The organism is Planctomycetaceae bacterium (assembly GCA_041398825.1).
Taxonomy (GTDB): Bacteria; Planctomycetota; Planctomycetia; order Planctomycetales; family Planctomycetaceae; genus F1-80-MAGs062.
Genome location: JAWKTX010000019.1, coordinates 1 through 57671 on the forward strand (window position 1 = coordinate 1; position 57671 = coordinate 57671).

Below are 57671 nucleotides of genomic sequence, written 5' to 3' on the forward strand. Positions count from 1 at the left end.
TGCGGATGCTCAGGATGTTCGCATCGAACATGGACCCAAGGCCGGATGGCTTGCGCCGATTGCTCTTGATCCGCCGAGAAAGAGAGTTCGCGAAAAGCCGAACGCTCGCCGAGCCAGCAACAAGGGCTGTCTGTCGATGACTTTGGACGAGTACCTCGAATTGCTCGATTGGACCGGCCGTCAGCTGAAATCCGGCAAGTCCGGTTCCATTCCGGCTTCTGCCCTGCCAATTCTCGAACGACTCGAAGTCAGCCCCGAAACCTGGCTCGACCTCATCAAAAACTTCCGCAAACGATTTCGTTCAGAAGCCGGTCTGCCAAAGACTCGCCAAGCATTCCGAAGCAACCGACGCCAGCCCAGAGTCACCACAGAATCCGCGTGACTCAACCCCCACCGTAACGCATCCTCAATCACGCCCGTGGTTTAGGCTCGAAAGGTGGCTGTTCGCTATACAGTGCAGCAGGCTGGGCATCAGCTGAAACGTGGACAGGCAGCGAAGGAGCGAAGGGCTGGATTGGATGGGGAGTTGATATGTTCAACCCGGCAGCATACGTATCCGACGCATTCCAATTGGAATACATTCATCATGTGTCGGCCGGTGGGGGCATCCGAAGTGAAACACCGAGCGCAGAAGCGGCCCGTATTCACCGCGAGGTCACCGAGAAGAGTCAGTTATCAGGATCAAAACAATAAAATCAAATGGCAGAAGTTAGCCTAGGAACTTGCGATGAAGGTAATCGTCTCAAAAGGTAATCGAAATATTCGACTAGGAGAATTCTTCACTTCCAACGGCACTATTTTTGACATGGCAAAGCCATGTGACGCTGAGTTTCTGACAGCGCGTGTCATCTCCGGAGATGCGTGGTCAGATTTTCCCGGTACATACGGCGGGGCCAGTATCGTCGTTTCAGAAAGGGCAAAGACGGTGCTGGATCGATTCCCAGGCATGGATGCTTTTGAATTCGTCAAAACAATGGTGCCGTCATTTCCCGACACGTGTTTCTGGTCGTTGAGTAACACACTGAACGTTTGGCAGCCTGTACTGGAAGAAACGGAGCGGTTTTCACCTCTATACCGCTTGCGGAAAGACTTTGCAGTTTCCGGAAGTCATTTTGCGTTAGACCAGCAAATGTACAAGGTTGCCTCAGATGAACTGTGTGAAGCGTTTGAAGCAGCGGGCCTAGTCGGGTTCGAGTGCGTTGCGTGCATATACTAAAGGCCATCGTTCAAGAACGACGGGGGAGCAGTTGGGGCCATCCAAACTTGATGACATCATCAGGGAACGGTGCGTGATCTTGCGGGGATCAACTCGACGACGGGTGCGACGGAGGTTTTGAATCATCGGGTCTTTGACAGCTATGGGAATCTGGATTCTGAGACCAGTAGTTCGGTGGACTATGCGTTTGGGTTCACAGGTCGAGCCATTGATGATGCGACGGGTCTGTACTACTACCGAAGCGAAATTAGTGCCATCCACCCAATTGACGGAAGCGGTTGCTGCCATTAGAGTTCAGGCGAGATTGATGTTGGTTTTCTTTTGAAGGATTTGTCCGAACAAAGCGACTTCACCAGCGTGAAGGAACGCATCGACGATCGAGCCACCGCAGCAGAGGTCGCATGCTATAATAGCGAAATTAGTGCCATCCACCTAATTGACGGAAGCGGTTGCTGCTATTAAGAGTCACCACCGAATCCAGAGTGACTCAACACCCGATAGCATCCTCAATCACGCCCGTGGCAAAGGCTGTCTGTGGATGGCACTGTTGGTTGTGTGAGCAAATGTACAAGGTTGCCTCAGATGAACTGTGTGAAGCGTTTGAAGCAGCGGGCCTAGTCGGGTTCGAGTGCGTTGCGTGCATATATAAGGCCATCGTTCAAGAACGACGGGGAGCAGTTGGGGCCATCGAAACCTGATGACATCATCAAGGGAACGGTGCGTGATCTTGCGAGGATTAACTCGGCGACGGGTGCGACGGAGGTTTTGAATCATCGGGTCTTTGACAGCTATGGGAATCTGGATTCTAAAGCGAAATTAGAAAGCGAAATTAGTGCCATCACTAATTGACGCAAGCGGTTGCTGCTATTGAGAGTCACCACCGAATCCGGGTGACTCAACACCCACAGTAGCACATCCTCAATCACGCCCGTGGGTTAGGCTCGTGAGGTGGATGGCACTGTTGGTTGCGTGGCACTGTTGGTTGGTGGTGGATGGCACTGTCGGTTGGCACTGTCGGTTGGTGGTGTGCCTCTGGTGGCAGCTCTTATTCCACTGCAGTGCACTCAACCTCTACCACAATAATCCCGGATGGACCCAGTAAAGCACCCCGGGCCACACCGTAAACTTCTTCTCGGTATCGTTCACTTGATATAGAATTCCACGAAACTGACCAGACCTTGATTTCTGAGTGAACAACATGATTAGAGACTTTCGCACGTGGTTGACAGTTGCGCTGTTGACCATCATTACACTTTATATTTCCGGATGCGGTACAGAGGGCTCGACCAATGGCCCAGATGGAAATCAATCAACTTCGGTTGACACAAATGCTGCTGCCGCAAAGCCGCCGGTTGTCCGTGAATCATCGCCGGCATCGGCTCAGCGTTCGATTCCGGTCTCCATCCCGGGATGGGCGATCACGCCAGAGCTAAGGCAAAAGCTAGCCAAGCGAGATTCTCGCGGACTGCCCGGCGGGTTTATCGATGCTGAGTCCAATCAATACATCAACCTGGCTCACGGGTTCAAAATCCAACTTTCTGATTCCGTCGCACTAATATCCGCGGAATTGGGAGAAAGCTTTGATCCGGGATTAACAATCGCAGTGCGGGACACGGGACTCGGAACCCTGCTTCGAGTCAATTCAGAGAAGCTGAGTGAACTCGATGCAGGAAAGATCGTCAGGAGCAATGGAGCTTCGAAGCGGGATGGATTTACTATTGATAGATCCTTCCCCGAAATAACTACGGAGTTCTTAGGCTCTTCAGTCGCATTCGTTTCCGGGGTCGATGCGACTGGACATCCGAAGCTTCGGGCGGCCACATATAGAGGCAGTCGACTCTTCAATCTCGATATTCATCCCACTGAAGGCACAGATGAGGTAACCCTGCCGGAGAACCTTTTGCGCGCCTTTCAGGCAATGTCCGACGATGAAATGGCTGCAGCTGTCGATGCTCACCCAGAGCTGCTGCTGGCTCCCGATGCCGTTGGAGCGCACTCGTCAGTTCGTGATGGAGTTTACAGGAACTTTGAAACGGGTGTCATCTGGCGAATTCCCGATGGTTATTGGCAATTGCTGGACGGCCCACGAGGACAGTATGGCAAAGCCGATAGTATGCTGATTCGGGAACTCAAGGAGAACGTCTTGTTACTCCTGACGATCATTCCGAATCATGGTGCGGTTGGGGAAGCGGGGGCACAGAACTGGCACAGTGACGCGTTGACGGCAATCAAGCGAGCCGGGCAGCTGGTTCAAACTGGTGATCGGAGAGAGATCAACGGCGTAGAGTTTCTTGCAACGACGGCAAAGGTGATTGAGAACGACGTGCCGTTCGAGTTCGCGGTCTTAACAGCGACGCCATCCGGTCACGCGATTCGAATTCAAATCTGGAGCCCGAACATTGAAGCGGAAACAGGACGCTCAGATCGAATGTTGCAGCATTTCTACTTGGCTCCGGGACAGATATCAGAATCCAGAGTGACTGCGTCGGGAGCCTGGATTGACAATCGTTTTGGTTTTCAATTTGATGCACCAAGTACGTGGAGGCTAGCACATGACACGCTCGGCTTGTATTCCGGGTTCAGTACTCAGATAACACACGATGGCGGTGATGAAAGAATCTCGGCAGGAGCGTTCCTGCCAACGATGTTCACGATGCCTTCGACGATTCCGAGAGTTGAGAGTCCCTCCACAGAGCAGGCATTGTCTGAGCTTATAGATGCTTCCGCGATCGATGACGCAGACGTCAGCGAAGTCTTTGACTGCACGTTTGTTGGCCTTCCTGGCAAGATTCACAAATGGTCCTCGAAAAACGAAACAACCGTTTTTGCATACGCTGTTCACGACCTAAAACTATTCCACATGACCATCAATTGTAGTGACCATTCCCCCGAAGGAATTGAGTCCCACCTCGATCGCATGACTCTGCTGAATCAATGAAGTTCATCCGCACCTTCAGCGGTGGCAGATAATCAGGGTGCGATCTAGAGAGAGCACTGCCAATCCTGTCTTCGGTCCACCATGTTCATCCCGAGAGTATGTTGTTCCACGTGAAGCAGCATTGTCAGATCGTGTGCATCGGCCATGAGAGGAAATGATTCAATTCGACCCAGCCAGACTTGGCCGCCCTCAGAGTTCCGATGATGGCGAGGAATGTGAACATCATCAGTCACTGCATCCGCCGGCGGAGGTCATCATCTTTGTGAACGACTTACTTTCGAAGCGGTAATTCGCGTTTCCGGCCATTGCTCTCATCATTGTTGTACTGTGTTTCTGCGGGTATTGTGCTGTTATGAGGGACACAAAAGGTGTCAGGACCCGTTTTTATTGAGTCTGGGTGGTCCGCGATGATGAGTTGTGATTTCCAGACGCAGCTTTGCAATTACTCCGTTTGCCCAGGTTTCGTCGCCAAAGAGCGAACGGGGATTCACTCTACATCGAATCACAGTCAGCCACGCCTCCGTTTGCGAAATATTCACAGGCTCCAGCCAGCCCGCACTTCGACGAACGGGCCATGCAGACAGTGAGACATCCTTCGCAGCAATGCAAGGCCAGCATGCTATCGATCGCGGGAGCCGGATGGGTGACAGCGTCTCTGACAACACAAATCGATGTTCAGATCGTTTCAAAACAGAAACCGATCTCTTCGCCACTGCGCCACTCCGAGGATGCAGCCGCAATCGTTGCTCGAACAACCGTCGCTTCCGAATCAATGCCAGAATTTGCCGGAACCGAACGAGCGTCAAATCGCCAATCCAAGGGCGACAACCTCTTGCCCCATCGGTAAACTTCTCCGCAGCGGATCCATTATCGTGATGAATCCCGCAAGCCAACAACCGAGCCGCAATCACTCGCACAGCAGCAAAGTACAACGCTCGATCTCTACGCCAGCATAGATCGCAATTCGTTTAGGCAACACAAAACCATTCCCGCGGAGGTTCCGCCCATGAAGAAGAAGGCTGCGATTGTCGTTGGTCCGCATTTCAGCGGAAAGAGCAAGACGATCAAGAAGTATTTCAAGCCCCTTGTTGGCCTGTCTGGAAACCAACGCTCATTCGACTTAAATGAGGGACCGGGAATTGTTCTATCTCAAAGCCTAGAGGAAAAGCGACTCGGTCGAGTTGTGTCGCAGTCAATCGAGGAGAAGGGCATTATCAGCGTTCAGACTTTCCTCTCACGCAACCTGTTTTGTCAGTGGCTTGTGCTCGCCGCAAGGCCCAAAACTGAGCCGGGCTCGCACCTAAAGAAGATTCAGAGAACCCTGAAGGAGAATGGCTTTTCTGTGCTGGTCGTCGAAGTCGTCAACCGGAGTCGTTCTATAAGCAGAAAGCGAATGAAATAATGGCTCATCTGTCATAACGTCGGTCGCGCCAGTGTTGGCTAACTCTCGCTCAAGTGGAGCGCCAACGGCAGGCCACCGAGCCCAGACCTATGGCACATGGTGCATCATCACAACTCTGGGCCTGGCGCCCTGCCGCTTTCGCCCCCTTAGCTCGGTCGCTAGCCGAACAATCCAGGAGTGACTCCATGCCTATATCGAAAAGACGCCAGCAGGAAATTCTAAATCTTGCGACACCTGGCGTACCGCCCAACACACCTGAAGAGTTTTGGAATGATGATGCGGCTCTGAAGCCGCTCATTCGAGATGCGGATCGGAGACGCAAAGTTTGGTTAAGTACCGCTACTGATCCGAAAGAACTCCACCTATTCGCAGAGAACTGGCATTGGGACGGCGGCGGCGGAAAACAGCTTCAACCATTGGTAGGCAATCGTCATTGCGACGCTGGCACGCTTTTGATGCTATTTTGGTACGGTGGAGGTGAAGACTCCTACTTCCAATACAACCGCCTCACGGATATCGAAAGCGAATTTGACCGGGAGGTGCATCGGCTTCTGCTCAAAATCGAGAAGCGTCTGGCCAAGAATGACTACGTGACCGCGAACATCTATTTCGATCCGTCATCCTTTGCATCAATGCATGATCGGAGAGATGAATTTGCGAGACCTGTGCCGGACTTCATGTATCAGCCGATTGGACGAAAGCCTCGGAATACAAACCGCGGATAACCCCAGTGGATTAGAAGCTCGCGACGCGATTAGCGGAGCTGAGTTCTAATCTTTTGTTCAAGGAGCCCGGAGCGATGTTCGGACTGTTTTGTTGCGCGGGAAGGCAGTTGTGATGCAGGGAGCTGATTTCAGCAGCCTGGCAGCCAGCATTTTGCTGCTTTGGGACGAGCTTTTCGAAGTCAGCAAGGAGGGGCAGCGGACTCAGTTCTGAACGGTTTCAGAACGAGTGATCGCGAGATCCAATGAACGGCCACGGAATTCCAGCGGCGGTGGTCGGATGCGGGTGAAGCATTCGAACTGTAGTGGGCGATCGCAGACCGGACAGCGAAGGCCGTTTTCTGGCGTACGAGCCAGCACCGGCGGCGAACACTGTTCGAGCTCAAAGAACACAAAAGGTCTCAATGACGGTCTTGAGGTTTGTCAAGAATGACATTGAAGAAAGATCTTCGAGCGTGATCTCTGTTGAGCTGATTGTTGTCGGTTCGTGGGGGTACCTTGCTTCTTTTTAGGCATGGGTTCGGTGTTCGATGAAGGGAAGAGAAGGTCTTTCCCGGACGGTGTTTGGTTTGCGCAATATTCACAGGCTCCACCCAGCCCGCACTTCGACGAACGGGTCATGCAGACAACGAGACATCCTTCGCAGCAATGCGAGGCCAGCATGGTATCGATCGCGGGAGCCGGATGGATCACAGCGTCTCTGACAGCACAAATCGACGGTCAGATCGTTTCGAAACAGAAACCGATCTCTTCGCCGCTGCGCCACTCCGAGGATGCAGCCGCAATCGTTGCTCGAACAACCGTCGCTTCCGAATCAATGCCAGAATCCGCCGGAACCGAACCACTATCAAATCGCCAATCCCAGGGTGACAACCCCTTGCCCCATCGGTAAACTGCTCCGCAGCGGATCCATTATCGTGATGAATCCCGCAAGCCAACAACCGAGCCGCAATCACTCGCAAAGCGGCAACGTACAACGCTCGATCTCTACGCCAGCATCCTGCCGTCGCATAGATCCCAATTCGTTATGTGGCAACACCCAGCACTATAAAGAAGGGACCCCGATCACAATGAGTGAATCCCCGAACGGACTGACCGCTGGATGGAAAATCGCTATCGTTCTCGCGTTACTGATCGCGTTGGCCAATGGAGGCTTATCGGCGCTCTCCCAACGCGAACAGGAGCGTTTCACAAATCACGAAGAACGAATTGACAAGCTTGAGAATGCTGTCCGCGGAAATGATGTTGGGACGGCGCCGCGTGAAGCGAGCATAGAGGCGCGGCTCGATGCACTCGAAAAGCGGATCCAATCCATCGAAACGCAGGGCGAAGGCCCAGAATCGCAATAACAGCGAACAAATCATCCGATCCTGACGCGTCTGAAACTACTCGTAAAAAGTAAATAACAGATCTGTGAACCGGAGTACTCATTCACTCAGCAACTGAAATCAAAGACTTCCGTTCGTGCCCGGTTGCGGCAGTCGTTTGCCGGTAGAGTCCTTACCTGTATTCCGACATCCGGAGAGCGGGTGAATTTGCAGTCCGGACACGTGCTGGCCAACAAGTAATGCTGTGTCCTCGTGGTGCTCCTCTCGGAATGTCGACCGCAGCATGTTCCATCAAATCCGCAGGTCGCGCAGTGGAAGGTCACGGCAACACGTTCGTTAGCGAATCGGTTGACTCACTCAGGGACAATCGCGGACGGCAACGGTAAAGTGCGTGCAACTCTAAAGGAAATATGACCATCGGTGCGAAGAATCGGCGACGCGCCGCGATAGCCGGATCGCCCCACCTCTGCCGGGACATCAAAGGCTCCGCCACGCGACGCGGCGTAGGCGTTGAGGCTGACGACCTGCGATCCGGGTGTTCCCGACATCACCTCGACACCGGGAACATACGGCTGGCCCTGCCAGAGGTCATGACACCATTCCCAGACATTGCCATGCATGTCGTGAAGACCGAACGGGTTCGCCTTTAACGTGCCGACTCGGTGGGGTCGACCATCGGAATTCAGATTGGTCCATTCGAATTCGACAGAATCAGACGCGTTGTCGCCAAACCACCACTCTGAGATGGTTCCTCCACGAGCGGCAAATTCCCATTCCGCCTCTGTCGGCAGGCGATATCCGTCGGCATCCGGGTTCACATGCACAATGGCCCCGACGGATCTTCAACGATCTCGTAAAAGGTTCCAGCCCATCAAGATGGCTGAGACGAATCAGGAAACTGACAGCGTCGATCCACGACACGTTCTCCACAGGGAAGTCGGATGTCTCCAGACCGACGACGTCGTCCTTCCTGGTTCCCGACTGTGCAAACCCGGCGGGATTGCTGTTCATGACCTGTTGAAACTGTGCCTGCGTGACTTCCGTCGTGCCGATGTAGAACGGTGGCGTGATGGCTACCCTGTGCTGATTGAGTTCAAATGACAGAGCGGATAAACACCAATCCGGCAGATCCTTTTTCTCCATGGCCATCATCAGGCTGTCGATCTCTTCCGATGTTTTTCCTCGCACAAAGTCACCGGGCGGAATCAGGCACATCGGAATCCCTGTAGAAGTCGTGGTCCTGACCGGTTTCTCCAGAAATCGAGCCCATGCTTCCTGATACTGCTCTGCCTGAGACCGGTCAAAGGGAACACTGGCGGCGGGTGGATCGGCACCGTTGGACATCTGTTTCGGAGCGTTGAGGTCTGTTGTTCCATCCTGCGCTTGCTGCCTGCGGCCGTTGACGGACTGGCGTCGACCGTATGTGGACCTTCAGGTGATAATTCAGAAACCGATTGGCCCGTCTTCAACGGCCACCAGACCGCCGTTTGCCGCAGCGAGAGTAATTGCCACCAGAAGCACGCCGATGTATGCCAGCCACCGTGCCAAGACGGGTTGCTGAATGGCCGACTTTCGACCTGTTACTGACGGAAGTAGCTGTTCTGCAGGACATTCTCCTGAGCCACCGCCGCAATTCGTCGGCGAAATCGGCTGCGGTGGGGTATCGATCGCTCGGTCTTTTCGACATGGCTCGATTGCAGATGGCCGCCAGGGCCCAATGGAACTTCGGGGCGAGTTCCTGATCGGAATCGGCCTTTGTTCGGCGACTTTCGAGATGATGTTGTGTGGTGATCCGGAAAATGGCCTTTTCCCCGTCAACAATTCTGTACAGGATCACCCCAGGCTGTACTGATCGCTCGCAGGTCCGACTTCCGCATGGTCACCTCGTGCTGTTCCGGAGACATATAGGCCGGTGTCCCCATGACCGAGCCGTCCAGCGTCAGGTTTGACTCATCATCGGTCCGTCTGGCGAGGCCAAAATCTGTCAACTGTGGCTCGCCGCGATCATCGATCAGAATATTGTGTGGCTTGATATCGCGATGAATGATCCCGCGTTCGTGAGCGAAATAGACAGCATCGGCAATCTTCGCAACCCACTCGGCGACTTCTCTCGGCGTGACAGGCCCTTCTTCGATTCGGCCTTGAAGTGTCGACCCGGCAACGAACTCTGATGCCAGAAACAGTTTGTCGCCATCCTGTCCGAAATCGTAGGTCGGCACGATATTCGGATGGGCGCAGTCTTGCAGAAGCGCGCGCTTCCGTCAGGAACCGATGCATTCGCTTTTCATCACCGCACGAAAAAGATGGTATCTTGAGTGCAACAAACCGCTCCAGCTGCGGATCCCAGCGCGGTACACGCGACCAAATCCTCCTCACCGACAAGTTCGAGCACTTCGAACCGACTGACTCTTTCGAGTATGGATCGGGCGCGACGGGCAATGACGACTTGCTGCGGGAACGACCGAGTCGGCGTGTCCGGATGCCGGGTTCGGGGACGGGACGAGGCAGTCGGTTCAACGGACAGAACGTTTTCGACCGATTCCGAATGGCGTGTGGCCGTTCGACGGAATTCACTTCGGAACGGCTCGCGACATGCCGGACATCGAACGATCGTTCCGGCATGGCGATCGCCGACCCGCACCGTCGTTCCACAATGGGTACAGTTGCTGTGGTAGTTGCTCATTCTGCCGACCCTGAATCTGCGTCCGAGCGATTGGATTCGTATGTTCTTCGGTCAGTGTATGGCAGAAGTTCCGCCTGCATTTCTTCGGCGCTCTGGTACCTGTCCTGTGTGCGACGAGCCATCGCACGTTCAATCACATTCGCCGGCCGGATCCACCGCCGGACAGCGTTCTGCCGGGGGAACAGGCGGCTCGTTGAGAATCTTCGCGATTCCTTCAGACGTGTCTACAAAGTCGTATGGCTGGTGTCCGGTCACAAGTTGATACAGCGTCGCCCCGGCCGCATAGACGTCACAGGCCGGGGTTGCTCGACGGCAGTCCAGAATCTGTTCCGGCGGCATAAAGGCAATCGTCCCCTTGATTTCGTTGCTGGTGCTCATGGCACTCAGACCGCATTCATGAAATTCTTCGCAAGACCAAAATCGGCGAGCTTCACACGCAGTCTTCCGCCAGAGCGATAGACAAGCATATTCGACGGTTTGATATCCCGATGCACAATGCCGTTGTTGTGAGCGAACTGCAATGCGTCGAGAACTCTGCAGGTGAGCCCTGACGCGATTTTCATCCGGTCATAAACGAAGACGATCGCAGAATCTCGTTCAGGTCCGCCGTACCGACAAATTCCATGACCAGAAACGGCACTCGATCCACGACTCCGAACTCCAGCAGCCGAACGATGTGGGGATGCTGCAGTTTCGCAAGCACTGCCGCTTCCCGGATGAACTGCCTCAGGCGTTCGGCCTCCGCCGATGCCGGCCGCACCAGTTTGACGGCGACTGAGTGCCCGTCGGTCTGCCGCAGCCCGTGAAAGACACAACCCATTCCTCCTTCACCAACAATGTGCGTGATATCATATCCCGGGATCGCCGGTTTTCGAGATATAATGACCGTGGAGTCGAATGGTGCCGGCTCCGGATGCGGCGACTTCGGATCTGCCGAATCGACTGACCGGTTACGTGATGTCACCTGAATCACTGATCGGCCGATCTGCACCTTGTCACCATCAAGCAGGGACGTCACGTCAGAGATCCGTAGACCGTTCACTTTCGTTCCGTTGCGGCTTCGCAGATCTGCGACCACGCAGTGCGGCGGATTGATCTCAAAGCGGCTGTGAAACCGAGAGCACTCTTTATCGTCCGGAAGGCTCAATTGTGCGTGGGGACTGCGCCCCACAATCCACGTCTGATGTGAATGAAACACATTTGAAAGACCGCAGGCTGGTCCGGCGATCACTTCCAGTCGGACTTCCGCGGTGTTCAGATTGCTGCCGACTTCGTGCTTCATGATTCTGACTGAGTTCAGGCGATGAAGAAAACCCGACATCCGGGGAACAAGACGTCCGGGGACACGCCAGCTTCGCCCTTCATGGTACGAAAATCCGGTCGCTCTGGACAGGGATTGGCGGTTTATTGGTCAGCGTCGGGTGAGGAGCATTCGAATCGGTTGAGCAGGTATGTCGTTCGAGTTTTCTACGTTCAGCGATGGTCCAGCGGTGTTGAGGGTGAGAGGAGCCATGCGTGTTGCAGCAGGGACTCAATGACATCGCGAATGTCGGCTGGATCCTGTTGGATGGTTCCCGCCATCGGCTTCTGGCTGTGGGAAATCAGATGGAAGGCATGCCCCCTGTCGGCCCAGTCAATGCCGACAGAGATCATGTCGTCGTGCGGTTGTGTCATGGTCTACTTCCGTAGTCTGGAGTGAAGGAAAGGATTGCTCAGGAACCACATCGTCGAAGTGTTTATGGCGGACATGCGAGCGCGCAACGGCTGTCTTCATCTGAGGATTTGTTGTTGATGTGATCCGCGAATCCTCACTGCGAAGGTCTCCGGTAGTCGTCTGCTTCTCTGAGGGCAGAGATTGCGGCAGCCGCGGACAATTCGTCAGTGAGGATTCGAGCGTTCTCAGGATGGCGGGGCAGATCAGGAGTTATCAACACTCAATTCGGGCGAGGATCAGTATTCGCCGCCGCTGTTTTCAGCTTGTTGGCCCGGTCTCCGAGCTGTAGACTGGCTCCGGCCCGCTCCAGCACGAATCAAGGTCGGCGGATGACCTTAGGCTGCGGGCGGTTCGGTTTTGAACTGGAAAATCGTTTGCCGCGGCCCGGTGAACGCATTCGTTCTTCGCAGAAGACTCCACACTGATGAACGCAGGCGAACATCTCGAATCTCGCCCGCAAATCAGGTGGCGTTGGATAATTGCCGACGCGGCAATCGCTTGTGGCATCATCTGGTTCCGTCATGTTCAAGAACCCTACCGTGAAACCCAGAAGCTTCACAACCTGATTCAGTCCCTTGCTGGCCGTTGTCCGTCTGATATGGAACCGTCGCAGTGGAAGGTTGCCGTCGACTGGACGAACAATTTGAACTCCAACAGCCTTGTTTGGGGATTCAAGGACGGAGCGGCAATCAGAAGGCATCGAAAACAGATCGAGGAAAGAATTCAACGTAAGGTCGATATGGACACTATCACCTGGATCTGGGACCAGTACGCAGAGCTTTGTCCCGCCGGCGCACGATACCAACAATGGCGACAAGTTATGCTCGATGAGATCGCAGAAGCCGACCATATCCGATAGACCGGACGCTGCCGATCTGGGGACAAAAGGGGTCAGGCACCGTTTTCATTGAGTCCGAGTGGTCCGCGATGACGAGTTGTGATTTCCAGACCCAGTTTTGCAGTTGTTCCGTCGGACAAGGTTTCATCGCCAAATGGCGAACCGAGATTCCTGCTACGACGGATTGCAGACAGCGAGACATGTTTCGCAGCAATGCGAGGCCAGCATCGTTTCGAACGTGGGAGCCGGATGGATGACAGCGCCTGACAACACAAGTCGATGTTCAGATCGCCTCGAAACAGAAACCGGTCTTTTCACCGCTGCGTCACTCCAAGGATGCAGCCACAATCGTTGCACGAACAACCGTGGTATCTGAATCATTGTCACCATGCGACGAAATCCGAACCACCGTCAATTCGCCAATCCCAGGGTGACAACCCATCGCCCCATCACTAAACTGCTCCGCAGCGGATTCCTCACCGCGATGAATCCCGCAAGCAAACAGCCGAGCCGCAATCACTCGCAAAGCGGCAAAGCCCAATCTCTACACCAGCATCCTGCCGTCGCATAGATCGCAATTCGTTATGCGACAAGGAATTCACAGGGCACATCGGACATGAATGGAGTCGAACAAAACCCGTACACGCCCTCAAACGCCGTGGCAATGGACACATGGGACCTATCTGGTTTCGCACGCCGAGTTTCGCTTCGAGCGTTACAGAGCACCTTCTTGGCAATTCTGTTCTGTCTATCCTTCTTGTTTCTTGGCTATTCAGCAAAACAGGGTGTCACAGAAGGATGGGATTACACAATCTTCTTTGTCACCGAATACCCGCTTCTGACCGCAGCAATCGTGGTGTCAAATGCGTTGATTCGCGGTATCTTTCTTCCGCGTCCCCGGCTTAGCACCGTCTGGTTGCCATTGGTTGCAGGCGTGGCATCATTCCTGAGTTACAATTGGGTGCATTTCCGCATTGAATCAATCCAGCAAGTGCTCTTTCCTTTCGGCTGGGGTAATGGCATTTTTGAGTTAGTTATCGAGGCGAGTTTGCCGACTTTCGTCGGGGTTGCTGTTGAGGGCGTTTGGCACGGCATGCATCGCGTTTCTACACGGCGTACGAAAATCAGAATCGGATAACCACACATAACAGGCGAGTTGTGGTCGCCCCGCAATCACATGGACAATCAATCACCACAACCACCTGATTGTCGGCGTTCGCCATACTTGAAGACATGCAAAGCAAACCCACCCCGTACGAGGCAACTCAAACGAATGCCGCGGATAAATCGGCCTCCCCCATCGGGACACAAAAGGGGTCAGGCACCGTTTCCATTGAGTCCGAGTGGTCCGCGATGACGAGTTGTGATTTCCAGACCCAGCTTTGCAGTTGCTTCCGTCGGACAAGGTTTCATCGCCAAATGGCGAACCGCGATTCATGCTACGACGGATTGCAGACAGCGAGACATGTTTCGCAGCCATGCGAGGCCAGCATCGTTTCGAACGTGGGAGCCGGATGGATGACAGCGCCTGACAACACAAGTCGATGTTCAGATCGCCGCGAAACAGAAACCGATCCTTTCACCGCTGCGCCACTCCACAGATGCAGCCACAATCGTTGCACGAACAACAGTCGCATCCGAATCAAAGCCAAAATCCGCCGGAACCGAACCACTATCAAATCGCCAATCCCAGGGTGACAACCCGTCGCCCCATCGGTAAACTGCTCCGCAGCGGATCCATTATCGTGATGAATCCCGCAGGCCAACAACCGAGCCACAATCACTCGCAAAGCGGCAAGCCATACAACAAGCGGGTCAGCCGGAGCCGTCGTCCACCCGCTTTCACAGGACAACCGGCTCGCTCCGGCTCGGTTTCGATGGTCGTTACCAGGCTCTATAAATCCGATGCAATATGTCATTGTTCTCCACGACAACAGCGACGATACACCTGAACTGCATTGTGGCCCCGTTCCTAATGGCGACGCTGATTATTTGCGTCTCGCTCTGAAGAATCTGACGCCCCTGTCTGACGAACACTATGTGAATGGACCGGCGGCAATTCTGCGCACAATGGCCAATCACAGCTATGTACTTGACGGCTCTCAGCTCTACTGGTGTATTGAGTGGGAGCCAGGCCTGCTGATCATTTCAATGGCCCCCGATGGCGAATTGAAATGGGTTGCATTGCGATCACCTGTTCCTGACTTCGGAGGGCGTGAGCCGCTGCCGGAGGACGGCGACCCGGACGACTACGATGACGGTGATAACCCTCAATACAACTTGATATTTACGCCTCTGGATGCGCAATATGATGCCGATGAGCGGGAAAGTGGATCCTTTGTGCCTGCAACGGAGGATTTTCAAAATCGATTCCATGTCGCCCTTGCACATGTGAAATCTCTCGGGGAGACGATTGAGCAACGACATGCGAATGACCTGGAAGCATGGATCGGCATCTGCCAGAAGAATCTCAGGGATTGGTGTGGAGAAGGCATCAGGCTGAAATCCGGCATATAAATATGCACATGCGCCGGAGCGGTCGCTGGCAGGTCTGCTCAGAAAGTGATGGAGTTTAAAATGTCTGATGATTACGAACGTCAATTTTCCCGCATTCATGCGCCCTACATGCAATCGGTTACGCTTGTCCACTGCGATGATGTGTTCGAGGCCCGGAAGAATGCGACTTCGCTGCAGCTGAGGAGCAACTGTGCGAATGTCGATCGCATCGGGGAATACAAAGCCATCAAACGCATCTATTGCGAATTGCGTACGGACTGGCTGAAGCCTCTTTCGAAGTTGCCGCTTCTTCAGCACATACAGTTCACTCTGCCAAAGACGCCCGCGATTCCCTCCCTCAGGATTCTTAATGGGATACGGACACTGGTCCTCTTGTGCAATCGGCATCAGGATAGCCTGACGTTTCTTCGGGGATTGAAATCGCTGCGTTCGCTGTGTGTGAGCGAAGCCGTTCAGGTCAGTGATCTGACCCCAATCGGTTCGCTCAACAATTTGCAGGAGCTGTACATTGACGGGTCAATGAGCAGCTCTGGCAAGGTTCGTTCCTTTGCACCTCTGGCGAAGCTCACGGATTTGCGTTTTGCCGTTCTGATGGTCAGGTCTGAGGAGAAGACCTCACCCCTTCGGCACCTGCATAAGCTGAAGAAGCTCGAATACCTTTCACTGGCTCCTCAGTTTGCCAGAGACGAAGAAGAGCTGAACTCACTACTGGACTCATTACCCTTGCTGAAGAAAATTGAGTTCAATGGCGGTCTGACGTGGCCAAGAACCAAACGCCGGGGATAATCCACTGGAGTTCACCCTCACGGCAAACCACTTCTATCCGGAACCTTTCGGCCCGAAGGAACATCGGCCGGAGTCCCTGCAGATGTGGCTCTTGCTCGGCACCTCGACCGCCGGACCTCGGGCATTAGACGTTGCCCCCCCGGCAATCCATTCCCGGAATGCTAGGCAAAACACCGAAGCCGGCCTTTGGAACTGTCTTCACCCGCCACCAGGCAACCTTCACCAATTGCGATGCCGGCGTTCACTGGCTTTCCCGCATTGAACTTCCAGACTTCTTTGCCATCGGCCAGTGACAAAGCGTAAAGATTACCGTCGCCTGAACCAAAGTAGACTCTCTTGCCGACAACAGCTGCAGAACATTCGATGCGGGCACGCGTGGCAAAATTCCATCGCGGTTGCCCCGAGATTCGATCGATCGCATGCAGGCGTTTGTCGTGACTGCCGACGATCACAAGATCATCCGTCACGGCGGCTGAGGCGTGATAAGGCATCGTGCGGTCGCCCGAATACCTCCACGTAAATTCACCGGTCTTCCAGTTCATCGCGACGACTTCCCCCGTGTGAGTGCCCACGTAGAGGATGTCACCGACGATGGCTGGTGAGGCAACCAGATACGAGCCCAGTTCGACGTCTTTGAACTGTTCGCCGGATTTCACATCGATCACACGCAGGTGTTCATCACATCCTGCCAGAAACGTAAAGTGTTCGGCAATGGCAGGCGAGCAGTTGACGCGGTCGTTGGTTTGAAACTTCCAGACTTCTTTGCCATCCAGCGAAAGGCAGTACAGGAAGGAGTCATGTGAAGCCAGCAGCAGCTGGTCTTCAAACTGGCTTACGCATCCCGCAATTTCGGCATCTGTCGTGAACTTCCACAGCCGTTTTCCCGTGACACGGTCCAGAGCATGCAGAACGCCATCTTCGTCACCGATGTAAACGGCGTCTTTGGTGACAAGCGGCGCCGCTTTGAAACCGGGAGCAAATTTTTCGGGATCCGGATCGTCGATTGAACGATGATTCCAGATTTCCCTTCCGGTCAAACGATCGAGGCAGTAGATCCTGCCTTCCAGAGCGGGAGCGTAAACGTGGTCGCCGACGATGGCCGGCGTAGCGATCCAGCCGTCTTTGCTTTCCATTTCCCAAAGCTGCTTTGGATTCTCTGACAACATGCAGGATGCCACACCGCGCTGGTCAGGGGTCGCTCGGAAACTGGGCCAGCCTGTGGATGAAATACGATCGCCGACCTTCGCCGACACGGCACTATCCTCACCTGCGGGCACTGTCAGCAGACTGTTTCCAGCCAATCCACCGGCCAAAATTGCTGTGAGGCGACCGAGTGATGATCGGCGACTGATATTCGAGGACTGGAACATATCGACTGCCCTGAACGTTGGAACTCGCTGAACGTCAATCCTGTGAACTCAGAGTGCGTTACGGTAGACCTGGACGAAAGCTTCGACATCCATTTTTCTGGGATTGAATGTCCCTGTCCACTGCTGCGCGGCTTCATCAGCCAGTCTTGTGATCAATGAATCGTCAATATCCGCATCGATCGTTTGACTCAGCGACACCGGCATATCCGCAAGGCGGAGCAATTCGGTAAAACCGTCCGCCAGAATCTCAACGGCCGTCCCGGATTTCGCGGACGCATTGCACCAGCCCGCCGCGGTAGCCAGGTCGTGGTAAAGGTCTGCGGCAACGACTGAATTCCATCGAATGATATGTGGCAGAAGCATTCCCACCGCGTGGCCGTGAACCGTGCCGAAATGCGCCGTCAGAGGATTCGCTGCTGCGTGTGCTGCCCCCAGCATACTGGCTTCAATGGAAGTGCCAGCGAAGAATGCCCCCAGTTGCATGTTACCGCGGGCAGCGAGGTTGCCAGGTTCGCGCAAAACGGTGGCGAATGACTGTGCCAAAAGCGACCAAGCATTCCTGGCAAACATTTGAGAAAATGGATTTCGTTTGGTTGTGACAAAGCTTTCGATGGCGTGCGTCATCGCATCGATCCCCGTTGCCGCAGCGACCGAAGGTGGCATGGTCACGGTCAGTTCCGGATCGAGAATGGCAACACGACATGCAGCCTTTGAATCCCCACACGCCATCTTGGTGTGGGTCTTTGCATCAGCGATCACTGCGAACGATTGCGCTTCGCTTCCGGTTCCGGACGTGGTGGGAATTGCAATCATGGGCAGCATAGGTTGAGTGGCACGACCAATGCCTTTGTAGTCGTGCATCTGGCCACCATTCGTCAGAAGAAAGTTGGCCCCTTTCGCGCAATCCATGCTGCTGCCGCCACCGAGCCCCACGATTAAGTCGATCCTGAGGGGGCTGGCAAATTCCACACATTTGTTAACGTCGTCTGTTGTTGGGTTTTGCGTGACGGCATCGAAGACAAAGACCTGCATCCCGGCTTCCTGAAGAACCCGACAGGCTGTTTCTGAGTGACCTGCGTCGCGAAGTCCTGGATCAGTGACCAGAAGGACGCGGTTCGCCTTCAGTTCGACTGCAATCGTGCCAAGCTGACCGAAAGTGCCGGTACCAAAAACCAGCCGCGTGCGTGGCGTGAAGTCAAAACTGGCCGGCGAACGGCTGTTAAGCGAGTTCGAGCTGGTAAAGTCAGTAGTTATCAAAGGCTGCATGAAACCGGAGCCGAAGGAGGGTAAGGCAGGCGAGGGGATTGGATCAGAGTGTTGTAGACGCAGGAAACCGTTGGAATTGCCGTAAAATCGCGTCACAGACGCTCAAAGCATACTTGCCCGCAACTTCAACAACAATGATTTGCGTCAAACCGAACGCAATCCAGCCGTATTTTGAAATGCGGCGTTTTGCTCACCGAAATTAAAGACGGCGCTCGGGCCGCTGACAATTGGGGAAAGCTGATTCCGCAGGTTTACTTCAAAGTCCAGCCTCGAATGATGCACCAATTCGCAATTGCTCAGGAGTCGTGGTTGTAGAGCGATCTCCGGCAAATTCAGGGTCGACAAGAAACACCAAACAGGAGACATTCCCGGACAAGCCGCAGGCCGGGATGGTTTTGGGGCACGAAATGGCGATTCGAGCCAGATCCTGATGGGACAACGTAAGAAAACCGATTTCCGGGTTCCCCCGTCCATGCCCCGCCTTTTGACTGAATTTCATGATTCTGACGAGCCCGAAATTCGGGACTCATCCGAGCTGGAGGTCGCTACGACTGCGTCAGCGAGGCAGCACATGGAATCGGGCGTCCACAATCAAGACCTCTCTTCGCTGCCAGAAACGAGGGCGAATTCGGGTGGACGTGCCTGGTTCTCGTTTCGTGGTGTTCCCACCTTCGTCATGATCGTCGTTGGCGTCCTTCCGTTCTGGGCCATGCCAGTCGCGCACATTGCAAGCGGGCCGGAGACAGCGACCGGATTTTTCCACGAAGAACTGCCGTATTACATGGCGAATGGCCGTGCTGCATTTGATCGCGGCAACGGTGTCATGTACCCAAACCCGTATGATCCGGATTTGAATGCCCCTGTTATCTATGCACACTGGCTGCTTTGGATGTTCGGCGTCGCGCCTCGGTTCTTCGGCACGGATCCGGGGCAGTTGATGCTGGCGTTGACGTTCTTTGCATCGATTGGATTTTCCTGGGCCACATGGCTTCTGGTGAAAGAACACACTCTGCAGACCGCCAGTCGAAAAAATGCGCAAATCCATCCGGATTTTCTCACCGATGCGTCGTCAGGTTTTCACCAACCGACGCCACATGCCGCCTACTTGATGGCGATGTGGGGTGGCGGCATACTCGTGGTTGGTGGCTGGATTGCAATGTTGCTCGGAAGCGGCAATTCAACTCTGCTGCAGTTCGATCCCGGCAGTGGCCTTTGGTTTCTGAACTGGGGCCGCAATGCAACCTTCGCCACCGAAGCTGTCTATCACACGCTGGTTGCGTTCTGCTGGCTGAGTGAAATGAAAGATCGTCGCATCGCCGGAACGGCATTCTGCTTCGCACTGGCAACCACGCATCCATGGTCAGGCGTGGAACTTCTTCTGACTCTTAATCTTTGGCGATCCGTTCAGTGGCTGCGCGAACGCGACAAACGTTCTCTGGTATTACTCTGCACTGCCATGGGCATGCTGCTGGTATTTCTCATCTACTACAAAGTCTGGCTTCCAACATTTCCGCAGCACGCCCGGTTACAAAACGTTTGGGAGCTGGACTGGAGCCTGTCGACGGTTTCAGCTGTCTTCGGTTGGTGTATTGTTGGTGCGTTTGCTCTCGCCCGACTGGCGCAGAGCATTATCGCAGTCTCTCCGCGGCCGATCGTCATCGAACCATCGAATCGAAAGTCGGCAGACAGGACCGGGCAACAATCGCTGGTAAACACAGATCTGACTTCTGTTCAATCAAAACAGGTGTCGCTTTCCACCGCGGAACTCTTCCTGTGCTGCGCAGCGGCTGTTGCAATGGGCCTTGCCCTTCACGATCGACTGATGAAACCTGTCCAGCCATTGCACTTTACCCGCGGTTATATCTGGATGCCGCTTTTTCTGCTGGGTCTGCCTGTCATGCAGTCGTGGTGGAACCGGAGTCTTCGATCGGGTCTGCGAGGAAAGCTGGCGGTTGTGGGATTTGTCCTGATGTTCATCGCCGATAACGCTGGTTTTGCCTGGATTCAATCGAGCTGGGAACTGGACAGAACGCGTGGCTATCATCTGAGCCTGCACGATCGAGCCTTAATTGCAGACCTGCATAAACGAACGCCCGGCGCCGTTGTACTGACTGAGTCACCGGTTGTGAACTACCTGATTCCGGCCTATGCAAACCTGCGTCCGTGGCTGGGCCATCAGTTCAACACGCCCGATCACCGTCGTCGAGCCGAAACGATGGCTTCAATTTTCGCGGATGAAAAAGTACACGTGAACAGAATTCCGGATGATATTGACCTGCTTGTCATCCAAAGGACTCGCGACGATTCTGAACTGATCGATTCGCCAGAATGGATTGCGCTGGAAACTCCGAATGCCGAATGGCAAGCCTGGGGCCAAACTCGCGATTCCGGCACATTTTTACCGTGAACGCGCGGCTGAAGAGACTGATGCGATGAGAACAGCTGTCTTCTGTCTTTCCATGACCCTGGTTTCTGTCGTCTCACAGGCTGAATCGGTGCGACTGCCCGCGACACAGGATAATTCGATCGTGATGGTCGAGGGTGAATGGACCCGGAACGAAGGAAGCAACGGCCGAATACGCATCAAAGGAAACCAACACATTGTTGCGATGAACTTTGATGTCTCGCCCATCCGTGGCAAACTCATCAACCATGCGACGCTGGTCTGCCATCAGTCCGCCGAATCAATTTCGGGAGTGACAATTTCGACAATTGCAGCTCCCTGGGATGAACGGACTTCCAACGGTTTGACTTCCGGTGCCCAGCATTTTGACGGGTGGGGCTACTCCAACGCTCGTTTCCCCGCGATCTGCGGCGGCAACGCCTTTACGCTGGTGCATCAGACCGAATCCGTCGTGACTGACGGTGCATATCACTGGGAGATTCCGGTGGATATGGTGCATGCATTGTCGACCGGCGTCGCCTACGGCCTGGCAATTCATGAACATGATGCCGACTACAGCCGCAACCCCTCCATCTATTCAAGAGAACAGTCAGGCAAACAGCCGTATCTGCTTGTCGATATTCTGGAGGAAACCGATGCCAGACCTCAGCAGCCAACGGAACTGAAGCTGCTTCCTGTTGATGCAGGTTCAGCCAAACTAAATCTTCGAGCACCTCAGAATGGATTTGCCTATGAGGTCAGGGTGGATGGGCACTCCGTGGCACGACACAACATTCCCCTTGTTCGGGCCGGTGAAGAACAGACCATTCTTCTCAGAGATCTTCCTGAAACGTCCAGCGTATCCGGTCTTCATGAGATTACAGTCATAACAATTAACCGCACCGGAGAACAGACTGATCCTGCTGTTGTGAGAGGGCGTCTGTTCGATTTCGATTCCCCGGTCTTCCCCAGGGTTGAGATTCCGGAAAACGCTGATCAATCCGTTAACGGCAAGGCCGACGGTGTCGAGCCCGATGTCAACAGGAATGTTGTCGACACTGGAGTCATACCAGTCACCGATAAGTATGATCAATCCGGGCAGCCGGTCAGTGCATTGCCACCGGACTACCGACGTCACAACTGGTTGTTTGACGGACAGCGAATCCATCTGACTGCGGCGGCCGGTGAAGTAGTCAGTTTTCAAACGCTGCTGCGAGGGTCAGGAGACGTTCGGCTGCAATGCGAATTCGATGGTTCACCGATGCGCGTGGACATGTACAAGGCGATCTATGTGCCCGTCAACGGCCGGATGGTTCCCGATCCACTGATGCCACTGCCCGAGAAAATCCGCCTTTCACAGAACACCGATCAGTCACTGCTGGTCGACGTCTTCGTTCCGTTCGATTCGCCAGCAGGCACCCGTCGCGGAATGCTCCGGATTTCCGATGGACGTTCTGTCCCGATCGAACTGACGATTCTTCCGGTTCAGTTGCCGAAACGAGCCGCGTTTCATTGTGAAATGAACGGCTACGGCATGCCGGATCACGTGGACGATTTTTATGCATTACAGCAGGTCGCCTATGATCATCGCGTTCATGCAAACATCCTGCACTATTCCCATCATTCCGCTGCGCCGGGTGTTCGAAAGAGCAATCTTGATATGCGGCTTCGTTCCGGTCGGCGGATGGACAACCAGCGATATGATGCGATCGCCCCGCGCGCTCAACACGCCTACTGGGATGATTTTGTTGAAGCGTTCGGCCCTTATCTGAACGGCACTTTCTTCAGGAACGGGCACCGAGGCAGTATTCCCGCGCCTGGATTCTATCTGACGTTCCATGAGAGCTGGCCGCTGAACTGCCGAACGTACTTCAACGGTCACCCGGACGCATACCGTGCGTTCGCAACAACACCCGAGTATGCTCAGACATTCCTAAATATCGTTGACGACTTTGCCCGTCTTGCGCATCGAGAAGGCTGGGACGAAACAGGGTTTCAGGTGTACTTCAATAACAAGGGATCCCTGACTGAAACAACAAAGGCTCCGTGGATTCTGGACGAACCGACCTCTTACTGGGACTATCGCGCACTTCAGTTTTATGGCGAACTTACTGACAGCGGACGCAATCCAACGCAGAATGAATCGATCCGTTATCGGATCGATATCTCTCGACCGGAATTTTGCCGTGGGCAACTGGCCGATCGCAGTGATTTATGGGTCGTTGCATCTGCTGCATTTCAAAATTACCGCCGCCTGATCACAGATCGAATGCAGCAGAATGCGACCAGAGTCTGGGTCTACGGAACGACTAATCCCGTCGATGAAAGTAATCGACAAGTGCAGGCATGGGCACTGGATTCGTGGAAGTCTGGTGCAACGGGTATCGTTCCCTGGCAGACGATTGACAAGACTGGCAACGCACTTCAGAAGGCAGACCAGCTGGGGCTATTCATCTTCGATAAAACGGCATCCGGTGAAACCGTCGTGCGTCATTCAATGCGTTTGAAAGCCTATCGCGATGCCGAACAGCTCATCGCGCTGTTGCAGCTGGTGCAGGACCGAATGCAGTGGAACGCGAATCAAATGGCAGCGTTCGCAGATCATTATGTCACGCTGGCAGGAACCGTGCAAAAGGTGAATGATGCCGATGCAGGCACCAGTGAATACGACAGCGGGTCACTGATCGCCATCGACGCACTCAGACAGGCTGCGATCACGCTGCTTCGGTGATCTGTTTGTCGCTGAAAAAGACAAGAAGACGCGGCTTAATCGGCTCCGGTCCCGCTTGCCAGCGAGCTGACCTGAACTCCTTCGGAATATGACGCCACGGCCTGGAAGCTGTACTTCGTCCCGCTTTGGGTATCGGTCGACGGCAGCCGGAACAGGGTGAAAGTGGCTTCGTTTCCGGCACGCAGCGAGCGGTTGTTGAAACCAAAAACGCTGGCAGGCTTCGTAGACCCCGCATTCCAGATGTCGTGCAGGAGTGACAACGGGGTGTCGGAGTTCTCTGGTTTCATGACATTCAGCAGCTGAGCAACACAGTCGCCGGTGGTTGCACCGGATCCGGCAAGGAATTCCGTTTGACCCGCAACCACAATCCGTCCGTCGTCAAGAACGTCGACGGCAACTCCACCCGCCTGGTAACTGCCGGGATCACATCCACCAAACCCAGAGACATCACAGGTTAGCAACAATCGATCGTACGACTTGCACCGAACAATACACTTCAGCATGTCGCCTGGCACATGCCAGCCATCTGCGATAACGCTGACGGACAGTCGATCATCCGCCAGTTGTGGCCAGAAGATATTGCGATGTCGATTTATCATGGCAGCACATCCGTTGCCAAGATGTGTGCTGAGCGTCGCGCCCGCCTGAATGGCGGCATGAATCTGATCTGGCGTTGCGGCCGTGTGTCCAATGGAAATCACAATTCCCTGGGCGGTTGCAGAACGGATGAAATCCACGGCTCCCGGCGATTCCGGCGCTAGTGTGATCAGGCGGATCATTCCCCCTGAAGCTTCCTGCCATCGTTCCAATTCTTTGAGACAGGCTGGTCGGACATGCTGGCGCGGATGGGCTCCGCGCGGACCATCCTGATCAGAAATCGAAGGACCTTCCAGGTGAATTCCCCTGACCATTCCGGCAACGAGTTTGTTGCCGAGGCAGGCCTGACGAATCGTGTTTACACCGTGAAGCATGGCTTCGAACGAGCAGGTGATCAGTGTAGGAAAGAACTGGGGCACTCCGCGATCTGCCAGCGCCAGAGCAATTCGGGTGACTTCGTCTTCCGTGAGCGTTTCGCTGCAAAACCACAGACCGTGATAACCGTTGATTTGTATGTCGAACAACCCGGGAGCGACGAAGGGCAACGATGCTGCAAGATCGGCATCGCAATCGAGTGATTGAACGGAATCGATCCTGTCATTCAGAAAATGAACAGCAACGGGCCGAAGCGACTGATAATCGATTGCGTGCAGCGTTGTCATCGATGGATGCCGTGAAATGTCCCGAGTTGTTTCTTGCTGAATCCACGCCCCCCGCGGTTGAGGCAGGGTTCGCCGTCACGCGAACCGGATATCCGGACGAACTCCGAACGTGGTACCGTATGAGGGCGATGCGTCCGGACAAACGCGCACCATTTGATGACTCGCGATTGCGTGGTCGTCGATACCGCTTCGCTGATCCGAACTATTTGGTGTAGAGCGTCCTGCAGTCTTCCAGCCGAGTCCCATTGGCGTCTGTAATTGCAAACTTTGCGGGACCCCACATACTGACTCCGGCATGCCTGCCATCTTTGGCCAGCAGATAAAAGCTAAGGCCAAAATCCGGACGGCCCTGTGCATCTTTCAAACGAAGCTCAGTGGTTTTCGCAACACGTCGCAGGATTTCCATCCCCGCCTCTTCCGGTGATGCTCCCTGCCTCATCAATTCAACGCCTGCAAAGGAGCACATATTCTGAAGATTCGCTTCTCCACGCCCGGTACTGCCACACGAACCCACTTCATTGTCGCAGTAGAGTCCGGCACCAATAATTGGTGAGTCACCGACCCGTCCGGGAATCTTGAATGCCAGACCACTGGTGGTCGTCGTGCACGAAATATCAGCATTCGCATTGATACCCGCGCAATGAATTGTTCCGGTGGGACGGCGGAAGCGATGCGTCCGCAATGCCTCCCATGAAGAACTGGATGCCAGTGTTGCTTCATCCAGACCGACAGAATTGCGCCGGAAAAATTCAGCGACTTTCTTATCAGTATTTTCCGCAGCCGGCAGCCAGTCGTCTTCCTCGCTGAGATTTTCTTTCCAGGCCAGCCAGATCTTACGAGCGTGTTCGGTCAACAGGTTCTCTTCCGGAAAACCGTGGGCCCGGGCAAATTCCAATGCGCCCTGGCCCACCAGCAGCACATGATCGGTCCGGCGCAGGACCTGAAGTGCCACCTGAGCCGGGTGCTTGATGTTCTGAATGGAAGCGACTGCACCAGCCTTGTGACTCGGCCCATGCATGACCGCCGCGTCCAGCTCCACAATTCCACGTTCATTCGGCAGGCCTCCGTACCCGACACTCGTGTCATCCGGATCCGCTTCGACAATGCCGACCCCGGCGACAACAGCATCCAGCGGATCGCTTCCTTCCGTAATCATTTGCCACGCCTTCTTCGTGGCTTCCTGCCCGTTGGCAGATGAAATCACTTTCACGGGCGGCTGTGAATTCCGAGCCAATCCGGCTGCAGCACTGGAAAAAACACCGATACCGGCGGCTGCTGTACTGGCAGACTGCATAAACAGGCGACGCGACAAATCTGACATGGAACGGGCTCCTGAGTGCGAGCTGGTGGGATTTCGTCATTCCGGCAAAGGCGCTGTATAACATGCTGAACCACAAAACGAAAACGGCCGGGCCACTGTTTCCAGCTGGCTCGGCCGTTTCATGAAATTGCTGCCCGACCAACACCCCGAAAACTGGTCAGACCTGCTTTGAGGCAGATCGGTCAGATGACTCCAGGGCAATTCGGATCAAGCGTTATTTCACGCGAATTAGTTCAGGATCTTTGCGGTGTCTGCAACAACCTTTGCAACACTGTCGGCGTTCAGTTCGCCCGCAGCAAATGCATGGTTGACCTTCACGTTTGAACCAACCCACATCATGACAGTGACATCAGCGTTCTCGCCGATTTTGTAGCTTGATGGGCCAACGTTGTTTTCGAAAACAGTCAGCGGAGTACGCTGAATTTTCTGCTCTTCAGCAACTTTCTTCAGTGTACCTTCAGTTGCATCCGGGTCGTTCGTGAGAACAGTTACGAACGCAGCCATCTTCTTTTCGTCGGCATTCTTGACAACAACAGCGTCAATTTCCTTAACCAGCTTGGCAACATTTGCGTCGACGTTTCGAGCAAAGATGCTGACAACAGGGCGTGAACCGTACTGGCATCGGTAGCACAGCTTCTTACCAGCGCTTGGCCCGGTGACGTCGGTCACATTGAACGGAGCTGGACTGGCACCAACTTCCAGACCTGACTTAACGTCAGCTGCGCCAGCAAAACCCGATGCAACGACAGCCACAACCAAAGCCATGGCAGAAACAAAATTCCTCATACTTAGATACTCCCTAACGATCGACCTTCGGAAAGAGAAGCCCACCCAGACGATCCTGGTGGCGTAACCTGCGAAACACAATTGACAATCAATTGCAAACGAACCTCTGCAACGATGCCTCAGGAAAAAACGAAGCCTTACGAAGAAGACTTCTGATTCTTGATGATGTCCACGACAGCCTGGCTGTCAGCAGCGGCATCCACCGCTGTGTTCTTATGGATGATAGTCCCGTCGAGCCCAATGACAAATGTCCAGCGCGATGCAGTCACGCCGCGAGTCAGAGAAATTTCGATGCCATCGACAGGTTTCTTGATGGTCGCACCGTCGCGAAGGGGCACGCCAAATGCCCTGGCAACGCTGCCGTCTTCGTCAGCAAGCAGGGCAAAATTGAGATTGTGCACCTTCTTGAAGACCTTGTGGTTTTCTACGGAATCGCCGCTGACTCCCACGACTTCCACACCTTCCTGCTGCAGAGTTTTCTGATGGTCGCGAAAACCGCAGGCCTGCTTGGTGCATCCCCCCGTCAGATCGGCTGGATAAAAGTAGACGACCACAAACTTCTTTCCGATGTGGTCGGCCGATTTCCATGTTTCGCCGGAATCGTCCCTGGACTCAAAAACCGGCGCCTTATCCCCAACGTTGAGTGTAATTGACGGCGGCTCACTCCCGTGACTGTCATGCATGTTTACATTCATCAGGGTAAAGGCAACAACCAAATTCGACAGAAGGCGCATTGAATAACTCCGGGAGCAAAACGGTCGGAACTCCGACGGTTCGCGTCAGTCCATTAACGCCTGAATCCAGCGTCGCTATGTTCAGCGACATTGGTTACGTCCTGATTCAAAAACGGGTGGGGATCTACCTGAAAAATTCTGGAAATATCTGCTCTAACAGCTGGGTGTGATTTTGAATTTCCAAATTGGTGAACCAATCAGGAAGGTTTCGAACAATTGCCGGCGGGCAGCCGCTTGGGAGCGACCGGGTGTTAAAGAAGTCTCATGAGGATAGGGGCGGCAGATTGGTACGTCAAACACGCAGTTGGCCGGAATAACGATTTTTTCCACGCCAACTGTGCTTTCGGGGGCGAAGTCCTCTCAAAAACTGCCCATTTTCACCCTGGATGGCCGATTCGACGATCGGAGGGCTCGTTTTTCGACCGAGGAGTTTTTGAAGGGCCGATACGCCGCCGGTTCCGTCAGGACATCAGAAACCGAAACGCCAGGCGCGCCGCACTGTGCTCTGCGCTGGTGAGATAGGGGACCAGCCGACCGAATCCGTAAATGGTTTTGATTCTGTGGGTCAGCCTTGCCTCGTCCCGCTTCAGGTTGCCTTGCCAGTAAGCCGAATCGAAGGGGTCCAATGGGGATTGAATGACCCTACCGAGCTCTGATTCAACGTCCGGCAGCATTCTCCACAGGCGAATATGCTGGCGATGAGCAGGCAATCCTTTCCGGGCAACATCCGTAAATCCAAGTCGGTGCAAATCCACCAGTGCCGCAGCGTGATTGATGATGTGCCACAACCCGCCGAAACCCTGCCGCTTGACTGAAGCCGTTGCAATAAGTTCGGAAACCGTTACCGACACCATATCTTCGATGGAACCATACGGGGGTAATTTGGAGTCAGGTTCCGTCAGTTCGATCTGATTTCCCGTAAGCCATCCCTTTTCTTTTCCGAAATAGCCCCGACCTGCATGGGCTGTATCAAAGCTGGAGGTCAGGCCCCTGACCCCGGATATCAGAGCATTGGTTGCAAATTCCGGATGATCAAGAATCGCTCGGATGGCGAGCGATGCGAAAATCACATTGTGTCCCGATTGACGTGTCTTCCCGATATTCTGAACCAGTGCAGCGGCAATATTCCGCGCTGCCTCTTGTGAATCGCGCTTCGACGAGCTGTCAGCATCGGATGGCAGCGACTGGAAGAGTTCAGTGGGGGTAACACCTGCTTTAGCAGCGTTGAACCAAATGCCTTCTTCCCCTGCAATGATCCGATCAAGTTCTCCCGCGACTCCTTCGTAGATATGCGAATCCAAATCGGGATTGTCTTCTCCGATGTAATACCCGGCCAGAACAGCAGCCCCCAGATGTCCAGCCATGGAGCCAGCCCGATGGGCGTTGCCGATCCCGTTCACACCTTTGACCAGATAATCGTAGTCAATCATTTCCCACCTCCCGTTCAGAGCACAATGGCCATCACATCAGGAGAATACCGCGAGAACAGCTGGCCAGGAAAGCACCTCAGGAGCGATTTCGGAAATCGTTTCTGCTTCGCAATATCGGATTGTTCCAACGCCGGGCGTTTAGCGATGCGGAAGAGGGTCACGAACCAAACTGGGGGAAGCCTCTGGCGGCGGATGCACTGTCAAAAGCACATTCCGCCCCAAAGCGTGGCGGTTCGCAATGCTTTATTTTTCACCATTCAGGAGTGACAGCAACCGAGCGTCCTGAAGACTCTCGACGCGCAGGGTGGCCATGCTGAAGTCGCCAGCGGCGGTGTGACGGTTTGGGACACTGACAATGATGGCCCCGGCAGCAGAAGCGGCTCGAGTCCCCGTTTCACTGTCTTCCAGAACCAGCATCTCGGACGGTGCAACGTTCAGCCGTTCCGCGACTGCGAGGTAGATCTCCGGATGGGGTTTCCCGTGGGTCACATCTTCTGCGGTCATTGTAAAATGAAACCGGTCGAGCAGATTGAAACGGGTCAGAAGTTCGGTCATGTAGCTCCGGGGAGATGACGTCGCGACAGCCCGGGGAAGGTTACGACTTTCGATCAGGTCCAGCAATTCCGGGAGTCCTGGCATCATCGCCAGGCGATTCTCAGCGATGGCGGCAAACAGTTCCTTTGTCTCCATCATCAATGCGTGGATGTCGTCTTTTACCCCCGTCATTTCCTTCATCACAGCGAATGCTTCGTGAGCCCGTCGACCGAGCATGGCGTCTCGCACTTGAGTGGTCATGACCATCCCACGGCGTTCCAGCAGCTGCTGACCAGCGAGATCGAAAACATCTTCTGTGTTCAGCATGAGTCCATCGAGATCAAAGACGACGGCTCGAATGTTATACTCGGCGGAAGGATTCGTGTTGAAATCAGACATCGTCTTTCGTGGTTCCTGCGGCTTGATTTGAATACAGCCCTGAGATTCGCGTCGGCGTAACCCTTTGGAGACAGACTTTGTGCGCTCCCAGCAGCACGTTGACAGCGACAGCCTGACTCGAGGCGTACCAACTCGAGTCTCTACCTGGCACTTCCTGAGACCGTTGATGGTTTCACCGTCGGAAGTGGCAGTGTCGCCGTTCGACGGCTGGGCGGCGAACTGACCTCGCAGTACAGCTGAATGATCTCATCCAGCATACGATTCTCATTGAATCGCTCTGTGACACGCATCTGGCCTGCATGTCCGATTTCTCTGGCGCGGTCCGGGTCCTTCAGCAGTTCCGAGATTTTGTCCGCGAGACTGCGGCTGTCCGATGGCGGGACGAAAAGGCCATTGACACCATCCTCGATCACTGTCACGACCCCTCCGACGCCGGATGCGATCACCGGTCGGCCCAAAGCCATTGCTTCCAGCATCATGACACCAAACCCCTGCTGCAGTGACGGCAGACAGAATATGTCCATCGCTGAAAGGTACGCACGCATCGAAACACTACCGTCCACAAATGTCAGACGGCGGCTAAGTTCCAGTGACGAAGCCAGGTTTCGGAGACTGCGTTCTTCCGGACCACTGCCCGCCAGAATGATTCGAATATCGTGACCAGATTCGACCAGGCGATGACAGGCCCGAAGAAAGAATGAGGCGCCTTTTACGACTTCCAGCGGCCCGGCCATTCCGATCACAGGTTCTGACGGCGAATCCATGGGTTGCCGAATTGCCCCTTCTTCCGGAACGGCCACACCCGGCAGGATGACTCGCTGCTCAATTTCACCAAGACGCGGGTGAGGAGCAATTTGATTCTGGACGCTTTCGCTCACAGAAATGATGGCTTTCAGCCAGGGAGTCACCGATCGCAGATTCAGAGCCGCAGCTTCACTGTGATCACTGACCGTTACCACAACAGGCCGCTGCAGACGATCCGCAAACCAGCCTGCCTGCGGCAGCAGCCGATAGTCCTGAGCGTGAATTACATCCGGTGGTTCCTTTTGCATGTCACGGTAGAGCGTACGCAGAACGACCTGTCCCCACACAGGAATGGTGTATCCGCTGATACAGTGCAGGCGAACGCCTTTCAACTGGTTCTCATCCAGCGGACCAACACCCGTGCATAGCAGGGCTGAGTCAATCTCTCGCTTCTCAAGTCCGCGAGCGAGTCGCAGGGTCAGCAGAGAGGAGCCGCGGAACGACAACTCACTGTCCAGCAAAAGAATTCTTTGAACTGTATCCGCCATGATTTCGCTATGACTGCCCGTTCCTGCGACTACGAACGACGGAAGATCCTGGGGCGAGATAACACTTCGCTGATCAGGATGGCCTGCCGAATACCAGCCGGACTGCGCAGGGCAGCAGCCAGTTCTTTTGCGGCAGGATTGCCGCCGACCATAGGTGCCATGTTCATTTCGTTACTGGCCCCGCCAAGGTCCTGAGCCACGAAATCATCAATTTGTTTGTGCATGTGTTCAGACACGTGCTGGTTGATGTACTGGTCGACATGCTCCGTAATGCCACCCCTGAAAGCGGCCTTTTCCTGCCGTTCACGTTCGACGGTCCGTTCAGCCATTGAATTCAGCCGGGCCCCGGATCGTGAATCGCTTGCCCGAGCTGACTGTCTGGCCCGCGTCCCCGTGCCGGTCCGGGATGCCTTCTTTGACCGGGATCGTTGTTCGTTGCTTCGTTGAACTGGTTGAGAAGTCTTCTGTGCCGATGGGCGCGACGGAGTTCGCAATGGACGCTCATCGCCTTTGTTCTGCTGCCGAACATCGGTCAGAAATGCTTCCAGTTCGGACTGAACTCGGTCCTGATTGTTCGCCCTCGGCTTGTTATTCAGAGGAGCATTCCGGGCTTTTGCTTCTGCCGATTTTTCAACCAGCGTTCGCACCACACCGATGATGCCAATGATGAGCAGGACAATCAGCTTTTCCATGATCGTGTCTCAGCCTGAATTTAATTTTGCCCGGTCTCATTTCCCTGGGAAGGCCCCCAACAGCTAGCCGTCCATCGATCGTTGTGGTCGAGCCCCTTCGCCAGCCAGTGCATCTCTCATGCGGGTATCTGCCTGAACGTTCTTCAATTCGTAGAAGTCCAGTAAGCCGATCTGTTTTCCACCGAACGCTTCCGCCACTGCATTGGGAACCTGCGCTTCGGCCAGGACGACCTTGGCTCGGTTTTCCTGAATTCGAGCGACCATCTCCTGCTCGCGAGCCCGGGCTTCAGAACGACGTTGTTCAGCTTTAGCCTGAGCAACTCTCATATCCGCTTCGGCCTGATCCGCCTGAAGTCTCGCTCCGATGTTTTCACCGACATCAATATCTGCGATGTCAATCGAAACGATTTCGTAAGCGGTCTGGGCTTCCAGACCTTGTGACAGCACGATTTTCGATATGGAATCCGGATTTTCAAGAACCAGCTTGTAGGAATGCGTCGAGCCGATGGCCTGCACGATCCCCTGACCAACGCGTGCAATCACCGTTTCTTCGGTCGCACCGCCGATCAACTGAGCGATGTTGGTCCTCACCGTGACGCGAGCGCGGGCACGGAGTTGAATACCATCACCTGCAACAGCATCCAGCGTTCCGGCTGTGCGGCGGGGATCCGGACAATCAATCACCTTTGGATTTACACTGGTCTTGACCGCTTCCAGGATATCACGCCCCGCAAGATCAATGGCCTGCGCTGTGTCCCAGTCAAGTTCGATCCCTGCTCGCTGCGCCGCGATCAAGGCTCGCACGACGTTTCGCACGTTTCCTTTTGCGAGGTAATGGGCTTCGAGTGCTGCCGTGGTAATTGGATAGAACCGGGTCAGTCCGGCCTGAACAGCCATAATCTTGCTCACCACGATGACTCGGGGATCACACTTTCGCAGCCGCATCTTGATCAGACCGACCAGCGAAATCCCTGCACCGGAAAATTTGCACTGCAGCCACAGGCTCGCAAACTGCGCGAAAATGGCGAGAAATGCCACCACGAATAACAGCACAAACACAACGACAACCAGTTGACCTGGCGACGCAGCCAATGTTGGTGCCTGCAGAAAGAGCTGGCTCATTGCTAAAACTCCCTTGTAAGATTCTAAGCCCGGAATACCCGAAGGCAGCCGTCAGATTGTTTCAATCAGGCATCTGTCCCATCGATCAGGCTTCAAACAACGACATCCGATTTACCTGACTTTGCCCCGGCCAGGGTGAACTCCTGTCAGGCGGTGTAGTCCTCTGGAATATCAAAGTCAAGCTTGTCCGAACGAACTCGCGATTGATCTGGATTCAGTTCCCTTGTGTTCTCGATGTCGGCGGTCAATGGATCCACCTTGCTGTGACCACTGTCCTCGGTCGTCACACGGGGCTCTGCGATGGTGACTGCCGTCGCCATTTCGGATGCCCCCACTGGTCGCACAACCAACCGACTGCTTCGAACTTCGACAACGATCACCGGTGTATTTGGATCAATTAACATCCCGGTGCTTTCAGCGTGATATCGATTTTTCTCGACGACCACCATTCCGCCGGGAGTCAGCAGCGTTTGAGTCGTACCGACCTTTCCGATCAATTCTTCCAGCGGGTTGGGGACCTGCACCAGCGTTGGTGGCTGCAGGATCACAGACTTACCGATGGCTGAATATTGCAGCAGATAGAATCCAAGCCCCAGCGTCCCGGGAATTCCACACACCAGCAGACCCAGGTATGTGTAAAAAAACGAGGGATTTCGGCCTCCACCCCACGCCTGCCAGGCGCTCCAGAGGGAAACCAGCAGCGAAATCAGAGCAACAATTCCAATCAGGCCGAAGCTGGGGATGAAAAACTCCAGGATCAGCAGGAAAAGTCCCACGATCAGCAGTATTGTGGCCAGTACACCCGCATCCGGCATTTGAATTCCCGACTCTCGAAAGATAGGCGCCTTTTTCGGTCTTTACCGTGTTTATCCGGGGACCGTGTTGCATCGAGGCCCTTCCAACGCAATCTCGCACCACCCGGATCATGAGATCCTGAGGGAAAGTGTTCAGGGTGCGCGGGCAAATGTCAATTCTGCGATTGCCGGATACCATCATCACATGGATGGCGGTCTGCGACGCATGCGGCCGGGCACTGGAGAAGCCACTTTTCCTGAATCCGGGTCGTCGAAGTCGGTCGCAAAGAAAGACGTCGCAAGTCTTCTGGCCAAATGCACCTCTGGCATTGGTGTCAACATGCGAATGAGGGACGTAGAGACTCAGGCAAATAACAGGAGGGCGGCTGTCTCTGCTTGTGAGACCATCGCGGGATGAGATGCAACTCTTGTCCGTGCAACTCTTGTCCGTGCAAAAAATAACGGCGGTGATTCGCCAGGAAGAGGGAATCACCGCCGTCTCGTTTCTCCACCAACGATTCCACCCTGTTTGCTGATCCGTTATATGGTGGAACCGCGTATCAGGAGACCCTGAGGCGTGTTCCCCAGTGAGCGTTCTTGCTCACAGTAACTCAGCAGTTGGGCGGAAGGATGGGCTTTTAACCGTTACCTTCGCGACACTAACAGTGTCCTTGCCAGTTGATCATTTCGCACAAATGATTCTTCGCAGGAAGGGAGGTGGGTGAACCACGACAATTCACCCGTTCTCACTTGTTCTTCGCGAAGGTTACGTAGCTAATCACCAAACCTTACGCCTGCTGAAAATCAGTTGCAGGGGCAGGCACAGCTTGGAGCGACTGGTGCACAGCAGCTTGGCTCGCAAACTGGAGCACATGAGACTGGTGCACAGCAGCTTGGCTCGCAGCAAGAAGATCCGCAGCTTGAACCGCAGCCACCAAAGTTGCACTTAGGCATCTTGAACTTTGGCATGTGCAGCTTAGGCATCTTGAACTTTGGCATGTGCAGCTTAGGCATCTTGAAGCAGCTTGAACCGCAGCTTGAGCCACAACCACCACATCCGCCGCATGCAGATCCACAGGTGTCAACTGGTGCACAGCAGCTTGGTTCGCAAGCTGGAGCACATGATACTGGTGCACAGCAGCTTGGCTCGCAAGCTGGAGCACATGCTGTTGGTGCACAGCAGGTTGGTTCACAGACTGGTGCACATGAAGTTGGAGCACAGCAGGATGCTTCAACTGGAGCACAGCAGCTTGGCTCTACGCCACAGCTGCCACAGCTTGAACCGTGATTGAACAGGCCGAAAAGACCTGCGTTAGCGCTGTTGGCGATTGAGAATACCACCAGAGCAGCAGACAGGGTGATCCCTTTCATCGTAACACTTCTCCTAAAACACTAGAGCTGAGTGGGCTCAGAGAATTCGGCAGAACTGCACACGCCGCAGCTCTACTGATCAGCGAATCTCTGATTCCGTTTGGGTAACACTGCCAATGTTTTCGGACTGGTGTATCTTTTTGGGCGAGGCAAAGGGCAATGATTGCCGGTTCGCAGGCAAACTGCGTCCGACCGTGTCGACTGTATCGATTATAACGATTGCTGCTCGGTGTCGGCCGGAACCTGATCCGCAAAGCCCGAACGTCCGTCTCGTCAGCAATGGATCCCGCGTGTTGGCAGCTTGTAATCATGGGGGGAGTGGCCTAGATTCTCCGATCCTTCCCAACGCAATTGCATCTGGCAACAAACGCCAGACTGAATAACCGGCTGAATTGCAACGATTGGAAATACCCGAATCATCCCACCCAACGATCCTGGCAGTCTGAGTCAGGTGGACGCCGAAACCATGCCCCGGTCAACCGGAAACAAGTCTGAACAGGACAACGAATTGCTGGACGTCGATTTTAAGGTCGAGTTCCGCCATCGCCTTCGATTCACGACTGATGTGCTTGGTGAAGACTGCAATACGCTGGTCGACGTCCTGCCTGCTTCCGAGGGCCAGCGCCCACGCGTTCAATTCTGGATCGATGAATTTGTTCTGGAAGCCAATCCCGACCTGAAGCAACAGATCCATGTTCTCGGCAGAACATTCGCGAATCAGATTCAGGTTTGCGGAAAACCTCAGGTGGTACCGGGCGGCGAAGCCGTCAAGAACGACGTCCACATCGTCGAACGGATGCTGAAGGTTTTCAACGAGGCGGATCTGGATCGCCGCAGCTACGTCGTGGTGATCGGTGGCGGAGCCGTTCTGGATGCAGTTGGATTTGCCGCTGCCATCGCCCACCGTGGGATTCGCCTGGTGCGAATTCCCACGACCACTCTGGCACAGGCCGATTCCGGTATAGGCGTCAAGAATAGTATTAACCTGTTTCACAAGAAGAACTGGATCGGCACCTTTGCAGTGCCCTGGGCAGTCATCAACGATCGTCGGCTGCTGCAAACGCTCAGTGATCGGGACTTCCGTTGTGGGTTCTCCGAAGCCGTCAAGGTTTCGCTTTTGAAGGATGCCGACTTCTTCCAGCGGATCTGCAGGGATGCCAGGGCCATCGCGGCAAGGGGCGCTGAATGCTGGCCAGTGATCGCGGATTCGGCAAAATGGCATCTCCGACACATCACCGCCGGGGGTGACCCATTTGAGATGCTGGAAGCGCGGCCACTGGATTTTGGCCACTGGTCGGCCCACAAACTTGAAACGATGACGGAGTTCGAACTCCGGCACGGCGAAGCGGTGGCCATTGGAGTTGCCGTGGATACGGTGTACTCCGGTCTTCGGCACGGATTACCCTCCGACTCTGTTGAACGCGTGCTGCAGTGCCTGAGCGATTTGAGACTCTTATTTCGCCATCCTGCGATGAGCCGAACTGATGAACTTTTCGCAGGACTCGAAGAATTTCGCCAACACCTGGGTGGACGCCTGACTCTCACCATGCTTCAGGAACTCGGCAGGCCGATCGATGTGCACGAAGTCGATCGAACGGCGATGAGGCAGGCCATTCAAACGGTCGCCGATCGGGTCTCCGCCGAAACCCGTCCCGCACCAGCGAATTTGCCGCGCGTCCTGTGAATCAGGGACGTTCAGTGGATTCAACGGAACTGGGATGGTATGGTACCGAGCTTGATGGGAGGATCTTGTACGTTGGTCATCAATGACAGGATTGGCCTCCTCCAGTCCCGGGAGCCAAGGAAGCTCCGTTCCTGATTTGAAAGCGTGTTGGGTAGGCTATGTCCAAAAGTCGTCTGTCGATGCGCCGCGAAATTGAAGCGGCCGAAGCCTCCGGAGTTGCGGAGACGAAGAAGAAGACCCGTAAAAAGGCGTCTGCAACCAAAGACGAAGGCACCGGCACCGCGAAAAAGAAGCGCGTGACGAAGCCTCGGACCCGACGTGCCAAAGAAGCGGCCCAGCGCCGCCGAATCGTTTGGGTCGTCTACAGCAGCACAATGCGGGAAGAAGGGCGTTTCCTTTTCTTCGAACGTGACAAAGCTGAGGAGCGATTGCAGCAACTTCTGGCAAAAGGCAAGCGTCGCTACTTTATCCAGCCCATCAAGGAAGTCCTGAATCCGGATGGGACTCCTGTGGTGCAGGTGGCCACGAGTGCGATCGACGATGATATGGACGATGAGGTCGCCGCTGTTTCGCCAGAGGCCGCAGAAGATGATGTGGAAATTGATGCGGACCTGGATCTGGACGTAGATGCGGATGCCGACGATGCAGACAGTGGCGATGACGTAGAAGAAGAACCAGCTGACAGCTAACAACCGGCAAACTTGATCAGCCTGACAAAATCAAGCGGCACACACTAACTCTTTCGGTTACTGTGTGCCGTTCGTGTGTCCAATCTCGGCGGAGCCGTCTATCGTTTGTTTCCTTCCGAGTGAACCCATGACAAGCAGTTCCCAAGAACCCAGCGAAAGGGATTTCTCCTCGCTCCCCGGCCTCGACGGTTTGATTGCTCAGGTGCAGGGGGGAGATGAAGAGGCAGCAAAACGACTTCTGGATGAATTCGGGCCCCACATTATGCGCGTGGTCCGCCGTCGACTGAATCCGCGCCTCCGCGAACGCTACGATTCGCAGGACTTCACTCAGGCCGTTTGGGCGTCTTTCTTTGGTGATCTGCCAAGTGCAGGCAAGTTCACCAAAGCGAACGAATTGATTCAGTTCCTGTGTCGTGTTGCCAGCAACAAGGTGATCGACGCAGGTCGAAGAGCAAAGGTACGTCGCGAGCAGCATATCGGCGACCAGGATAACGGTGACGTACAACGGGATAATCGCCTGCAATTGGCAGAGCCCACTCCCAGCCAGCATGTCATGGCTCAGGAAAAGTGGGACAACTTGCTGCAGGACGAACCCGCGGCTGACCGCCAGCTCCTTCAAATGCGCCGGCAGGGACTGACGCAGCCGGAAATCGCGGAGCGACTGGGGATCTCTGAACGACAGGTCAGACGCGTGCTCAGCCGGCTATCCCGAAAGGCAAACCCGGAAGAGTAGGTAATCTTCGGAGGCAATCCTGATGGGTGGCCAGATCTGTTTGTGACTATCCTGTCAATTCGGAATCTCCAGACATTATTGGGTTTTGTGTATGCATTTGGCTGAACAAGACAACAGTATAGATGGCCATCAAAGGAGCGGTATCGGGGCATGATGTTATTGTCCTGAATCTCCACTGAAGAGCCGCTTGCCATAGTTTCTGCCTGAGACATTCGTTGATGACGTCGCGCGAGTCAGACACATCAATCCAGCATTCACCGCCGCCCACCGGCGGAACGCAGGAATTCGTGTCTCAGCTCATTCGAACGTTTCCTTCCGACAGAACGTTCTCTGCCCGCGAAATCGTCAACAGTTTTCCGCACCTGGCGGACCATCGATCCTGTCTGATCGATTTGGCCTACGAAGAATTCTGTCGACTTCGTGACGCCGGGGCGAAAGTCACGCCAACAGAATTCGCGGGCCGGTATCGTGACATCGAGCAGTCGCTTCACCGAGTGATTGAGTTTGACCAGATCATCCATCAGCACCCCGAAGTCATCGAGTCGGTGCCGGACGATCACTGGCCAGTGGCAGGTGATTCATTTTGCGGGATGCAGTTGATCGAACAAATTGGCCGTGGGGTCCTGTCCCGGGTCTTCCTTGCCAAACAGGAACGACTCGGCAACAGGCGCGCGGTGGCAAAAGTTTGTGCCAGAGGCGAACAGGAAGCCAGTCTGCTTGGCAAGCTCAGTCATCCCGCCATTGCGACGGTTTATTCTATTGACTCAGATTCACAGACAGGTCTGTCTGTGATCTGCATGCCTTATCTCACGAGAGCCACTCTGCATCATGTGACGGAGGTTCTTCGGACGTCGGATCTGACCGGCAAGACCGCAGCCGATGTGGCGCAGACAATTCGGAAGATCAACGCGGACGACAGCTATCTGGACAAGGATTCCGGAGAAGCAACCGAAATGATCTCGTGGCCTTTCGCCCGGCTCATACTTCACTGGGGTGAGAGGCTTTCGTATGCACTGCAAACCGCGCACAGTACCGGTATCCTGCACTGCGATGTAAAACCCGGAAACGTGCTGGTTCTGTCGGACCTTTCAGTGCAGCTCCTGGATTTTAACCTCGCGTCGACAACAACAGGGGGTGAACGGATCCTTGGCGGTACCATGCCGTACATGGCGAGCGAACAGCTTCAACTGATCATTGACTCCGGAAGCCGGCCCAGCGAAGGCGACGACGAAACAAATTCGCACGATCAGGGGGCATCGGCCGCGACAGATGTCTACGGTCTGTGTGCCACGTTGTGGCATTCTTTGACCGGTAGTCCACCGTTTGGCGTTGGGCTTGATGGTGACAGGGTGGGCGGCGCGAAGAACATTCTCGCGCAACAGCTCATCGGCGCGGATATCGACCACGCGTTGGCCTCGCATCCGGAAGTGCCTCGTGAAGTTTTCGAACTCCTGGCAGATGGCCTTCATGCGAATCCCGCGGCGCGGCCCGCGAGCGCAAATGAGTTGGCTCGTCGATTCGCAAGTCTGCAGGTTCAACTGTATCAAACTTCACCGCGCGAAAAGTCACCTCTGCGCAGAACCGTCCTCCTCACATCACTTGCACTGGCTGCCGCGTTGGCGCTGGTCGTCTTTGCCTACAGCTTTTCAAACCGAGCGACGGAACCCGGCTGGAGGAAAGCAGCACGACAGTCTCTGCAATCAGGCCGACTTGTCGAGTTTCAGGAATCGCTGCAGAGGCAATTAGCGTCCCATCCTGAGGACGCGGATCTCGCTTTCGAATTGTGCCTGAGTTATCTGCACCAACAGGAGTTTCGACGCGCCCACTCACTTATCAGTCAACTGATGACCGATGACGGCACATCATCGTCCCACGCTGGGATTCGGTTTTGTCAGGCCTATCTGACCAGCCTGGAATTTGAACCACCTGCATCGGGCTACGTGAGTGGAAACTCGACTTCCAAAGAACGGCACGACGTATTGCTCATGAAATCAGACCAGTTACTTGATGCGTGGCGTGAGGTTGCCACCACCGGTAACCCGGAAATCTCGTCTCTGGCACTCTTCAATGGTGCAGTCATCGCGACAGAATGTGGTGACTATCCAACGGCGCGATCTTTACTGTCACAGCTTCCAGAGGATTTCGATGTCCCCGGATTCCAGCGAGTCCAATCGACTCTGAATGTTCTGGAAGGCTCATCTACAGAATTGCCGGACCAGGGCGACTGTATCCGATTCAAATCTTATCCAACTTCCCAACTCAGCGAGGCTCAGACTCTTGCCGCCCTCGTTTGTCTCCTGTCCGTGAACGGCAGTGCCACGGTACGAGAAGTCGACCGATTCTTGTCCAATGTCGCCCCGGTCCATATTTCCAGACCAAGATTACGGCAGACCCTGCTCCGGAAATCTGTCTCCGGAAATCCGTCTTTGGTGAACGTTATCCTGAAGCACTCGCAGAGGGATGAGCCGCCCGTGAATTTTCTGGTTCACACCCTTGGCCTGCCGAATTCAGAGTTCTGACTTGCGTGTTCAGACAAACTGCTATTCCAGCCCTGGATCATTCCAGCGGCATCATTTGGGTAGAGACCTGCGGGGGAAGCTGAATATTCAACCCAGGATTTCGAAAATAGTTGTCCGGTGTTCCAGGGGGGATGCGATTCTTCCTGTAACGGGGGAGTGGAAGCGACGCAGAACCCCGGATTTTGAGGTGCTTTCTCTACCATCGAAGGGAATCAACCATGGCGCAGGCCTCCGATCTTACAGGGGAGTTCTCCACGTTTTTTGTCGGAGCGAACAAGGAAAGGGCGTTCGCCGGACACGACCATTTGGAACTTCGCCATGCCGAAACGGTGATCCGTCGAATGCTGCGATCATCCACAAGCGTGGCAGATCCGGTTCGCCAGCGGGTCCATGAAGCGGCGCGTATTCTCAACAAGGCGTTGGTGGAAACCGAATCCGTACGCCTTTCGGATGTCCACAGCATTGATACCAGACGACGTTATCGATCCACATCGTTCCGACTCGCCCGTCGTTTTCTCCGCCAGCTCTCAAGGCTCACACGAGCCTGACACAGTCGATCGCTTCATTTTCCATAAGAGCCGAGCCCATAGGGTTCGGCTTTTTTGTTTGATAATGAACTGTTGGCGCATGGCCTGAGACCAGTGAATGTCATCATCCTGCTCGCTATCATGCTGCCCGTTCTGGTGTTTGCCGGTGTGCATGGTAGCCCATGAAAACATCATCTCGTTTCTTCCCCGGAAAGTCCGACTCTTGTGATTCCTCAACTCCTGGTTTCAGTTCGAAATCGTCAGGAAGCCGTCAACGCACTGGCGGGAGGGGCGCAGATTATTGATGTCAAAGAACCATCAAAGGGCCCGCTGGGAATGGCTGATGTGCCCACCATGATCGACGTGGCCGACGCGACATTGCGGTGGAATCAAGCCAACCGAACTGCCGTATCCACAAGCTTTGCGCTGGGAGAAATCGGGGACTGGGAGGGCATGGACCATCAGGAGTCCCGTTCAGCAGCGTTGGAGGATCATCGAAATTTGGTGAACGCCTTCCGGGAGGGTCGATTGGCCGGCGTGCTGCTGAAGGTCGGGACAAGTCGAGCTGGAGGGGAACACGTTCGTTCAAACGTTTTTCCAGAATCGCTGCTACCCTACGTTGCATCGCTAGAGAATCCGGTGGCGAATTGGATCGCGGTCGCCTACGCGGACTACACGCGATGTCAGGGGATCTGCCCCCTCAAGCTCGCGGAACGGGCTGTCACAAGTCCCGGCTGTGTTGGCCTGCTGATCGATACTTTTGTTAAGGACGGACAGGGGCTGCTGCGTTTTATGTCGCAGGAAGCTCTTCACGCAATCCGGAACATCACGAGCACGGCAAATCTCCGACTGGCACTTGCGGGACAAATCCAAACCTGTGACCTGCCTGCACTTTGCGGAATTGCACCGGATGTCATCGGGATTCGCGGGGCAGCCTGCGATTCGGGGGACCGAAAATCGGCCATCTCACAGATTCGGGTCCGCGATTTCCTCGAAGCCCTCGCAGCGACAAGGTGGTCAAGGCATCGGGAAGATGCTCAAAGCAATGTGAGTGGCCATCAGTAAAAGGCCCGCAGGCTCGGGGCCGTGCATGCCCGGAAGCCTGCGGCATCCATCCGCTTTCGCGATCCCGATTGAGCTCGGCAGCTCACAAGAGTGATCGCGGCGAGTTCTAGTGATGGTGTCCTGTGTTTCCGGAAAGGGCTCGAGCTTTCGCCATGGCGTCTTCTGCTTCCATAATCTTTCCACAGCGCTGGCAGATAATCGACAGCTGAGTGAATGAGAATGGGTCATTTGGATTCAGTTCGGTAACGCGTTGAGCATGTTTGAATGCCTCTTCAGGTTGTCCGATTTTCTGAAGATAGACCCCGAGCGCCATATGTGACTGGGCGTGGTCAGGATCTTCCGCCACGATGGCCTTGAGCTTTTCGACAGCTCCGGGCAGGTCTCCCTGATCTTTCAGCTTAACGGCCTCGTCATACTGCTTGTCTAAACTCGCACTGTTTTCCGACATCACTGCTCTCAATGAAAATTGAAGATTCGACTGGCAAACGACCGGGGCCGGGTTTTGACAGAAACCGCGCCCGGCCGCATTAACGCCGCAGACCCATCTCTTCCCGTCACGATTCTGGCGAAAACTCCCGGTCTGCTGGTCGTATCCTAGAAGGAACCATTGCAGACTCAATACCGTCGAGAAGTTTTCCAGGCTTCCAGTTTGTCATTCACTCTGAAATCGGGATTTGAGTGTGACACGACGGGGCGAAGAGACCGGGCCACCTTCGGCGTGATCGAACCGGTCAATGCGAATGTTCCACGTGGAACGACTGTCCTTCAAGCGAATGCCGTACTTCCAGGGACTTTGGCGAAGGCAAACCCATCGGTTTCCCTCCTGCATCGCGCGGTCTACCATATGCCTGCAGAGTTGATATGCAGATGGGAAAGCGTGTTGAGATTCAATTTTGGTTTGCGACCGGGATGCCAATGAGAGCACAGAGATCCAAAGCCGAGCCGGCAATTGTTTTCGCACTTGTCCTGCTGGGGCTGTTATTGCGGGCGAGTGCGCAAACGGAAAACGGAATTGAGCATTTTGATGAAGGGATCTACGCGTCCTCTGTCTGGTACGATCACGCTTTCGAGGTGCCTTATCCCTCACGTGATTTCTATGCACCGCCTTTTCTAAGCACTCTCATTTCCGTGTTGTCACTGTTGCCGGGAGCGGCACGAGTGGCTCCATTCCTGCCCTCCATCTTTTGCGGCTTCCTGAGTACGGTTGCCATCTGGTGGATTGCTCGCTCCTGGTTTGGCCGATCGGCGGGATTGTTCGCGGCCACCATTGTCAGTATGAGCGACTTTCACATCCTCTACTCGAGGATGGCCATGACCGACGTCCCAGCGATGTTGCTCATCCTGGTTTCGCTGGGGATGGGAGTCGCTGGAATTGATCGGCGATGTCCGGGGCGAATGGTTGGGGCTGGCATCCTGGCGGGACTTGCCTGGTGGATGAAATACACCGGCTGGCTGCCAGCTGCTATTCTTGTGACAGCCACATCGGTGTGGTGGATATGGCGGGGTCGCCGCCAGATAAGCTTCATCAGAACCGCCTCACTGCTTGGACTGATGGTGGCCGCGATGTTTTTGACCTTTGGCCCATGGCTCTGGCATTTGCAAAGCGTTGGGGGCTATGCAGCCGTTTCGGCAAACCATTCCGGATACATCCGCGGGCTGTCGGCATGGAGTGACGGTCTGGCATCTCAGCTGGCGAGCCAGTTCTGGCTGGATGGCTTTCCCGGGTGTCTGTCTGTCGGGCTGGGCATGTTGATTGCGGGGGCTCATCGATGGATGCAGGCTCGTTCCACGTGGAACGAATCTCCGGATTCCTCCGTGTCTGGCAATGATGCACAGGAACAAAGCCGTTCCCTGCCGGAGCCCCGACTTCACGTATTTCCGCCACCCAGCGTGCTGGCCCGCTTTGTTGCTGCGTCGTTGGCAATGACTGCCATCGCCCTGGCAATCTGGACTCCACTTCTTTTGACCTGTATCGCTCTGGGAGGCATGTCGGGAGTTATCCTTTGGCCGGGGCTTCAGCGAATGTACGAGAGAGCTCGCACACAGGATCTGAGCCCCCGGCATGAGGATTCGGTACCGCTGACACAAACGGATCTGGATTGTGCAGCGACCGTTGATCCCCTGCTGGCAGCCTGTGTGGTTACTGTCTGGTTTGTTGCGATGCTGCTCGTGACACCCTTCTACGCACCCTATCCAAGACTGTTTCTGCCTTTGCTCACTTCCATCTGGTTGGGGGCTGCGGGAGGCGTCGGCTGGTGGATCGAATCAAACCTGAGTGTGGCAAGACGGCGAGAAGACATGCCGCACAACACGGGAATGCTGAACAATCTGGTGCGCCGAGCAATGCTGGTTCTGATTTCATTCTCGGTGACGCTTGCGATAATCGCTGGTCGCGAGATTGGATCGACTCCCATCTGGCACAACCGCCGGTCGCTCGAAAATGCCGCACAGGAAGTGGCCGCCATGTGCTTTGGCGACGCGACTGGTACGTCACCGCAGATTGATCTTGTCCCATCAGGAACAGTGATCCGCCCCAGAGATATCACTCTTCTGACCCCCGACGTCCTGCTGGAAGATTCAAACCGTTTGGCATCAGTCGGCGATGATCAGCTGAGAAATCAACGGATGGTGATTTACGCTTATGGAGAACCGGCGCTGCTCTATCACCTCAACCAACTGGGGTTGGTCGTAAGTCCGGTTGCCCAACTGAACCTTGCATCCCCGAAGTCAGACGCCGATTCTGAGATCCCTTCGTATCTGATTGTTGGGCCCCATGCAAAAAGATCCGACGGATTCTGGGAAGAATGGATGGCTCGTCAGCATCAGTTTCGCTGGCTGGGCGACGTTCCATGGGCGCCCAGTGAAGTGGTATTGCTGAATCTTTACGATGTGAAGTGGCTGCAGATGCATCCCGAAAGCTTCGTTCAGTCGCTCGAAGTGTACCGAATTCGTTGACGCGACCGTTGCAAACCCGGGCTCCGGCAGAATCCATGCAGGTGCAGAATTCCGTACCACAGCCTGAACCATCCTGACTGCGCTGACATGGTACACCCGGAAAACATCGAATTTCCAACGCAGGAGCCACACGGTGACCTAGGATTAACGCTGATGTCCTGCATTCCACGCACGGTAACTTCAGCCAATCATCCTTGAGACCGCAGTCATGTCACGATTCCTCCGCAAGAAGAAGATGGTCAATCGCCTCATTCAGGGCACCATGATCGCTCGGCTGGGCATCCACATTTTTGCATACAACATCGCTATTCTGGCGCTGATTGTGATCACCTATGCCATCCAGATGTCAACGGCTGTTGTAACGGACCAGGCAGGTGACGCCGAGATATTCACACTGAAGAGCCAGCTGCTTACGGTGGGAGGCGCGATGTTGTTTATGATGCCCTTCATCGTATTCGATTTGCTTTGCCTCTCGAACCGAGTCGCAGGACCGCTCTACCGTTTCGAAACCATCCTTGCTGACTTCGTGAAAAGCGGCAGCCTGACCCGTGCCAGGATTCGCGAAGGAGACCTGCTGGTCGATTTCGAAAAACAATTCAACGAATTCGTCGAAGCTGTCCACGCCCTTTATCCTGAAACCATCCCGACCGCGACATCAGCGGTGGCGGTAAAGCACACGCCCCCGGGAAACGCAGCGACAACCGGGAGCACGACGAATGCTCCATCCGCTGCCGCTCACTGATTCACAGATGGTCCGTTGAAACTGGCAGCATCATCCGACAGACTAGCCCCCATCGGGATCAAATACTGTCACAGTGTAGCTGACAGCGGGTTCTGCTCAGTCTGCCATTCAACCAAAGTCCTGACGACGTCTGCTTTGCCCATTGCTGGATTTGATTGATCAGGCAGCAACAGGCGGGCCGCAAAGGCGATTCCGAACGAGGGAATCGCCTTCGTCATTTTGTCATGACTTCAGAATGGAATCGGAGGTTTCAATTTGTCCATCAGCCTGTTCAGCAACAGCCACGGAATCAAACCGGATCTATCGATTGATGATATTATTCCTGAAGGCATCGCGGCCATGGACCTGGCTGCTGAAGCATCGACCTTATTGGTGCTGACATCTGCGGGCCAGCTTCGTCTGATGAATACGGCGGGCGATATTCTGGAGACGAACCGCAACTTTCGCGACGCATCGTCAATTGCCTGGTCAGCAGTCGGAAACTACGGCGCGGCAATTGTTCGGGATGACAAACTGGTTTGCTTCAATCGGCAACTGGATCCCGTGTGGGATGTTCGCGTGACTGGACGCATCAACGCCGTCGCGTTTGCTCCGCACGGCGGACATCTGGCATTCAGCACCGACGGCGGTCGGACCCATATTGTATCCATTGACAAGAAGGAGATCGCAAAGATCGATACACACCGGCCGATGGACCATCTGGCGTTCCTGGCTGAATCTCCCACCCTGATTGCTGCGGCCGAATTCGGAAGCCTCGCTGCCTACGATCTGAAGGGAAGGGAATTGTGGAGCGAGAATGTGATGACCAACATCGGCGACATTTCAGCGTCCGGATGCGGCAGGCGAATCCTGCTTTCGGCATTCAATCACGGCGTCCAGATGTATAACCGGAATGGTAAAGCCAAAGGCCAGTTCATGATCGATGGGATCCCAAGTCGCGTTTCGGGAGCCCAGTTCAAAACGCGGCTGGCTGCTTTGACCCTTGAAGGACGCGTCTATTGGCTGGATTTCGAAGGCACTGTGAAGTGGGTTGCCGACGTGTCCGCTGACCCACCCGAACACATCCGAATCGATCCGCTTGGTAATTTCCTGTTTCTGGCCACACGTTCCGGTCGGCTCATTAAGCTGCACTGGACATAGATGAACTGAACGGAGTACGCACGATTCCCGGAACCCCGGACCGAGATCTCGCTGGTGAGTGTCACGGCAATGGACGTCAATCTGGGAATTCGCTCCGGCAGGTTTGTGATGAGACGGAGAATGCCGGTATCATTCCGGACCATCAGTTATGAAGTTCGAGTGCGGAGTGTTTCTGATATGTCGTCTGAGAGTGCAGTCCTGAATTCTTCTCCCAGCTGGTCCGAGTTAGCAGATGCTGCCCTGCGCGGGGAGAGTATTTCCCGCGCGGACGCGTTGCGCATCGTGGAGGCCCCGGACACAGAATTGCTCGCCATCCTGGATGCGGCGTTTCGAGTTCGACGGCAGCATTTTGGCAACAGCGTCCAGCTCTACTATCTGAAGAATGCGAAGAGCGGGCTCTGCCCGGAAGATTGCAGCTATTGTTCGCAGTCCAAAGTCTCGGGGGCGGAGATTGAGAAGTACCCGATGCTGAATGCCGAACGCCTGCTCGACGGAGCCCGAAAGGCTGCAGAAAGTCAGTCTCGCACATACTGCATTGTCGCCAGTGGACGCGGCCCGACCGATCGCGAAGTGGATCATGTTGCCGGCGTTGTGCGGGAGATCAAGGAACAGTTTGGTTTGCACATTTGCTGCTGCCTGGGACTACTGAAACCCGACCAGGCGCTGCGATTAAAAGAAGCCGGGGTTGACCGGATCAACCACAATCTGAATACCAGCGAACGATTTCACAGCAACATTTGCACCACGCACACATTCCGGGATCGTCTGGAAACTCTGGACATTTGTCGTGAAGCCGGGCTGGAACTCTGTGCTGGAATGATTGTCGGGATGGGAGAAACAAACGAAGACGTCGTCGACGTCGCCCTGAAACTCTCCGAACTTCGCGTTGAATCTATTCCCGTCAACTTTCTCAACTCAATCGACGGGACCCCCTTCGAAAACCTCGATCACCTTTCGCCGCAATACTGCCTGAAGGTCTTGAGCATGTTTCGACTGACCAACCCTCGAACCGAACTTCGAATTGCCGGCGGCAGAGAAGTCAATCTTCGCAGCATGCAGGCCATGGGGCTTTATCCGGCGAACTCAATGTTCGTCAGCGATTATCTGACAACCCCCGGCCAACAAGCGATCGAAGACTTCCGAATGATTCGGGATCTTGGTTTCGAAATCACTTCCGGCGATTACGAATCAACAAAGCTGCTGGAACAGTGGAACCAGCCGTACACAAAATCTGCCACCGCATGTCAACCAGCGGGAGGTTGCAGTCATTAAATTTCGTGAGCCTGTGAATCGAGTCCGGGGAAACATCGCCCCGCGGCAGATTGTGTGACTCAACACATACAGAAGATTGCCTTGCGCTGAAACGGGCGGTGATTCCGCGAAGCCACTCGCCTCGCAGCCTGTTGAAAAACGGGACTGGCTCGAGCAGGAAACCTTGAAACACGATGGTTTCCAGTCGTCCTGCGTACCTGTCAGTCTTCAACGGACAGCTAGACCCACCCATAACGTCGGTCCACTTCGTCAGAAGACGGCGTCATCCCGGACGCATCGTCCCGCGGGATGCAACCTCGCAACTTCGCGGCTGCAGTTTCGGGTGCGGTCGTCACGATGTCGACATCGGTGAGTAACTCCCACCCGGCGATCCGACCACGGCGTGGCAGGACTTCCAGCATCCATCGAAAACTTCCTGCCGATGTCAGGGGGGCATGAACAAGAGCAAGGTTGTGAGAAAAAGAACCAAGCTCGTGGTGCATCGCGATCATCAGCGCACGAAGCTGTTGGGCAAGTCGTTCGAGTTGATGGTCGGAGAGCTTGTCGAAGCATCCACTAATCATCGATTGATTGATTCGTGGAATCACCCGCACGTGCCAGCTTGTGCGAGAAGCAAACGGACACATCCAGATCCATTCATGGTCTTCGTGAACGATTCGCATGCCGCTGGCAAGTTCCGCCTGCATCAATTCTTCCACTAACTCTCGCCCTGTGCGATTCAGAAACGCCTCCGCCTGATGTACCCGGGCCGCCTGCAATGGCATCAGATCCGCCGTCGCTGCAATCTGCGAATGGGCATGTGCCAGAGAACCCCCGGCACTAAAACCTTCATTCCGAAAGGCTGCGATACCGGTATATTTGTTCATCACCCTGAGTTGGCCGATGCGGCGTGACCAGGCCTGCAGAACCAGGGCAACCTCCTCCGGCGTGAGGTCAATTAACCTGGTGCGAAGGTCAGGGCATTCGATCACAACATCGTGTTCACCGATGGCGTGTTCCACGGGGAACAACGCTTGCATGTCGGAGACAGTGTGGCTCTGGTTACTGGTCAATCCCGGAGATGGAAGCGCAGTGGAATCCGTGACCGCCGGATATCGATTCGGAACCACTCGCAACTTCCAGCCGGGTTGATTGGGGCTGCTGGAAATGTCTCGCCATGCAAGCCGCTCCGACGGAGTTTCGGATTCCGATCCCTCTGCAAACGGATCAACGCTTCGATCCAGTTCCGGGTCTCTCGAATGGGCGTTCGGTCGACTTTCTCTGCCCTGCGCAACAATCACCCTGCGGCCGGTCAGTACGTCGGTTCGGATCTCATTCACGCCCGGAAGCCGATCGAAGAAGATTCAGATTTTGTGTCATTCCGGATTGAATCGCACCAACATCTGAACCCAGAGCGACAAAACGGAATCCCATTCGGCAGTGCGAATCAACAAGCTGTGGACGAGACAGAATGCCAGCCGTCTTTCCGTGTCGTTCGCAGCTATCGACGACTCGTTGGAGCGAATCGATCATCACAGGTGTGGTGAAGTCATTGGGACACTGCAGATTCACGGACAGGTCAAGCGGTCCTACGAAAAGGACATCGACACCGTCAATGGCTGCAATCTGGTCAGCATTTTCAACGGCCTCGGGAGTCTCAATCTGAACGACCACCAGCGATCGATCGTTCGCTGTTTCGAAATATGTCTTCCAGTTTGTGCCGAAGTCCGTCGCGCGAATGTTTCCGGCGACTCCGCGCAGACCCATCGGCGGATACTTCATGGCGCTGACAGCTGCCGCTGCATCCTCCGTCGTACTGACGTACGGAAACATGATGCCCGCCGCACCGCTGTCCATGACAAATTTGACGATGTCAGCATCGACCGATGGAATCCGCACGATCGGGGCCGGAGCACTGCCTTCGCGACCGCCGGAGATGACCGCCATCAACTGGGTCCGCAGGTCAGCCAGGCTGCCGCATCCATGTTCGAGGTCAATCAGCAACCAGTCGAAACCGATCGCTGCTGTGATCTCCACCGACGAGGCTGAACCCAGGTTCAGAAAGGTGCCGCAACACACCTGTTGGCGCAATTGATCCCTGCACACCCAATGCATCCCTAACGCCTTCACTGAGAAAGAAGTCGGACCGCTTTGTTACAACAAAGCGGTCCGTGAATGGAATGTCCATCAGGTTAGCGGATTCCGGCAGGATCGGAAAACCATCGGTCGGTCGATTAATTCGTCAGCACATCCGCGCTGCTGGCGGGAACCGGGCATGCCGCACCTGTCGGGCTCGTCAACGTGAAATGCCTTTTGTAGATGTCCTTGCCGGAGCTTTTCAGCATCAGTGCATATCGCCCCGGCACAAGTGATTCACAGGTGTTGTAGAAGAAGTTAGCGTGCAGCATATCGCGTGTCACAAACTGGCCACACTGCGATACCGTTCGGTCCTGATCATCCACCAGGACACACTCCACCCACAAGTCTTCGTGCGGCGGGTTAAGATTGCACTGGGCAACGATGGTTTCTCCGATCTGGTATTCGCGTTCGCGATTCGCAAGCTGACCTCCAACAAGCACTGTGCCCAGATCAAAGGAGAAGTACTTATCCTGTTCACGCACCTGACGATTGTCGTTGATCATCATCAAGGCAACGTCGCGGTTCATTTGCGGCAGCGACATTTTCCCATTGTTCGCCAGCATGCCGTAGGCATCCATTCGATATTCGGCCTCTGTTGCACACACTGCTGCGACCAGCCCACAAGCTGTGAAAACTGCCGCCATCGGCATCGATGCGGGACGATACGAAATCAGACGGGCAATCCCATCCCCGATTTTGCCAATCAGGTGAACAGGGAAGTGAATTCGACGGATCGCACCGCGAATCACCACAATATCACGTTCTGAGATGAAGGCCAGATAGCCGCTGAGACAGATGGAAGGAAAAATATACAGGCCCAGCGACATCCAGGTCATGAAGTGAAACGCCGCACCAATGAACAGGACAACCAGTCGGGAGCCTGGTCTCCAAACCAGAAAAGCAAACACGATTTCCCAGACTACGGTGATGTAAGCACTGATTAACAGCAGCGGAGCCCACATGGCCATTTTTTCGCCGATCGGATTGGCGTAATTCCAGTCGCTTAGCATCCAGTAGCGCATCTGTTCGCCGGAGAAGAAGGATTCCGTCTGAATCTTGGTGACGGCTGCTCCAAAATACACAAAGCAGAACAGGATCTGCATCAGGCGAGCTGGCCAGACAGGAAATCGTGGCGGCACAGCGGTGGCGGCAACTCCCAGCGTTCTTCGTCTGAGAATTGCATCGACAGACCAGACCGCCCCGCAGTTCGACAGCGCGAGCATCGTGAGCAGGTGCGTGGCGATCACGCTGTACTTGGTCATCGTGCCCACACAGTCCAGCAGATTGAAGTAAACATAGACAGGCAGACCAATGGCGTACGCCAATCGTGTTCGCCAGCCGACAACCGCACTGAACATTGCAAAAATCATGACACCGAACAGCGCTGCCGCGAGCGATGGTGGCAGAATGGGTAGCGGATTTGCCGCCCCGTATAATTCGAAAAGTGACGCAGGCGTTCCGTCAGAAGAATACAGCTCTCGCACATGAGGGAAACGCATTAACATGGGCGTCATTGCAGCGCTGGTCAGGAAGATGCGGGACAACGCAAGCCCATAGGGAGCTTCTTCGGCATAGAAAAAGCCGGACAACCGACTGAATATCGATGGTTGTTTCAAGCTGGTCTTCATCTCTACCACTCCTTTGGAATCGTCGTCCTGACGCAAATCTGTGTGGGGGATGCCTGAAGATTCTCAGTGGACTTAGCGCTGATCAGGCACGATTGGATCCGTGGCAAACCGGACGACAGCCGCACATGACATGCGACTGTCTGACGCAGGTTCAGTTTGTGGAATACTGCCCGTCTGCGGATACGGTTGGACTGGCGTCTTCAAATGCCGTTCGACCTGCCGCTGCGGATCGAGCCGGATTGATAAATGTGTTGTACATGGGGCGAGCCCGATTAGCGGCCATTTGAAGTCGAGGATTGTCGGCAACAGAATTCAGTGTCTGCGCTACAAACCAGTCCGGGTAAGAATTCAGCACGGTCCCCTTTTCTGTACAGATTGCACGCAGATTGAAGTAGGACATGTGATCTCGTGGTTCTTCAAAATAACTGGCCCACAGATCATCCGGCAGGTTGAACTGCTTGGGCCAGATTTCCTGAATCACGAAGACGCGATCGATCTCTTCGTGGGCCGTGTGACTGAGCACATTGTCAATGTACTTTGGCACCAGGCTGTTGGAAACGTCGTAGTGAACTCGAGGTGTTTCACCAAAGGGATAGAATTCGCCCCAGGGAGGACGGACATCGTAGAAGTTGCCATGAACATCTTCCGCCACAACGCGAGTTCTGTTGTCGTAGGCTTCCCAGCCGCAGAACATGTCCCATACAAAGAAGTAGCTGATGGTGTTGCCCTGCAGCCCGACTTTCATGGTGTGGGCAAGAATGCCGAGACAAAGGCATCCGATGTAGACGGCAATCAATGCTGTGGTCATCTTCCTGCCGATTCGCATGGTGCACCTTCCTTCCATGGCGGGTGTGGCGAATGGATATGAATGGTCGTTTCAACTGTTCCCTCGGGACTCTGCCCATTTTCAGAAAATGGGTCAAGATGGATATGCCGGCTGCCGACGCGATCGATCGCTTCCCTGGCCAATTCCCGATCTCAGAAAGCCCGCACACTGCGCCGCACGCCCTGCACAGACATCTCTGGACACAAAACGCACAAATTCGCACGCCAAACAGGCTTAACGCGGGCACCGCAATAACCTGAACGGGCAGATACACCCGCGGCAAAGCAGGAACAGCGAAATGGCTCAGCCGTATTCGCGGACTTTTCCGTAGCCCCGCCACGCCCGGGCCGCCTGTTGCGTCGGCAAAGGGGGCCGATCCGCCGCGTTCTGAATCCTCAGGATGACCATGGACCGTGTCACTGTCCGGGGGCTTCGGAATGGACGGCGGTTTTGGCAGGGAATCGGATTGAGCGACGAGAACGGCGACGGAGCACAGTCAATGTCGTGCCACCTGCCACCTGCCACCTGCCACCAAGACAGCGTGAAGACAGGACAGCGGGCAGACAGGATTTTGATGAGGCGGCGGCGTCAACGTAGAAAATGAAATCAGAAAACGAATGCGATTTCTGGATTACTCATCTTGAACAACGGTACTCCTTACGACAAGCTTTGCGCCACCTTAAAGGCGTGTGAATGAATTGGACATGGGTGCGACTTTGGAATCCATCAGTTCGCCGGTGGACGTAACTCCTCTGAACAGACAGCAGCCTCTAACCGCCTGTCGAAAAACGGGACGGGCACGAACAGGAGACCTGAAAACACGACGGTTTACAGCCGTCCAGCACGCATGTCCCGATTCTTCAACGGACAGCTAATCCGCGATCGTTTCCGATACTTCGAGCCAAAAGTAAGTGCACTGAAACCTTCATCAAGCCTGGGAGTATCTGGTTGCGAATGCCCGTCAACCCGTTGCGAGTGCCCAAATGAACAATTCGCAGCTCAACAGTGAATCCACCCTTGGTGCAGATGAACAAGCTCAAGCCATCCTGCGATCGTTTCGTGCCTGCTGGCATCAGAAGCAGGATGTCAGGGCGGAGGATTATGCCAGTCAATGTCCGAAGGATGAACGCGACGGATTGATCATTGCGTTGCTGCAAGTTGAAATCGAAGCCCGTCAGAAACGCGGGGAGATCGTCGAGATCTCCGAACTGGAATCTCGGTTTCCTCACTTAAGGCTGGAGATCCGTCGCTGGCTGACGCAATGCATTGGCTCCAAAGACCGTGCCAGTAGTTCCACAATGGTAGAGGGCGTTGTCGCCAATGGCCAAACTCCCGAGAGCATGAGTTACGATGCAGGGATTGCGGTCAGCATCACACGTTTGGGGCGTTATCTGATAAAGGGAGACATCGGTCGCGGAGCATTCGGCGAAGTCCTGCTGGCGGAAGACCCCAACCTTGATCGGCCAGTAGCAATTAAAGTTCCTCGCCCCGGGTTTGCGTTGAGTCCGCAAATTCGCAGGCAGTTTATTGCTGAGGGCCGGAAGGTCGCAAAACTGAATCACCCGAATATTGTTTCCGTCTACGATGCAGGCGAAGCAGATGGTCGCTGCTACATCGTTTCGCAATACATACCTGGCGGCAACCTGCGAGACCGCATTCGACAGGGACCTCTGAGTGTCGACAGAACGCTCGATATCGCAAAGCAAATTGCAGAAGCCCTGCACTACGCTCATGAACAGCGCATTGTTCATCGCGATATCAAACCTGCCAATATTCTGTTGACTGATCAGGTGCACCCCATGATCACGGACTTCGGGCTGGCAAAATTTGAATCGGGTGATCAGTCGATATTTGCTCCGGGCTCACTGGCTGGAACACCTGCTTACATGGCCCCTGAACAGGCATTGGACGGAGTTCACAGCGTCGACTGTCGCGCGGACATTTTCTCATTAGGGATCATCATCAGCGAAATGCTGACAGGCATTCGTCCACAGGTGGGATCATCGCCGGAAGAATGGCAAGCTCACCACCAGCGAGGTTTGCAGATTACGCTGCCCTCAACGGTTCGCGATGATGTTCCCGCAGAAGTGGACGAAATCGTTTCGCGTGCAACCTCTCGCGACCTGACATCCCGATTCAGCACGGCCCGGGAACTGGCGCTCGCTCTCGGCGAATTACAGCGAAAACGAGATGAAAGCGTGATCCAACCCACCCCGGCGTTACCGCCCGCGTCCCGAAAGCAGGTACGCCATTGGATCCCAGCTGGCGGCCTGATGCTGAGCATTGCTGTCATTGCATTGGCTGTCAATCAGTCCGGGCCTCTGATTCAGCAAGCTGATGATGGCCGTGTCACCGTTAAGATCAGGACTGCCCCGGAAGGCGCGAAAGTGACCTTCATTCCTTTGGAGACCGATACGCATTACCCACAGCCTCGCGAGGCTGTCGAGTCACAGATTGTGGAAGAACCTGCTGGGGCCGAAATCACAGATCTGGCTGATCTGAACTCCGCCAACCGGGAAATGGCCAATGAGGAAGCTCGCAGGATTGCCCGGGCCAAAGGTACCCAACGAGTCTCCACCGCACGTTTGCATCCCGGACACTACCTTCTGGTCACTGAGTGGGATGAAGGCAGCTTTCATGAAGTCTACCGAACGATTCCGAAGAAGGATCAAACGTCGACTGGAGGACCGTATTCCCATATGTACTTTCGCAAGCAGCAAAATGGAGTCGTTCGGTTACCAGATGTCGTACTCAGGAGGGTTCCAAATCAATTCCGAAATACGACGTCGGTGCAGCAATCAACAGTTTCGGTGAGCGATCCCGGGGGGACGCTGGATTTCCAGGTTCCTTCATTCAGAATCATGCAGCGTCCGGTATCGCTTGCGACTGCAAGAATACAGGGGCATCACATCTCCAACTTAAGAACCGCAAGTTCATGGAATGGCCCGTCATCGCTTCTGCAAAATCAGGAGCTACTGAGCAGAATCATTGAAGAAGACGGGCCACTGGTGGGCTTCTGCTGGGACGATGCAGTCCAGTTCGCCGAAAACAACGGGATGCGATTGCCGGACGAATTAGAGTGCCGGGCATTCTTTCACGCGGCAACCAATTCCGATTCGCACCCACGCACGCAAATCGACAAAGAGATTGCCCGGGCCATCTGGACAATTAACCCGGCGACTTCTCGACCAGGAGCGCAGTGTTACGACAACTCCTTTCCCAGGGCTGTGAGAAGTTCTGATGTAGAACGAGTCGCCATCGAAAGAATCCCCGAGACCGTTCCTTCCGATCCGGAATCAGGATCGCGTATTGACAGAGTGATTCGTCGTTTTATCGATCGACGGGATGGAAGCGACCTGACAGTGGGATTGCACCTTCTGCCCATTGACGCACCAAGACTGACGGCCGCCCAGTTTCCACAAATCGCAGGTAAGGCTCATTGAAGTGAACATGGCCTTCGCCTGCACTCTTTTTCTGCAAACCCTGAATCAGAAAGTGATTTCAAATGTTGCGAGGGTTGCTGCTCATTCTTGCCGCTGTTTCGATCTCAGCTCCGGTTCGTGCTCAGGTCTCTCCCAGTTGCATTGCTCCCCAGTGGCAATGGGGACAAACGGGCAATATCTATCACTACTACTCGGAATACATTTATCTTTCAGACTCGCCGCCTTTCGAGCAACTCTGTTACCTGTCCTACTGGGACAATTACGACAGCACCGATGGAAATCTGCCGTTTTGTTACTGCGATGGTGGTGACGGTTGCCCTTCATGTTCGGTCTTCAGCAGCCTTGTTTCACAGGAGACAAACGATGCTTCGCGCCCGGACGAAAGGCTGCGGCTTCTGGGCACGCAGAATGTGAACGACACGGGATGCCCGGCAGGTTTACCACCCAACGTCGAAATCACACTTGCAAACAACACCGAGATCCGAAACGACCAGGGAATCAAAGTGGGTGAGGGTACGGCAAAAATCCTGAATGAAAGACTATGTTCCACAAACCTGAATGGACAGACGATCTACTTTAAGCTGTTCGAAGTTCAATTGACTGTTCAGTCCATGGCCCCGGTCGTCAAAGACCACTCTACGGTTGTGAGACTAGGGTTTCAAACGGAAACGCCTGACGAAGACAGCCTGGTGCATCGTGTCG

The 57671-nt window shown here is 54.7% G+C and carries 52 protein-coding genes (1 of these 52 running past the window's edge); 26 read left to right on the plus strand and 26 right to left on the minus strand.

The genetic code is table 11. From position 1 onward, the window contains the following. The 7 genes from R3C20_23980 to R3C20_24010 form a co-directional block, all read left to right on the plus strand. Positions 1 to 382, plus strand: a 382-nt coding sequence (locus R3C20_23980; GenBank protein MEZ6043568.1) for a hypothetical protein, incomplete at its 5' end; no start/stop codon positions are given. A 345-nt stretch (positions 383 to 727) separates the two neighbouring features. Further along, positions 728 to 1216 carry a hypothetical protein gene (locus R3C20_23985; GenBank protein MEZ6043569.1) on the plus strand — a complete coding sequence of 163 codons (489 nt, stop codon included), beginning with the start codon at positions 728 to 730 and terminating at the stop codon, positions 1214 to 1216. Positions 1217 to 1285: 69 nt separating this feature from the next. After that, positions 1286 to 1507: a hypothetical protein gene (locus R3C20_23990; protein MEZ6043570.1), complete on the plus strand. Its 222-nt coding sequence runs from the start codon at positions 1286 to 1288 to the stop codon at positions 1505 to 1507. Between the two features lie 907 nt (positions 1508 to 2414). Beyond that, the gene (locus R3C20_23995) at positions 2415 to 4154 is read left to right on the plus strand and encodes a hypothetical protein (GenBank protein MEZ6043571.1); all 1740 of its coding nucleotides are present in this window, start codon (positions 2415 to 2417) and stop codon (positions 4152 to 4154) included. A gap of 1006 nt (positions 4155 to 5160) precedes the next feature. Beyond that, complete coding sequence (locus tag R3C20_24000; protein MEZ6043572.1) at positions 5161 to 5556, plus strand: hypothetical protein; 396 nt, start codon at positions 5161 to 5163, stop codon at positions 5554 to 5556. A 185-nt stretch (positions 5557 to 5741) separates the two neighbouring features. Continuing rightward, positions 5742 to 6281, plus strand: coding sequence for a DUF4274 domain-containing protein (locus tag R3C20_24005; GenBank protein ID MEZ6043573.1), 540 nt, complete (start codon positions 5742 to 5744; stop codon positions 6279 to 6281). 1067 nt (positions 6282 to 7348) lie between these two features. Next, positions 7349 to 7627, plus strand: a complete 279-nt coding sequence (locus R3C20_24010; protein ID MEZ6043574.1) for a hypothetical protein — start codon at positions 7349 to 7351, stop codon at positions 7625 to 7627. 332 nt (positions 7628 to 7959) lie between these two features. Here R3C20_24010 and R3C20_24015 read toward each other — a convergent pair whose 3' ends face one another. From R3C20_24015 to R3C20_24045, 7 genes are all read right to left on the minus strand, one after another. Further along, positions 7960 to 8424: a formylglycine-generating enzyme family protein gene (locus R3C20_24015; GenBank protein MEZ6043575.1), complete on the minus strand. Its 465-nt coding sequence runs from the start codon at positions 8422 to 8424 to the stop codon at positions 7960 to 7962. Continuing rightward, positions 8318 to 8950 (minus strand): SUMF1/EgtB/PvdO family nonheme iron enzyme, encoded by a 633-nt coding sequence (locus tag R3C20_24020; protein ID MEZ6043576.1) that lies wholly within the window; start codon positions 8948 to 8950, stop codon positions 8318 to 8320. Before R3C20_24020 ends, R3C20_24015 begins: the two co-directional genes overlap by 107 nt. 470 nt (positions 8951 to 9420) lie before the next feature. Beyond that, entirely contained in the window at positions 9421 to 9852 is a 432-nt protein-coding gene (locus R3C20_24025; GenBank protein MEZ6043577.1) for a serine/threonine-protein kinase, read from the minus strand. A 566-nt stretch (positions 9853 to 10418) separates the two neighbouring features. Beyond that, positions 10419 to 10667: a protein kinase gene (locus tag R3C20_24030; protein MEZ6043578.1), complete on the minus strand. Its 249-nt coding sequence runs from the start codon at positions 10665 to 10667 to the stop codon at positions 10419 to 10421. Between the two features lie 5 nt (positions 10668 to 10672). Further along, complete coding sequence (locus R3C20_24035; protein ID MEZ6043579.1) at positions 10673 to 10852, minus strand: protein kinase; 180 nt, start codon at positions 10850 to 10852, stop codon at positions 10673 to 10675. Further along, a complete protein-coding gene (locus R3C20_24040) occupies positions 10849 to 11571 on the minus strand; it encodes a serine/threonine-protein kinase (GenBank protein ID MEZ6043580.1) in 723 nt (240 codons plus the stop codon). Before R3C20_24040 ends, R3C20_24035 begins: the two co-directional genes overlap by 4 nt. Positions 11572 to 11762: 191 nt before the next feature. Further along, a complete protein-coding gene (locus tag R3C20_24045; protein MEZ6043581.1) occupies positions 11763 to 11963 on the minus strand; it encodes a hypothetical protein in 201 nt (66 codons plus the stop codon). 638 nt (positions 11964 to 12601) lie between these two features. Here R3C20_24045 and R3C20_24050 point away from each other — a divergent pair. Together R3C20_24050 and R3C20_24055 are read left to right on the plus strand one after the other, a co-directional pair. Then, positions 12602 to 12862 (plus strand): hypothetical protein, encoded by a 261-nt coding sequence (locus R3C20_24050; protein MEZ6043582.1) that lies wholly within the window; start codon positions 12602 to 12604, stop codon positions 12860 to 12862. Between the two features lie 595 nt (positions 12863 to 13457). Further along, positions 13458 to 13979 carry a hypothetical protein gene (locus R3C20_24055; protein ID MEZ6043583.1) on the plus strand — a complete coding sequence of 174 codons (522 nt, stop codon included), beginning with the start codon at positions 13458 to 13460 and terminating at the stop codon, positions 13977 to 13979. A gap of 301 nt (positions 13980 to 14280) precedes the next feature. Here R3C20_24055 and R3C20_24060 read toward each other — a convergent pair whose 3' ends face one another. Further along, positions 14281 to 14760: a hypothetical protein gene (locus tag R3C20_24060; protein ID MEZ6043584.1), complete on the minus strand. Its 480-nt coding sequence runs from the start codon at positions 14758 to 14760 to the stop codon at positions 14281 to 14283. On the opposite strand from R3C20_24060, the gene R3C20_24065 reads away from it, so the two are divergent. Together R3C20_24065 and R3C20_24070 are read left to right on the plus strand one after the other, a co-directional pair. Beyond that, positions 14747 to 15358: a hypothetical protein gene (locus tag R3C20_24065; GenBank protein MEZ6043585.1), complete on the plus strand. Its 612-nt coding sequence runs from the start codon at positions 14747 to 14749 to the stop codon at positions 15356 to 15358. The genes R3C20_24060 and R3C20_24065 overlap by 14 nt on opposite strands. A gap of 60 nt (positions 15359 to 15418) precedes the next feature. Further along, on the plus strand, positions 15419 to 16144 hold the full coding sequence (locus tag R3C20_24070; protein ID MEZ6043586.1) for a hypothetical protein: 726 nt from the start codon (positions 15419 to 15421) through the stop codon (positions 16142 to 16144). A 161-nt stretch (positions 16145 to 16305) separates the two neighbouring features. Here R3C20_24070 and R3C20_24075 read toward each other — a convergent pair whose 3' ends face one another. The 3 genes from R3C20_24075 to R3C20_24085 all read right to left on the minus strand — a co-directional run bounded on the left by R3C20_24075 (position 16306) and on the right by R3C20_24085 (position 19279). Next, complete coding sequence (locus tag R3C20_24075; GenBank protein ID MEZ6043587.1) at positions 16306 to 17397, minus strand: PQQ-binding-like beta-propeller repeat protein; 1092 nt, start codon at positions 17395 to 17397, stop codon at positions 16306 to 16308. A gap of 165 nt (positions 17398 to 17562) precedes the next feature. Further along, on the minus strand, positions 17563 to 18780 hold the full coding sequence (locus R3C20_24080) for an iron-containing alcohol dehydrogenase (protein MEZ6043588.1): 1218 nt from the start codon (positions 18778 to 18780) through the stop codon (positions 17563 to 17565). Between the two features lie 256 nt (positions 18781 to 19036). Further along, positions 19037 to 19279: a hypothetical protein gene (locus R3C20_24085; protein ID MEZ6043589.1), complete on the minus strand. Its 243-nt coding sequence runs from the start codon at positions 19277 to 19279 to the stop codon at positions 19037 to 19039. 72 nt (positions 19280 to 19351) lie between these two features. Between R3C20_24085 and R3C20_24090 the strand changes: the two genes are divergently transcribed. Both R3C20_24090 and R3C20_24095 read left to right on the plus strand, forming a co-directional pair. Next, entirely contained in the window at positions 19352 to 21187 is a 1836-nt protein-coding gene (locus tag R3C20_24090) for a hypothetical protein (protein ID MEZ6043590.1), read from the plus strand. Beyond that, entirely contained in the window at positions 21132 to 23894 is a 2763-nt protein-coding gene (locus tag R3C20_24095) for a hypothetical protein (GenBank protein ID MEZ6043591.1), read from the plus strand. Before R3C20_24090 ends, R3C20_24095 begins: the two co-directional genes overlap by 56 nt. 35 nt (positions 23895 to 23929) lie before the next feature. Here R3C20_24095 and R3C20_24100 read toward each other — a convergent pair whose 3' ends face one another. Continuing rightward, complete coding sequence (locus tag R3C20_24100; GenBank protein ID MEZ6043592.1) at positions 23930 to 25153, minus strand: N-acetylglucosamine-6-phosphate deacetylase; 1224 nt, start codon at positions 25151 to 25153, stop codon at positions 23930 to 23932. 11 nt (positions 25154 to 25164) lie between these two features. On the opposite strand from R3C20_24100, the gene R3C20_24105 reads away from it, so the two are divergent. Beyond that, the gene (locus R3C20_24105; GenBank protein ID MEZ6043593.1) at positions 25165 to 25368 is read left to right on the plus strand and encodes a hypothetical protein; all 204 of its coding nucleotides are present in this window, start codon (positions 25165 to 25167) and stop codon (positions 25366 to 25368) included. Here the strand turns inward: R3C20_24105 and R3C20_24110 are convergent. The 9 genes from R3C20_24110 to R3C20_24150 form a co-directional block, all read right to left on the minus strand. Further along, positions 25356 to 26474 (minus strand): N(4)-(beta-N-acetylglucosaminyl)-L-asparaginase, encoded by a 1119-nt coding sequence (locus tag R3C20_24110; GenBank protein ID MEZ6043594.1) that lies wholly within the window; start codon positions 26472 to 26474, stop codon positions 25356 to 25358. The two genes, R3C20_24105 and R3C20_24110, sit on opposite strands and share 13 nt — an antisense overlap. A 228-nt stretch (positions 26475 to 26702) precedes the next feature. Then, entirely contained in the window at positions 26703 to 27260 is a 558-nt protein-coding gene (locus tag R3C20_24115) for a hypothetical protein (protein MEZ6043595.1), read from the minus strand. A 137-nt stretch (positions 27261 to 27397) separates the two neighbouring features. After that, positions 27398 to 27994, minus strand: a complete 597-nt coding sequence (locus R3C20_24120) for a peroxiredoxin (GenBank protein MEZ6043596.1) — start codon at positions 27992 to 27994, stop codon at positions 27398 to 27400. 461 nt (positions 27995 to 28455) lie between these two features. Continuing rightward, positions 28456 to 29424 carry a hypothetical protein gene (locus R3C20_24125; protein ID MEZ6043597.1) on the minus strand — a complete coding sequence of 323 codons (969 nt, stop codon included), beginning with the start codon at positions 29422 to 29424 and terminating at the stop codon, positions 28456 to 28458. 243 nt (positions 29425 to 29667) lie between these two features. Further along, on the minus strand, positions 29668 to 30357 hold the full coding sequence (locus tag R3C20_24130) for an HAD family phosphatase (protein MEZ6043598.1): 690 nt from the start codon (positions 30355 to 30357) through the stop codon (positions 29668 to 29670). Between the two features lie 140 nt (positions 30358 to 30497). Next, positions 30498 to 31649 (minus strand): glycosyltransferase family 4 protein, encoded by a 1152-nt coding sequence (locus tag R3C20_24135; GenBank protein ID MEZ6043599.1) that lies wholly within the window; start codon positions 31647 to 31649, stop codon positions 30498 to 30500. Positions 31650 to 31678: 29 nt separating this feature from the next. Continuing rightward, entirely contained in the window at positions 31679 to 32341 is a 663-nt protein-coding gene (locus tag R3C20_24140) for a hypothetical protein (GenBank protein ID MEZ6043600.1), read from the minus strand. 63 nt (positions 32342 to 32404) lie between these two features. Beyond that, positions 32405 to 33463: a flotillin-like protein FloA gene (gene floA, locus R3C20_24145; GenBank protein MEZ6043601.1), complete on the minus strand. Its 1059-nt coding sequence runs from the start codon at positions 33461 to 33463 to the stop codon at positions 32405 to 32407. Between the two features lie 146 nt (positions 33464 to 33609). Next, positions 33610 to 34278 carry an NfeD family protein gene (locus R3C20_24150; protein ID MEZ6043602.1) on the minus strand — a complete coding sequence of 223 codons (669 nt, stop codon included), beginning with the start codon at positions 34276 to 34278 and terminating at the stop codon, positions 33610 to 33612. Between the two features lie 1816 nt (positions 34279 to 36094). Between R3C20_24150 and R3C20_24155 the strand changes: the two genes are divergently transcribed. The 6 genes from R3C20_24155 to R3C20_24180 all read left to right on the plus strand — a co-directional run bounded on the left by R3C20_24155 (position 36095) and on the right by R3C20_24180 (position 42845). Next, a complete protein-coding gene (locus R3C20_24155) occupies positions 36095 to 37312 on the plus strand; it encodes a 3-dehydroquinate synthase (protein ID MEZ6043603.1) in 1218 nt (405 codons plus the stop codon). A gap of 158 nt (positions 37313 to 37470) precedes the next feature. Then, positions 37471 to 38001 carry a hypothetical protein gene (locus tag R3C20_24160; GenBank protein MEZ6043604.1) on the plus strand — a complete coding sequence of 177 codons (531 nt, stop codon included), beginning with the start codon at positions 37471 to 37473 and terminating at the stop codon, positions 37999 to 38001. A 127-nt stretch (positions 38002 to 38128) separates the two neighbouring features. Next, a complete protein-coding gene (locus R3C20_24165) occupies positions 38129 to 38734 on the plus strand; it encodes a sigma-70 family RNA polymerase sigma factor (GenBank protein MEZ6043605.1) in 606 nt (201 codons plus the stop codon). A 218-nt stretch (positions 38735 to 38952) separates the two neighbouring features. Beyond that, positions 38953 to 41253, plus strand: a complete 2301-nt coding sequence (locus R3C20_24170; GenBank protein MEZ6043606.1) for a serine/threonine-protein kinase — start codon at positions 38953 to 38955, stop codon at positions 41251 to 41253. 218 nt (positions 41254 to 41471) lie between these two features. After that, the gene (locus tag R3C20_24175; GenBank protein MEZ6043607.1) at positions 41472 to 41801 is read left to right on the plus strand and encodes a hypothetical protein; all 330 of its coding nucleotides are present in this window, start codon (positions 41472 to 41474) and stop codon (positions 41799 to 41801) included. A gap of 204 nt (positions 41802 to 42005) precedes the next feature. After that, positions 42006 to 42845 carry a (5-formylfuran-3-yl)methyl phosphate synthase gene (locus R3C20_24180; GenBank protein MEZ6043608.1) on the plus strand — a complete coding sequence of 280 codons (840 nt, stop codon included), beginning with the start codon at positions 42006 to 42008 and terminating at the stop codon, positions 42843 to 42845. A gap of 106 nt (positions 42846 to 42951) precedes the next feature. Here the strand turns inward: R3C20_24180 and R3C20_24185 are convergent, their stop codons facing one another. Then, positions 42952 to 43293, minus strand: a complete 342-nt coding sequence (locus R3C20_24185) for a tetratricopeptide repeat protein (GenBank protein MEZ6043609.1) — start codon at positions 43291 to 43293, stop codon at positions 42952 to 42954. 467 nt (positions 43294 to 43760) lie between these two features. On the opposite strand from R3C20_24185, the gene R3C20_24190 reads away from it, so the two are divergent. The 4 genes from R3C20_24190 (at position 43761) to bioB (ending at position 48954) form a co-directional block, all read left to right on the plus strand. Continuing rightward, on the plus strand, positions 43761 to 45800 hold the full coding sequence (locus R3C20_24190) for a glycosyltransferase family 39 protein (protein MEZ6043610.1): 2040 nt from the start codon (positions 43761 to 43763) through the stop codon (positions 45798 to 45800). Between the two features lie 208 nt (positions 45801 to 46008). Beyond that, positions 46009 to 46542 (plus strand): hypothetical protein, encoded by a 534-nt coding sequence (locus R3C20_24195; protein ID MEZ6043611.1) that lies wholly within the window; start codon positions 46009 to 46011, stop codon positions 46540 to 46542. Between the two features lie 255 nt (positions 46543 to 46797). Beyond that, on the plus strand, positions 46798 to 47682 hold the full coding sequence (locus R3C20_24200) for a hypothetical protein (protein MEZ6043612.1): 885 nt from the start codon (positions 46798 to 46800) through the stop codon (positions 47680 to 47682). A 177-nt stretch (positions 47683 to 47859) separates the two neighbouring features. After that, positions 47860 to 48954: a biotin synthase BioB gene (gene bioB / locus R3C20_24205; protein MEZ6043613.1), complete on the plus strand. Its 1095-nt coding sequence runs from the start codon at positions 47860 to 47862 to the stop codon at positions 48952 to 48954. Positions 48955 to 49172: 218 nt separating this feature from the next. On the opposite strand, the gene R3C20_24210 is transcribed toward bioB, so the two are convergent. The 4 genes from R3C20_24210 to R3C20_24225 form a co-directional block, all read right to left on the minus strand. Beyond that, on the minus strand, positions 49173 to 50273 hold the full coding sequence (locus tag R3C20_24210; protein MEZ6043614.1) for a hypothetical protein: 1101 nt from the start codon (positions 50271 to 50273) through the stop codon (positions 49173 to 49175). After that, positions 50266 to 51048, minus strand: a complete 783-nt coding sequence (locus R3C20_24215; protein ID MEZ6043615.1) for an aldolase/citrate lyase family protein — start codon at positions 51046 to 51048, stop codon at positions 50266 to 50268. Before R3C20_24215 ends, R3C20_24210 begins: the two co-directional genes overlap by 8 nt. Positions 51049 to 51167: 119 nt before the next feature. After that, complete coding sequence (locus tag R3C20_24220; protein ID MEZ6043616.1) at positions 51168 to 52700, minus strand: HTTM domain-containing protein; 1533 nt, start codon at positions 52698 to 52700, stop codon at positions 51168 to 51170. A 151-nt stretch (positions 52701 to 52851) separates the two neighbouring features. Next, positions 52852 to 53526, minus strand: coding sequence for a hypothetical protein (locus R3C20_24225; GenBank protein MEZ6043617.1), 675 nt, complete (start codon positions 53524 to 53526; stop codon positions 52852 to 52854). Between the two features lie 983 nt (positions 53527 to 54509). Here R3C20_24225 and R3C20_24230 point away from each other — a divergent pair. After that, the gene (locus tag R3C20_24230) at positions 54510 to 56969 is read left to right on the plus strand and encodes a serine/threonine-protein kinase (GenBank protein ID MEZ6043618.1); all 2460 of its coding nucleotides are present in this window, start codon (positions 54510 to 54512) and stop codon (positions 56967 to 56969) included. 62 nt (positions 56970 to 57031) lie between these two features. Next, positions 57032 to 57671: the 5' portion of a hypothetical protein gene (locus R3C20_24235; protein MEZ6043619.1), read on the plus strand. 113 nt of this gene lie beyond the right edge of the window; only the first 640 of its 753 coding nucleotides appear in the window; its start codon is at positions 57032 to 57034; the stop codon falls past the right edge of the window.

Bases quoted from the DNA above. Each gene is read 5' to 3' on its own strand.
- R3C20_24170 (MEZ6043606.1), top strand. From the start codon at position 38,953: ATGACGTCGCGCGAGTCAGACACATCAATCCAGCATTCACCGCCGCCC.
- R3C20_24165 (MEZ6043605.1), top strand. From the start codon at position 38,129: ATGACAAGCAGTTCCCAAGAACCCAGCGAAAGGGATTTCTCCTCGCTC.
- R3C20_24160 (MEZ6043604.1), top strand. From the start codon at position 37,471: ATGTCCAAAAGTCGTCTGTCGATGCGCCGCGAAATTGAAGCGGCCGAA.
- floA (MEZ6043601.1), bottom strand. From the start codon at position 33,463: ATGAGCCAGCTCTTTCTGCAGGCACCAACATTGGCTGCGTCGCCAGGT.
- R3C20_24035 (MEZ6043579.1), bottom strand. From the start codon at position 10,852: ATGAAAATCGCGTCAGGGCTCACCTGCAGAGTTCTCGACGCATTGCAG.
- R3C20_24175 (MEZ6043607.1), top strand. From the start codon at position 41,472: ATGGCGCAGGCCTCCGATCTTACAGGGGAGTTCTCCACGTTTTTTGTC.
- R3C20_24125 (MEZ6043597.1), bottom strand. From the start codon at position 29,424: ATGATTGACTACGATTATCTGGTCAAAGGTGTGAACGGGATCGGCAAC.
- R3C20_24195 (MEZ6043611.1), top strand. From the start codon at position 46,009: ATGTCACGATTCCTCCGCAAGAAGAAGATGGTCAATCGCCTCATTCAG.
- R3C20_24040 (MEZ6043580.1), bottom strand. From the start codon at position 11,571: ATGAAGCACGAAGTCGGCAGCAATCTGAACACCGCGGAAGTCCGACTG.
- R3C20_24020 (MEZ6043576.1), bottom strand. From the start codon at position 8,950: ATGTCCAACGGTGCCGATCCACCCGCCGCCAGTGTTCCCTTTGACCGG.
- R3C20_24120 (MEZ6043596.1), bottom strand. From the start codon at position 27,994: ATGCGCCTTCTGTCGAATTTGGTTGTTGCCTTTACCCTGATGAATGTA.
- R3C20_24070 (MEZ6043586.1), top strand. From the start codon at position 15,419: ATGTCTGATGATTACGAACGTCAATTTTCCCGCATTCATGCGCCCTAC.
- R3C20_24150 (MEZ6043602.1), bottom strand. From the start codon at position 34,278: ATGCCGGATGCGGGTGTACTGGCCACAATACTGCTGATCGTGGGACTT.
- R3C20_24115 (MEZ6043595.1), bottom strand. From the start codon at position 27,260: ATGAGGAATTTTGTTTCTGCCATGGCTTTGGTTGTGGCTGTCGTTGCA.
- R3C20_24010 (MEZ6043574.1), top strand. From the start codon at position 7,349: ATGAGTGAATCCCCGAACGGACTGACCGCTGGATGGAAAATCGCTATC.
- R3C20_24130 (MEZ6043598.1), bottom strand. From the start codon at position 30,357: ATGTCTGATTTCAACACGAATCCTTCCGCCGAGTATAACATTCGAGCC.
- R3C20_24135 (MEZ6043599.1), bottom strand. From the start codon at position 31,649: ATGGCGGATACAGTTCAAAGAATTCTTTTGCTGGACAGTGAGTTGTCG.
- R3C20_23995 (MEZ6043571.1), top strand. From the start codon at position 2,415: ATGATTAGAGACTTTCGCACGTGGTTGACAGTTGCGCTGTTGACCATC.
- R3C20_24220 (MEZ6043616.1), bottom strand. From the start codon at position 52,700: ATGAAGACCAGCTTGAAACAACCATCGATATTCAGTCGGTTGTCCGGC.
- R3C20_24050 (MEZ6043582.1), top strand. From the start codon at position 12,602: ATGGAACCGTCGCAGTGGAAGGTTGCCGTCGACTGGACGAACAATTTG.
- R3C20_24110 (MEZ6043594.1), bottom strand. From the start codon at position 26,474: ATGTCAGATTTGTCGCGTCGCCTGTTTATGCAGTCTGCCAGTACAGCA.
- R3C20_24190 (MEZ6043610.1), top strand. From the start codon at position 43,761: ATGAGAGCACAGAGATCCAAAGCCGAGCCGGCAATTGTTTTCGCACTT.
- R3C20_24140 (MEZ6043600.1), bottom strand. From the start codon at position 32,341: ATGGAAAAGCTGATTGTCCTGCTCATCATTGGCATCATCGGTGTGGTG.
- R3C20_24155 (MEZ6043603.1), top strand. From the start codon at position 36,095: ATGCCCCGGTCAACCGGAAACAAGTCTGAACAGGACAACGAATTGCTG.
- R3C20_24100 (MEZ6043592.1), bottom strand. From the start codon at position 25,153: ATGACAACGCTGCACGCAATCGATTATCAGTCGCTTCGGCCCGTTGCT.
- R3C20_24055 (MEZ6043583.1), top strand. From the start codon at position 13,458: ATGAATGGAGTCGAACAAAACCCGTACACGCCCTCAAACGCCGTGGCA.
- R3C20_24005 (MEZ6043573.1), top strand. From the start codon at position 5,742: ATGCCTATATCGAAAAGACGCCAGCAGGAAATTCTAAATCTTGCGACA.
- R3C20_24090 (MEZ6043590.1), top strand. From the start codon at position 19,352: ATGGAATCGGGCGTCCACAATCAAGACCTCTCTTCGCTGCCAGAAACG.
- R3C20_24215 (MEZ6043615.1), bottom strand. From the start codon at position 51,048: ATGCATTGGGTGTGCAGGGATCAATTGCGCCAACAGGTGTGTTGCGGC.
- bioB (MEZ6043613.1), top strand. From the start codon at position 47,860: ATGTCGTCTGAGAGTGCAGTCCTGAATTCTTCTCCCAGCTGGTCCGAG.
- R3C20_24085 (MEZ6043589.1), bottom strand. From the start codon at position 19,279: ATGAAATTCAGTCAAAAGGCGGGGCATGGACGGGGGAACCCGGAAATC.
- R3C20_24065 (MEZ6043585.1), top strand. From the start codon at position 14,747: ATGCAATATGTCATTGTTCTCCACGACAACAGCGACGATACACCTGAA.
- R3C20_24080 (MEZ6043588.1), bottom strand. From the start codon at position 18,780: ATGCAGCCTTTGATAACTACTGACTTTACCAGCTCGAACTCGCTTAAC.
- R3C20_24000 (MEZ6043572.1), top strand. From the start codon at position 5,161: ATGAAGAAGAAGGCTGCGATTGTCGTTGGTCCGCATTTCAGCGGAAAG.
- R3C20_24225 (MEZ6043617.1), bottom strand. From the start codon at position 53,526: ATGCGAATCGGCAGGAAGATGACCACAGCATTGATTGCCGTCTACATC.
- R3C20_24060 (MEZ6043584.1), bottom strand. From the start codon at position 14,760: ATGACATATTGCATCGGATTTATAGAGCCTGGTAACGACCATCGAAAC.
- R3C20_24045 (MEZ6043581.1), bottom strand. From the start codon at position 11,963: ATGACACAACCGCACGACGACATGATCTCTGTCGGCATTGACTGGGCC.
- R3C20_24230 (MEZ6043618.1), top strand. From the start codon at position 54,510: ATGAACAATTCGCAGCTCAACAGTGAATCCACCCTTGGTGCAGATGAA.
- R3C20_23985 (MEZ6043569.1), top strand. From the start codon at position 728: ATGAAGGTAATCGTCTCAAAAGGTAATCGAAATATTCGACTAGGAGAA.
- R3C20_24030 (MEZ6043578.1), bottom strand. From the start codon at position 10,667: ATGAGCACCAGCAACGAAATCAAGGGGACGATTGCCTTTATGCCGCCG.
- R3C20_24095 (MEZ6043591.1), top strand. From the start codon at position 21,132: ATGCCGAATGGCAAGCCTGGGGCCAAACTCGCGATTCCGGCACATTTT.
- R3C20_24185 (MEZ6043609.1), bottom strand. From the start codon at position 43,293: ATGTCGGAAAACAGTGCGAGTTTAGACAAGCAGTATGACGAGGCCGTT.